General features: G+C 63.1%; 49 protein-coding genes and 3 pseudogenes. 32 read left to right on the top strand and 20 right to left on the bottom strand.

The window, feature by feature from the left end; genetic code table 11:
* The 5 genes from NKJ06_RS18410 to NKJ06_RS18390 form a co-directional block, all read right to left on the bottom strand.
* A partial coding sequence (locus tag NKJ06_RS18410; RefSeq protein ID WP_352810350.1) for a copper resistance CopC family protein occupies positions 1 to 780 on the bottom strand: 780 nt, incomplete at its 3' end.
* Between the two features lie 54 nt (positions 781 to 834).
* On the bottom strand, positions 835 to 1353 hold the full coding sequence (locus NKJ06_RS18405; protein WP_352636167.1) for a YcnI family copper-binding membrane protein: 519 nt from the start codon (positions 1351 to 1353) through the stop codon (positions 835 to 837).
* Positions 1354 to 1394: 41 nt separating this feature from the next.
* The gene (locus tag NKJ06_RS18400; protein WP_352636165.1) at positions 1395 to 1934 is read right to left on the bottom strand and encodes a copper chaperone PCu(A)C; all 540 of its coding nucleotides are present in this window, start codon (positions 1932 to 1934) and stop codon (positions 1395 to 1397) included.
* A gap of 97 nt (positions 1935 to 2031) precedes the next feature.
* Entirely contained in the window at positions 2032 to 2388 is a 357-nt protein-coding gene (locus tag NKJ06_RS18395; protein ID WP_352636169.1) for a DUF2946 family protein, read from the bottom strand.
* Between the two features lie 196 nt (positions 2389 to 2584).
* The gene (locus NKJ06_RS18390) at positions 2585 to 3487 is read right to left on the bottom strand and encodes a GntR family transcriptional regulator (RefSeq protein ID WP_352636163.1); all 903 of its coding nucleotides are present in this window, start codon (positions 3485 to 3487) and stop codon (positions 2585 to 2587) included.
* A 229-nt stretch (positions 3488 to 3716) separates the two neighbouring features.
* On the opposite strand from NKJ06_RS18390, the gene NKJ06_RS18385 reads away from it, so the two are divergent.
* From NKJ06_RS18385 to NKJ06_RS18360, 6 genes are all read left to right on the top strand, one after another.
* On the top strand, positions 3717 to 5222 hold the full coding sequence (locus tag NKJ06_RS18385) for a UxaA family hydrolase (RefSeq protein ID WP_352636161.1): 1506 nt from the start codon (positions 3717 to 3719) through the stop codon (positions 5220 to 5222).
* 62 nt (positions 5223 to 5284) lie between these two features.
* Complete coding sequence (locus tag NKJ06_RS18380) at positions 5285 to 6283, top strand: aldo/keto reductase (protein ID WP_352636159.1); 999 nt, start codon at positions 5285 to 5287, stop codon at positions 6281 to 6283.
* Positions 6284 to 6617: 334 nt separating this feature from the next.
* On the top strand, positions 6618 to 7610 hold the full coding sequence (locus tag NKJ06_RS18375; protein WP_127272465.1) for an ABC transporter substrate-binding protein: 993 nt from the start codon (positions 6618 to 6620) through the stop codon (positions 7608 to 7610).
* Between the two features lie 169 nt (positions 7611 to 7779).
* Entirely contained in the window at positions 7780 to 9333 is a 1554-nt protein-coding gene (locus tag NKJ06_RS18370) for a sugar ABC transporter ATP-binding protein (protein WP_352810348.1), read from the top strand.
* Positions 9330 to 10295: an ABC transporter permease gene (locus NKJ06_RS18365; protein WP_352608746.1), complete on the top strand. Its 966-nt coding sequence runs from the start codon at positions 9330 to 9332 to the stop codon at positions 10293 to 10295. The genes NKJ06_RS18370 and NKJ06_RS18365 overlap by 4 nt, the downstream gene beginning before the upstream one ends.
* Positions 10296 to 10363: 68 nt before the next feature.
* On the top strand, positions 10364 to 11383 hold the full coding sequence (locus tag NKJ06_RS18360) for a zinc-binding alcohol dehydrogenase family protein (RefSeq protein ID WP_352636155.1): 1020 nt from the start codon (positions 10364 to 10366) through the stop codon (positions 11381 to 11383).
* A gap of 318 nt (positions 11384 to 11701) precedes the next feature.
* On the opposite strand, the gene phnF is transcribed toward NKJ06_RS18360, so the two are convergent.
* Entirely contained in the window at positions 11702 to 12451 is a 750-nt protein-coding gene (gene phnF / locus NKJ06_RS18355; RefSeq protein ID WP_352636117.1) for a phosphonate metabolism transcriptional regulator PhnF, read from the bottom strand.
* A 121-nt stretch (positions 12452 to 12572) separates the two neighbouring features.
* Here phnF and phnG point away from each other — a divergent pair, with 121 nt between their 5' ends.
* The 12 genes and pseudogenes from phnG (at position 12573) to phnE (NKJ06_RS18295) (ending at position 22948) form a co-directional block, all read left to right on the top strand.
* Positions 12573 to 13034, top strand: a complete 462-nt coding sequence (gene phnG, locus NKJ06_RS18350; protein ID WP_352636115.1) for a phosphonate C-P lyase system protein PhnG — start codon at positions 12573 to 12575, stop codon at positions 13032 to 13034.
* Positions 13034 to 13645, top strand: coding sequence for a phosphonate C-P lyase system protein PhnH (gene phnH / locus NKJ06_RS18345; RefSeq protein ID WP_352636113.1), 612 nt, complete (start codon positions 13034 to 13036; stop codon positions 13643 to 13645). Before phnG ends, phnH begins: the two co-directional genes overlap by 1 nt.
* Before the next feature lies 1 nt (position 13646).
* Positions 13647 to 14759, top strand: coding sequence for a carbon-phosphorus lyase complex subunit (locus tag NKJ06_RS18340; RefSeq protein ID WP_023760808.1), 1113 nt, complete (start codon positions 13647 to 13649; stop codon positions 14757 to 14759).
* Positions 14756 to 15175 carry a FosX/FosE/FosI family fosfomycin resistance hydrolase gene (gene fosX, locus NKJ06_RS18335; protein WP_352636111.1) on the top strand — a complete coding sequence of 140 codons (420 nt, stop codon included), beginning with the start codon at positions 14756 to 14758 and terminating at the stop codon, positions 15173 to 15175. Before NKJ06_RS18340 ends, fosX begins: the two co-directional genes overlap by 4 nt.
* Positions 15172 to 15999, top strand: a pseudogene (locus tag NKJ06_RS18330) (alpha-D-ribose 1-methylphosphonate 5-phosphate C-P-lyase PhnJ); the annotation flags it as partial. The gene fosX and the pseudogene NKJ06_RS18330, both read left to right, overlap by 4 nt.
* A gap of 137 nt (positions 16000 to 16136) precedes the next feature.
* Positions 16137 to 16913: a phosphonate C-P lyase system protein PhnK gene (gene phnK, locus NKJ06_RS18325; RefSeq protein ID WP_352636109.1), complete on the top strand. Its 777-nt coding sequence runs from the start codon at positions 16137 to 16139 to the stop codon at positions 16911 to 16913.
* A gap of 208 nt (positions 16914 to 17121) precedes the next feature.
* The gene (gene phnL, locus NKJ06_RS18320; protein WP_352636107.1) at positions 17122 to 17829 is read left to right on the top strand and encodes a phosphonate C-P lyase system protein PhnL; all 708 of its coding nucleotides are present in this window, start codon (positions 17122 to 17124) and stop codon (positions 17827 to 17829) included.
* Positions 17826 to 18432, top strand: a pseudogene (locus NKJ06_RS18315) (DapH/DapD/GlmU-related protein). The gene phnL and the pseudogene NKJ06_RS18315 overlap by 4 nt, the downstream one beginning before the upstream one ends.
* A gap of 277 nt (positions 18433 to 18709) precedes the next feature.
* Positions 18710 to 19567 carry a phosphonate ABC transporter ATP-binding protein gene (phnC, locus tag NKJ06_RS18310; RefSeq protein ID WP_352636105.1) on the top strand — a complete coding sequence of 286 codons (858 nt, stop codon included), beginning with the start codon at positions 18710 to 18712 and terminating at the stop codon, positions 19565 to 19567.
* 92 nt (positions 19568 to 19659) lie between these two features.
* Positions 19660 to 20568: a phosphonate ABC transporter substrate-binding protein gene (gene phnD, locus NKJ06_RS18305; protein ID WP_352608759.1), complete on the top strand. Its 909-nt coding sequence runs from the start codon at positions 19660 to 19662 to the stop codon at positions 20566 to 20568.
* Between the two features lie 55 nt (positions 20569 to 20623).
* On the top strand, positions 20624 to 21580 hold the full coding sequence (gene phnE, locus NKJ06_RS18300) for a phosphonate ABC transporter, permease protein PhnE (RefSeq protein WP_352636103.1): 957 nt from the start codon (positions 20624 to 20626) through the stop codon (positions 21578 to 21580).
* Positions 21581 to 22948 (top strand): phosphonate ABC transporter, permease protein PhnE, encoded by a 1368-nt coding sequence (phnE, locus tag NKJ06_RS18295; protein ID WP_352636102.1) that lies wholly within the window; start codon positions 21581 to 21583, stop codon positions 22946 to 22948.
* A 114-nt stretch (positions 22949 to 23062) separates the two neighbouring features.
* On the opposite strand, the gene NKJ06_RS18290 is transcribed toward phnE (NKJ06_RS18295), so the two are convergent.
* The 3 genes from NKJ06_RS18290 to NKJ06_RS18280 form a co-directional block, all read right to left on the bottom strand.
* Positions 23063 to 23914: a sugar phosphate isomerase/epimerase family protein gene (locus tag NKJ06_RS18290; protein ID WP_352631852.1), complete on the bottom strand. Its 852-nt coding sequence runs from the start codon at positions 23912 to 23914 to the stop codon at positions 23063 to 23065.
* 36 nt (positions 23915 to 23950) lie between these two features.
* Entirely contained in the window at positions 23951 to 25138 is a 1188-nt protein-coding gene (locus tag NKJ06_RS18285) for a Gfo/Idh/MocA family protein (RefSeq protein WP_352631850.1), read from the bottom strand.
* A 152-nt stretch (positions 25139 to 25290) separates the two neighbouring features.
* Complete coding sequence (locus NKJ06_RS18280; RefSeq protein ID WP_352631848.1) at positions 25291 to 26346, bottom strand: sugar phosphate isomerase/epimerase family protein; 1056 nt, start codon at positions 26344 to 26346, stop codon at positions 25291 to 25293.
* Positions 26347 to 26734: 388 nt separating this feature from the next.
* Here NKJ06_RS18280 and NKJ06_RS18275 point away from each other — a divergent pair, with 388 nt between their 5' ends.
* The 5 genes from NKJ06_RS18275 to NKJ06_RS18255 are packed head-to-tail and all read left to right on the top strand — an operon-like array spanning position 26735 to position 30989.
* Complete coding sequence (locus NKJ06_RS18275; protein ID WP_352631864.1) at positions 26735 to 27622, top strand: sugar phosphate isomerase/epimerase family protein; 888 nt, start codon at positions 26735 to 26737, stop codon at positions 27620 to 27622.
* Positions 27623 to 27682: 60 nt separating this feature from the next.
* The gene (locus NKJ06_RS18270) at positions 27683 to 28852 is read left to right on the top strand and encodes a mandelate racemase/muconate lactonizing enzyme family protein (RefSeq protein ID WP_352631846.1); all 1170 of its coding nucleotides are present in this window, start codon (positions 27683 to 27685) and stop codon (positions 28850 to 28852) included.
* A 2-nt stretch (positions 28853 to 28854) separates the two neighbouring features.
* The gene (locus tag NKJ06_RS18265) at positions 28855 to 29571 is read left to right on the top strand and encodes a FadR/GntR family transcriptional regulator (protein ID WP_352631844.1); all 717 of its coding nucleotides are present in this window, start codon (positions 28855 to 28857) and stop codon (positions 29569 to 29571) included.
* Positions 29572 to 29576: 5 nt separating this feature from the next.
* Entirely contained in the window at positions 29577 to 30557 is a 981-nt protein-coding gene (locus NKJ06_RS18260; protein ID WP_352631842.1) for a hydroxyacid dehydrogenase, read from the top strand.
* 42 nt (positions 30558 to 30599) lie between these two features.
* The gene (locus tag NKJ06_RS18255; RefSeq protein WP_352631840.1) at positions 30600 to 30989 is read left to right on the top strand and encodes a hypothetical protein; all 390 of its coding nucleotides are present in this window, start codon (positions 30600 to 30602) and stop codon (positions 30987 to 30989) included.
* A gap of 18 nt (positions 30990 to 31007) precedes the next feature.
* On the opposite strand, the gene NKJ06_RS18250 is transcribed toward NKJ06_RS18255, so the two are convergent.
* Positions 31008 to 32303 carry an amidase gene (locus NKJ06_RS18250; protein ID WP_352631838.1) on the bottom strand — a complete coding sequence of 432 codons (1296 nt, stop codon included), beginning with the start codon at positions 32301 to 32303 and terminating at the stop codon, positions 31008 to 31010.
* 106 nt (positions 32304 to 32409) lie between these two features.
* On the opposite strand from NKJ06_RS18250, the gene NKJ06_RS18245 reads away from it, so the two are divergent.
* Positions 32410 to 32757 carry a GFA family protein gene (locus tag NKJ06_RS18245; protein WP_352631862.1) on the top strand — a complete coding sequence of 116 codons (348 nt, stop codon included), beginning with the start codon at positions 32410 to 32412 and terminating at the stop codon, positions 32755 to 32757.
* A 130-nt stretch (positions 32758 to 32887) separates the two neighbouring features.
* On the opposite strand, the pseudogene NKJ06_RS18240 reads toward NKJ06_RS18245, so the two are convergent.
* Positions 32888 to 34101, bottom strand: a pseudogene (locus NKJ06_RS18240) (MFS transporter).
* 91 nt (positions 34102 to 34192) lie between these two features.
* Between NKJ06_RS18240 and NKJ06_RS18235 the strand changes: the two are divergent.
* Positions 34193 to 35176 carry an AraC family transcriptional regulator gene (locus tag NKJ06_RS18235; protein ID WP_352631835.1) on the top strand — a complete coding sequence of 328 codons (984 nt, stop codon included), beginning with the start codon at positions 34193 to 34195 and terminating at the stop codon, positions 35174 to 35176.
* A gap of 46 nt (positions 35177 to 35222) precedes the next feature.
* Here the strand turns inward: NKJ06_RS18235 and NKJ06_RS18230 are convergent, their stop codons facing one another.
* The 7 genes from NKJ06_RS18230 to NKJ06_RS18200 all read right to left on the bottom strand — a co-directional run bounded on the left by NKJ06_RS18230 (position 35223) and on the right by NKJ06_RS18200 (position 41948).
* Positions 35223 to 36326, bottom strand: a complete 1104-nt coding sequence (locus NKJ06_RS18230; RefSeq protein WP_352631833.1) for an ABC transporter ATP-binding protein — start codon at positions 36324 to 36326, stop codon at positions 35223 to 35225.
* On the bottom strand, positions 36326 to 37429 hold the full coding sequence (locus tag NKJ06_RS18225) for an ABC transporter ATP-binding protein (protein WP_352810347.1): 1104 nt from the start codon (positions 37427 to 37429) through the stop codon (positions 36326 to 36328). The genes NKJ06_RS18230 and NKJ06_RS18225 overlap by 1 nt, the downstream gene beginning before the upstream one ends.
* The gene (locus NKJ06_RS18220) at positions 37426 to 37647 is read right to left on the bottom strand and encodes a hypothetical protein (protein ID WP_352631829.1); all 222 of its coding nucleotides are present in this window, start codon (positions 37645 to 37647) and stop codon (positions 37426 to 37428) included. Before NKJ06_RS18220 ends, NKJ06_RS18225 begins: the two co-directional genes overlap by 4 nt.
* Entirely contained in the window at positions 37644 to 38603 is a 960-nt protein-coding gene (locus NKJ06_RS18215; RefSeq protein WP_352631827.1) for a carbohydrate ABC transporter permease, read from the bottom strand. Before NKJ06_RS18215 ends, NKJ06_RS18220 begins: the two co-directional genes overlap by 4 nt.
* Before the next feature lies 1 nt (position 38604).
* Complete coding sequence (locus NKJ06_RS18210; protein WP_352810345.1) at positions 38605 to 39510, bottom strand: carbohydrate ABC transporter permease; 906 nt, start codon at positions 39508 to 39510, stop codon at positions 38605 to 38607.
* Positions 39511 to 39578: 68 nt separating this feature from the next.
* The gene (locus NKJ06_RS18205) at positions 39579 to 40895 is read right to left on the bottom strand and encodes an ABC transporter substrate-binding protein (protein WP_352631823.1); all 1317 of its coding nucleotides are present in this window, start codon (positions 40893 to 40895) and stop codon (positions 39579 to 39581) included.
* A gap of 363 nt (positions 40896 to 41258) precedes the next feature.
* Positions 41259 to 41948 (bottom strand): TetR/AcrR family transcriptional regulator, encoded by a 690-nt coding sequence (locus NKJ06_RS18200; protein WP_352631860.1) that lies wholly within the window; start codon positions 41946 to 41948, stop codon positions 41259 to 41261.
* Positions 41949 to 42031: 83 nt separating this feature from the next.
* Between NKJ06_RS18200 and NKJ06_RS18195 the strand changes: the two genes are divergently transcribed.
* Genes NKJ06_RS18195 through NKJ06_RS18185 form a run of 3 tightly spaced genes read left to right on the top strand, consistent with a single transcriptional unit; the run spans position 42032 to position 44527 of the window.
* Positions 42032 to 43228 (top strand): Tm-1-like ATP-binding domain-containing protein, encoded by a 1197-nt coding sequence (locus NKJ06_RS18195; protein ID WP_352631821.1) that lies wholly within the window; start codon positions 42032 to 42034, stop codon positions 43226 to 43228.
* A 10-nt stretch (positions 43229 to 43238) separates the two neighbouring features.
* Positions 43239 to 44111 carry a phosphoenolpyruvate hydrolase family protein gene (locus NKJ06_RS18190; protein WP_352631819.1) on the top strand — a complete coding sequence of 291 codons (873 nt, stop codon included), beginning with the start codon at positions 43239 to 43241 and terminating at the stop codon, positions 44109 to 44111.
* Entirely contained in the window at positions 44108 to 44527 is a 420-nt protein-coding gene (locus NKJ06_RS18185) for a cupin domain-containing protein (protein WP_352631817.1), read from the top strand. Before NKJ06_RS18190 ends, NKJ06_RS18185 begins: the two co-directional genes overlap by 4 nt.
* A gap of 2 nt (positions 44528 to 44529) precedes the next feature.
* Here NKJ06_RS18185 and NKJ06_RS18180 read toward each other — a convergent pair whose 3' ends face one another.
* Together NKJ06_RS18180 and NKJ06_RS18175 are read right to left on the bottom strand one after the other, a co-directional pair.
* A complete protein-coding gene (locus tag NKJ06_RS18180) occupies positions 44530 to 45207 on the bottom strand; it encodes a DUF4304 domain-containing protein (RefSeq protein ID WP_352631815.1) in 678 nt (225 codons plus the stop codon).
* Positions 45208 to 45242: 35 nt separating this feature from the next.
* Positions 45243 to 46430 (bottom strand): M24 family metallopeptidase, encoded by a 1188-nt coding sequence (locus NKJ06_RS18175; protein ID WP_352631813.1) that lies wholly within the window; start codon positions 46428 to 46430, stop codon positions 45243 to 45245.
* Positions 46431 to 46800: 370 nt separating this feature from the next.
* On the opposite strand from NKJ06_RS18175, the gene NKJ06_RS18170 reads away from it, so the two are divergent.
* The 4 genes from NKJ06_RS18170 to NKJ06_RS18155 all read left to right on the top strand — a co-directional run.
* Positions 46801 to 48411 carry an ABC transporter substrate-binding protein gene (locus NKJ06_RS18170; RefSeq protein WP_352631811.1) on the top strand — a complete coding sequence of 537 codons (1611 nt, stop codon included), beginning with the start codon at positions 46801 to 46803 and terminating at the stop codon, positions 48409 to 48411.
* A 135-nt stretch (positions 48412 to 48546) separates the two neighbouring features.
* Complete coding sequence (locus NKJ06_RS18165; protein ID WP_352631809.1) at positions 48547 to 49533, top strand: ABC transporter permease; 987 nt, start codon at positions 48547 to 48549, stop codon at positions 49531 to 49533.
* A complete protein-coding gene (locus NKJ06_RS18160; protein ID WP_352810344.1) occupies positions 49530 to 50360 on the top strand; it encodes an ABC transporter permease in 831 nt (276 codons plus the stop codon). The genes NKJ06_RS18165 and NKJ06_RS18160 overlap by 4 nt, the downstream gene beginning before the upstream one ends.
* Positions 50357 to 50646, top strand: a 290-nt coding sequence (locus tag NKJ06_RS18155) for an ATP-binding cassette domain-containing protein (RefSeq protein WP_352810343.1), incomplete at its 3' end; no start/stop codon positions are given. The genes NKJ06_RS18160 and NKJ06_RS18155, both read left to right, overlap by 4 nt.

Below are 50646 nucleotides of genomic sequence, written 5' to 3'. Positions count from 1 at the left end.
AAATGGCTTGGCGGCGGCGCGCGGTCCGGCCAGCGACAGCAGGCCGAGCCACAACGCGATCAGCGCGACCAGCACAGTCCAGCCGAAGCTGGTGCCGAGCCCGGTCCGCCAGATGACCGGTTGCGCCAGATGGGAGAGCGGTGCCCCGAGCGCATCGAGCCCCTGTAGGCCAAGCGACAGCGGTGCCGCGACCAGCCCGCCCAGGATTGCAGCCGCAACGAAGCGCTGTCCGGCGCGGACATCTCGGGCCAGCCAGGCAAGGGCAAAGGCGCCGCCAACGCCGAGGAAAAGACCGATGTAGAGAAAGACCTTGCCGGTCCAGATCGCCGATCGCAACGACCAGTCGACAGCTTCGGACACCGCCGGCGGCGCGCTTGGCGCGCCGATGGAAAACAGCAGGGAACCACCGACCGGATGGCCGTCGGCGGAAATGACGCGCCAGCTCAAGACATGCGTGCCGGACTTGAGCGGCTGCGGATTATCGATCTCGACAGTCTGGTCGCTGAGGCGGAAGGAGGACAGCGGAACCGGCGTGCCGTCGGGTTTCACCAGGGTCAGCACCAGCGGCGAGACCGGCTCGCTGAAGGTCAGCGAGAACTGTGCCGGCCCCTGTTCCAGCACCGCGCCATCGGCCGGGTCGGTCTTGATCAGCGCGGCATGGGCGAAAGCCTGATTTGCCATGATGGCGAGAAACACGATCAGGGCCAGCAGGCCGACGACAAGCCGGCCGGCGCGGTGGCCGGCCATGGAAGCCGTTTGCAGGTAGGACGTCGTGCTCATGTCACCGCCACAAAAGATAGCGGCGCGCTCTTGCGAGCGCGCCGCTCGAAAAGATCATTTCTTCGGCAGCAGTTTGATGCCGGGGGCCGGGTTTTCAAGTGCGTCTTCATCCTGGCCGGCCGCCGGGATCTCGATCCAGCGGTCGGCGGCGCCGTCACATTCCTGCACCACCGGGAAGTAAAGTTTTTGGCCCACCGGCAGATCCGCCGTCAGTGTCGCGCGGAAGACGAACTCGTCGTAGAATTCATCCGGCAGGCTGCCGCCGCTCCAGTCGACTTCCTTGACCCCATCGGTCACCGCCTGACCATAGAGCTGGTAGGATTTGTCGTACTTGCCCTTCTTGGTCTGCAGCGTCCAGCCGGGCTTCGGCATCGGCTTCACCGCGATCACCCCTTCCGGGATCTGCACACGCACGGCGGTCGTCGCCTTGCCGTCGCAGCCATGCGGCACGCGTAAGATTGCCTTGTAGGTCGAGCCGACGGCCGCCTCCTGGGTTTCGAGCGTGATATGCGCGAAAGCGGCACTTGTCCCGAGCACGAAAAGTGCCGCGGCGGACAAAAGATACTTGTTCATGATGGTCCCTCAGATCTTCAAAATTTGTCTAACTGGCCGGATCAATTGGCGTGATCATCCATGGCGCCACCACCGATGCCTTCGACGGCGAAATCGACGCTGACGGCGCCGGCCTTTTCGAAGGTCAGCGTGGCGGAAAACTTTTCGCCCTGCTTGGGTTGCCGCTTCAGGCCGATGAACATCAGATGATAGCCGCCAGGGGCCAATGCCACCTTGCCACCGGCCGGGATTTCCAGGCCGCCGGTAACCGACCGCATGGTCATGACGCCGTCTTTTACGCCCATCTGATGCAGTTCGGCCTTTTCCGAGATATCGGAGGAAATCGACACCAGCCGGTCCGGCGCGCTGCCATTGTTGGTGATGGTGAAATAGCCGCCGGCTACCTTGGCGCCGGCTGGTGTGGCGCGCGACCAGGGGTGGCCGATCTCGAGATCTCCAACCTTGAACTCATGCGCGAATACGGACTGGGCGCCGACGAACAACAGCGCAAGAGCCAGCGCGGCAATGCCGACACGCTCTTCGATGCTCTGTAGAATGCTGCCGAGCATAGGACGCGCGGCGTCGGGGAAAAAATAGGACATGGTTGCTCCATGAAGTGATGGTCGCGCCGTTGCCGGTCGCGAGCAGTTTGATCTTTGGATGGGTACGCCCACGAAAGGTTCCGTCGGGCAAACAGGCTCAGGCCGTCAGCGGCGGCGCGCGCGGGTTCGACGGCGAGCGCTCACGCGCAAAGTCGAGATGGATGGCCACCGGGAAGACAAAGGCGACCGTTTCAAAGGAAAGGCTGCCCAGTGCAAGCCCGGCATTGGGCGACGGCGCAAAGGCTGGCGAAAACATGCTGCAGCCGAGCACGCAGCATGTCGGCAGGTGAGACGGCGGCGGGTTGCCGCCGGGCAGCTCGGTTGCGCCCTCACGGGTACAGATGACGTTGCCGAAGGCATCGAGCTGCGATGCATTGGGACCGGCGCCGAAGGCGAAGGCACCAAGCGTCGACTGGAGCAACAGCAGATAGGCCGCGACAAGCACGACCGGTATGCTCCACCGTCTCCTCGATACGCCCAAAGCCCTGCCTCTTCGCAGCAATGTACCATACCTAGCACGGGGCTGGCGGGCGGAAAATCGCCAAATCGCCGCTGCGGCAACGCGGCATATCAATGCATGTCGCCCAAAAGTGTGCAGCGGCTTTGGGACAACGACATGCATGAAACAAGACTCTGAGCCGCGACGCGGCTCAGAGTTTTTGTGAAGACCGGCTCTCCGGAATCGAGGTCAGCAAAGTCTGGCGCGCTGACTTCAGATGCTTGCGGCAAGCGGCGTCGACCTTGCCGAGGTCGCGCGATTTGAGCGCCTCGATGTAGGCCAGATGCTCACCGATCGCCACCTCGTTGCGTTCGCGCTCCTGCGCCTTGTTCCACTGGTAGTGGTAGTGGAAGATCATGGCGATGACGTCGTAGAAATCGACAATGAAGCGGTTGCGCGATGCCCGATGGATGAGCCGGTGGAAGCGCTCGTCCAGCTCGGAGAATTCGTTGAAACGGGTGGCGATCTCGCTTGCCAGCCGGCGATGGTCGTCTTCCAGACGGTCGAGATCGCCCCAGACCACGCTGTCCTGCGGCAGAGCGGCGAAGGCCGCCGCCGAGCGCAGTTCGAACATTTCGCGGATTTCGGTCAGCTCCAGCGCGAAGGCGCGCGTAAAGCCCTTCAGCACCCAGTGGCTGTTGCGGCGTTTCTCGATCAGGCCGAAGCGGGAGAAGCGGATCAGGAACTCGCGCACGCTGGTGGTGCCGACGCCGATCTCGCGCGCCAGTTCGAGTTCGTTAATCTGCATGCCGGCCTCGGCGCCTCCGGCGAGCAGCCTGCGCATGAACGACCGCTCGATGATCTCGGCCAGCGTGTCGGTTTCTTCCTCGGGGAAGAAATCATCGGGGCGCGGTTCGCGCAGCACCGTCTTGGCGCGCTTGTTCCAGGCGATCAGCCCGGTCTCTTCCATGCGCGCTAGGATCGTTCGCACCGTGGTGCGGCTGACGCCAAGCAAGGTGCCCAGTTCCGGCTCCGAAGGCAGGCTGCGCGTTTCGTCGAGCAGCCGCAGGCAGCGGTTGTAGGCATCCTTGTAGACGTTGTTGCTCTTCGACATCCCTGACCCGTTGCACGCCGTCGCTTGCGGCCGTCGGCCGGAAGCGCAATATGACGTTCCCATGACCCCTGAAAGCGAAATTCGCTTTCTTGAACACCGATGGACATGCGGAACTCCCCGGCGAAAAAACAATTGACGCAAAACTGTTTTTTCACGATAAAAGACATTATCTTTAAACAGGCGCGTGTCAATCCGCCCGCGCAACCCAGGATCACCCAGGAAACCGCCCGTGAACGCCTCCAACAGCATTCTTCTGTCCCCTGCCGACAATGTCGCCGTCGCCAATGGCCGCATCGAGATCGGCGCCGTGCTGCCGGGCGGTGCCGTTGCCACCGCGCTGATCGAGCCCGGCCACAAGGTGGCGATCAAGCCGATCGCCGCCGGCGAGGCGGTGGTCAAATACGCTCAGGCCATCGGTCGCGCGACACAGGATATTGCAGCGGGCGAGCACGTTCATTCGCACAATCTGGTTTTCGAATCCGGCCGCTTGCCGGTCGTGCCGCCGAGCGAGGCCGAGCACGCGACGGAAGCGGACCGTGCCCGGACCTTCATGGGCTATCGCCGCGCCGATGGCCGCGCCGGCACGCGCAATTTCATCGGCATCGTCGCCAGCGTCAATTGCTCGGCCACGGTCTGCCATTCCATCGCCGACACCGCCAACCGCACCCTGCTGCCGAAATATCCCGGCATCGACGGCTTCGTCCCCATCGTCCACGGCCAGGGTTGCGGCATGAGCGCCACCGGCGACGGCATGATGGTACTGCACCGCACGCTTGCCGGTTATGCCCGCCACCCGAATTTCGGCGGCGTGCTGATGGTCGGGCTCGGCTGCGAGGTCAACCAGCTCACCCTCTACGGCCAGAAGGGTGTCGCTGCCGGCAAACGCCATTTCAACATCCAGGACGCCGGCGGTTCGCGCAAATCGGTCGAAAAGGCGATGGGCGTGCTGGCCGAGATCGCCGAGGAAGTCGGTCAGTTGAAGCGTGAGCCGATCCCGGTTAGCGAGATCGTCGTCGGCCTGCAATGCGGCGGCTCCGACGGAATGTCGGGCATTACGGCCAACCCTGCGCTGGGCGCGGCCGTCGACATCCTGGCCGGCGTAGGCGGCATCGGCATCCTTTCCGAGACCACCGAGATCTACGGTGCCGAACATCTTCTCGCCTACCGCGCGGCAACGCCGGAGATCGCGCAGAAGCTCGATGGCTTCGTGAAATGGTGGGAAGATCACGTCGCCAAACATGGCGCCTCGATCGACAACAACCCCTCGCCCGGCAACAAGCGCGGCGGCCTCACCACCATCCTGGAGAAGTCGCTCGGCGCGGTCGCCAAGGGCGGCCAGACGCCGCTCAACGGCGTCTTCGGCTATGCCGAAAAAGTCACCGGCAGCGGCTTGGTGTTCATGGACACGCCCGGCTACGACCCGGTCTCGGCGACCGGTCAGGTGGCGGGTGGCGCCAATATCATCGTCTTCACCACCGGCCGCGGCTCCTGCTTCGGCTGCCGTCCGACGCCGTCGATCAAGGTCGCCACCAACTCGACCATGTATCACCAGATGGAAGAGGACATGGACGTCAACTGCGGCGTCATCGCCTCCGGTGAAAAGACCATCGCCGGCATGGGCCGAGAGATCTTCGAACTGATCGTCGAGACGGCTTCCGGCCGCAAGACCAAGAGCGAGGATTTCGGCTACGGCGACAACGAGTTCGTGCCCTGGCATCTTGGCGCGACGCTCTAGATTTCACTGATATCTGGTAGACGGCCGCGCCGGGACAGCGGCGGGCAACGGGGAGGTTGTGCATGGAAAAGCGCCGCATCGGCCAGACAACGCTGGAGGTCACCGAAATCAGTTTCGGCGGTGCCGCGATCGGCGGCCTCTACCGCGCCTGTCCGCGCGAAGCGGCGATGGAGACGTTGCAAGGCGCCTGGGAATCCGGCCTGCGCTACTTCGACACCGCACCCTTCTACGGTTTCGGCCTGTCGGAACGACGCTTCGGCGACTTCCTGCGCTACAAGCCGCGCGATTCCTATGTGTTGTCGACCAAGGTCGGCCGCTTGTTCCGCCCGGTGCCGGATGACCAGGTTCCCGATCACTCCTATGTCGATCCGTTGCCCTTCGCGCTCGACTACGACTATTCCTATGACGGCATCATGCGGTCGATCGAGTTCAGCTATGCGCGGCTTGGCCTGAACAGGATAGACATCCTGTTTGTCCATGACATCGGCGCCTACACCCATGGTGTCGAGAAGACCAAGTTGCACTTTCGCCAGCTGATGGATGGCGGCCTCAAGGCGCTCGAAGAGCTGAAGCGAACCGGTGTCATTTCCGCCTATGGGCTGGGCGTCAACGAAGTGCAGATCTGTCTCGACGTGATGCGCCAGGCACCGCTCGACTGCATCCTGCTCGCCAGCCGCTATTCCCTGCTGGACCGCAGTGCCGAAGCGGAATTGCTGCCGCTATGCCGGGCGCAACAGACCTCGTTGGTCATCGGCGGCGTCTTCAACTCCGGCATCCTGGCGACCGGGCCGGTGCAAGGCGCGCATTTCGATTACCGCCCTGCCAGCCATGACGTGCTCGACCGCGTCGGTGCGATGGAAAGGATCGCCGCCGAGGGCGGTTATCCGCTGGCCGCCGCCGCGTTCCAGTTCCCCTTGCATGAACCCGCCGTCGCCACCGTGCTGACCGGCACCGCCAAGCCGGCAAACCTGACGCGCAACCTCGAACTGCTCGACATCGACGTGCCGGAGACGGAATACGCCAGATATCGCCCCTACACGCTGATGCAGGAGCTGGCGTGAAATTCGCCCTACCCGCGGTGAACGGCGATTCCGGCTTCACATTCTTGCGATCCCAAGAAAGAATGAACATTCCATATTGACGAATATGTGGAATTAATATTCCATACATTCGCGGAACGGAAACGGGAGCGCTTGACGGCGGCAAGGTAGGAGCAGCGCGGTGTATCTGCCTCTGCCAGGCTTCGCGAGGACTGGTCAAACACCGCTTGCATCGGCTGGTTCGATGCACTATCAAAACATGGCAACTGTTTTTTATTGATAAAGTTCTGTTTGGGCCACGCCTATCCGGACGGAGCTTCCGTAACGTTCACCGGGCGACTTAGGGAGGAACTTCATGAAATTCGTGACCAGCATTCTCAACCGCCGCGCCGTCATGGCGCTGGCAGCAGCTTCGATGCTCGCCGGCGTCATGCATTCGGCGCCGGTTTCGGCGGCGGACGTGACCATTCCGATCATCGTCAAGGACACCACGTCCTTCTATTGGCAGATCGTTCTGGCCGGCGCCCGCAAGGCCGGCAAGGATCTCGGCGTCAACGTTCCGGAACTCGGTGCCCAGGCTGAAACCGACGTCAACGGCCAGGTCTCGATCCTCGAGAACGCCGTTGCCAGCAACCCGGCAGCCATCGTCATCGCGCCGACCGAGTTCAAGGCGCTTGGCAAGCCGATCGATGAAGCCGCTGCCAAGGTCAAGGTTATCGGCATCGACTCCGGCGCCGACTCCAAGGCCTTCACCTCGTTCCTGACCACCGACAATGTGCAGGGCGGCCGCGTCGCTGCCGACGGCCTCGCCGCCGCCATCGGCGCCGCCAACGGCGGCAAGATCGAGGGCGACGTCGCCCTGATCACCAACGCACCGGGCGCCGGCTCGCTCGAACAGCGCAAGCAGGGCTTCACCGAACAGCTGGCCGCCAAATATCCAGGCCTCAAGCTGGTCGCCGACAAATATGCCGACGGCCAGGCCACCACCGGCCTCAACATCGCCACCGATCTGATCACCGCCAACCCGAACCTCAAAGGCATCTTCGCCTCCAACCTGATCATGGCGCAGGGCGTCGGCCAGGCAGTCGCGGAAAACAGCCTTGGCGGCAAGCTGGCGCTGGTCGGTTTCGACAGCGACGAGAAGCTGATCAAGTTCCTCAACGACGGCGTCATTTCCGCCCTCGTCGTCCAGGATCCCTACCGGATGGGCTATGACGGCATCAAGACCGCGCTCGCCGCCTCGAAGGGCGAAAAGGTCGAGGCCAATGTCGATACCGGCGCCAATCTGGTGACCAAGGACAACATGAAAGACCCCAAGATCGACGCGCTGCTCAACCCGAAGCTCTAAGCCGTCGCATCCAAATCGTCTCCGGGGCTCCGCGCCCCGGAGATATAGCTGCCGGCACAAACGGCTTGGCAATCCACAAGCTTAAGCTAGGCTGTTTTCGAGGCATATCCTTGCCTCGCCGCGTGCCAATCGTGAGGCCGATCTGGGAGGCCAATCAGGGAGGATTGTCATGACATCGACGGCGCAGGAACTGCATCCGGCCCCTGTGCTGGAGCCTGGCAGGACCATCCTCGAATTACGCGGGCTGGAGAAGCGTTATCCCGGCACCCACGCGCTGAAACCGGTCAACCTCGCCTTCAAGTCCGGCGAGATCCACGCCATCGTCGGCGAGAACGGCGCCGGCAAATCGACCCTCATCAAGCTTTTGACCGGCGTCATGCCGCGCACCTCCGGAGAGGTCATCTGGGAAGGTCAGCCGGCTGCCTTGGCGACACCGCATGAGGCGATGGCGCTCGGCATCAATGCCGTGCATCAGGAAGTCGTGCTCTGCCGTCACCTGACGGTCGCCGCCAACATGTTCCTCGGCGAGGAGAATTCGCGCTTCGGCATCCTGCAGCAGCGCGCCATGATCAGGCAAGCGCAGAAGATCATCGACGATCTCGGCTTCGATCTGCCGGCGCATGTCACATTGGGCGACCTGACCATCGGCCAGCAGCAGCTGATTGCTGCCGCCCGCGCCACCGTGCGCGGCACCAAATTCCTGATCTTCGACGAGCCGACCGCCTACCTCACCCGCAAGGAGGCCGACCAGCTCTTCACACTGATCCGCCGGCTGAAGGGCGAAGGCGTGACGATCATCTACATCAGTCATCGCATGGAGGAAGTGTTCGAACTCGCCGACCGTGTTTCCGTGCTGCGTGACGGCACGCTGGTCGGCACCCGCAACATCGCCGAGACCAACGATGCCGAGTTGGTCAAGATGATGATCAACCGCTCGATCGAGCAGGTTTATCACAAAGAGCATTTCACGCCGGGCGCCGCGATCATCGAAGCGCGGAACCTGTCCGGCAAAGGGTTTGAAAATGTTTCGATGACGGTTCGCGCCGGCGAGATCGTCGGGCTCTATGGCCTGATCGGCGCCGGGCGCAGCGAGTTCGTCACGACGCTGTACGGTCGCCACCGCAAATCGGCCGGCCAGATTCTCTGGGAAGGCAAGGAGGTTCAGGTCAAATCCGAGCATGACGCGATCAAGCTCGGCATGGCGCTGGCGCCGGAAAGCCGCCGCGACCAGGGCCTCTGTCTCAACCTGCCGGTTGGCCTCAACCTCAACCTGCCGATCTACAAGCGCATCTCGACCAATCTGCTGATTTCGAGTGCACAGGAGAAGACGCAGGCCGATCGCCAGATCGCCGATCTGCGCATTAAGACGCCGACTCGCGGCGCGCTGGCGTCCAGCCTGTCGGGCGGCAATCAGCAGAAGATCGTCATCGGCAAATGGCTGGCGCACGGCGCCAAGCTGTTCATCTTCGATGAACCGACGGTCGGCGTCGATGTCGGCACCAAGGCCGAGATCTACCGGTTGTTCGGCGCGCTGCTGTCGAAAGGCGCCGGCATCATCCTGATCTCGTCCTATCTGCCGGAAGTCTACGAGCTGGCCGATACGCTGCATGTGTTCCGGCGCGGCAAATTGGTGGCGACGCACGGTTTTCGCGGCGCCAGCCACGAGGACATTCTCACGCAGGCGCTCGCCGAGAAACAAGAAAAACAGGGAGGACAGATATGAGCACCGAGGCGATTGCTGTCGAAAAACCGAAACGGAACTACAATGTCCTGTTCGGGCTGACGCTTCTGGCGTTGCTGGTTCTGCTCTGGATCGTTCTGTCGGTCGCGACGCCGAGCTTCGCCTCTTCCAACAACATCGCCAACCTGCTGCGGCAGGGTTCGATGATCGCCATCATGGCGGTCGGCCAGACTTTCGTCATCATCACCGGCGGCATCGACCTGTCCGTCGGCGCCGTGGTCGGCTTCGCCACCGTGGTCGTAGCCATGATGATCAATGCCGGCTTCCCGATCTGGCTCGCCATTCTGGTGACGCTGCTGGTCGGTGTTGCTATCGGCATGTTTCACGGCTTCGGCATCGTCAAGATGGGCTTGCCGCCCTTCATCATCACGTTGGCGACGCTGACCTCGCTGCGCGGAATCGGCCTTTTGATGACCAACGGCAATTCGATCAACATCAACAGCGACACCTTCACCGCGTTCTCGCGCAGTTCCTTCATCGGCATCCCCAACCTGTTCTGGATGGTGATCCTGGTCGGCATTCCGGCCTATATCTTCCTGCATCACAGCCGCTGGGGCCGGTATCTGTTCTCGGTCGGCTCCAACGCCGAGGCCTCGCGCCTGTCCGGCGTCAATGTCCAGCGAACCATCTACATGGCCTACACGCTGTCCGGCCTCTGCGCGGCTTTCGTTGGCGTGCTGCTGGCCGCCCGCATCGGCATCGGCAACCCGACCCAGGCTGAGGGCTGGGAGTTGCAGGCGATCGCCTCGTCGGTCATCGGCGGCACCTCGCTGTTCGGTGCCGTTGGCTCGGTGCACGGACCGCTGCTCGGAGCTTTCATCCTGGCCACCATCAACAACGGCGCCAACCTGCTCAACGTCAACTCGTTCTGGCAGCGCATCATCACCGGCGCGCTCATCATCATCATCGTCTATTTCGACGGGCTGCGCCGTCGCGGCAAGTAACGACCCGCAATCAATCGCCGGCCCGCACCAATGGGCCGGCGATTTCATGAACAAGACTGGATTGAAGCATGAAAGCCGTCGTCTGCCGCTCGCCCGGCGATCTTGTCCTGGAAGATCGTCCCACCCCGAGTGCACCAGCTCCCGGATGGGCGCTGGTGGCGGTCAGCCATGTCGGCATCTGCGGCACCGACTACCACATCTTCGAGGGCAAGCATCCGTTCCTCGCCTATCCCCGCATCATGGGCCATGAAGTATCCGGTACAGTAGTGGAAACAGGCGAAGGCGTCGAGCTTGCCGTCGGTGAGCCGGTCGTCATCAACCCATATCTTTCCTGCGGCAAGTGCATCGCCTGCCGGCACGGCAAGCCGAATTGCTGCGTCAGGATCGAGGTGCTCGGGGTGCATCGCGACGGCGCCATGTGCGAACGCATCCTGGTGCCGGCGCAAAATCTCTATCCTGCCAACGGCCTGTCGTTGGCCGACGCCGCCGCCGTCGAGTTCCTGGCCATCGGCGCACATGCCGTGCGGCGTGCCAAGGCCGAAACCGGCGCACGCACACTGGTCATCGGCGCCGGCCCGATCGGGCTCGGCACCGCCATCTTCGCCCGCATCGCCGACCTCGACGTGACACTGCTCGATATGAGCAGCGAAAGGCTCGCCTTCGCTGCGAACGAGCTTGGTTTCCAGACCCTCGACGGCTCGCGCGGCGCGGTGCCAGACCTGGTCTGGGAGGCGACATCGGGCGAAGGCTTCGATGTGGTCTTCGACGCCACCGGCAATACCCAGTCGGTGCGGTCGGCTTTCGCCCATGTCGCGCATGGCGGAACATTGGTGCTGGTCAGCGTCGTCAAGGACGACATCAGCTTTTCCGATCCGGAATTCCACAAACGCGAAATGACGCTGATCGGCAGCCGCAACGCCTTGCGCGCCGACTTCGACCATGTCGCCGCCTCGATCCGCAACGGCGCCGTTCCGCTGGCAAAACTCGTCACCCACCGCACCACGCTTTCCGGCACGCCGCACGATCTGGCCCGCTGGGCGCATGAGAAATCAGGACTGATCAAGGCTGTGATCGAGGTGGGAGCATAACTTAGCAGGCGGTGAACCCGGCCCGAATTGACGACGCCCGCGCAGATCGACCCCCACTCCGTCTCGGCTTCGCCGAGCCACCTCTCCCCCGATCGACGGGGTAGAGGAAGGGTGCGAGCCTATTGCAGCCAACGCTCTTCAACCAGACTCCGGCTCCCTTCCTCTCCCTCCGGAGGGGGGAGAGGTGGCTCGGCGAAGCCGAGACGGAGTGGGGGAAGCCGGTCCTCAAATGCGCCGACGCTGACAGGTGAGCGCGACCGAACTGGCCTGATATCAGCGCGAGTCAGAAGTCACGGTCTCGTATGAGGCTGCCACTCCCTACAGCGCCGACAGCTTCAGCTCCACCCGTTCTGCCGGAAACCTGGACTCGGAAACCTGGATCGGCTGGCCGTCCGGCGTGACGTTGACAGCGACTGTAACCAGCACGATGGCGCCCGGTTGCAGGTCGAGGTCTGCAAGGTCCGCCGCATCGGCGTGGCGCGCCGATAGCACGGTCGATTGCCTGAGATAGTCGTCGATGCCGAACCGGGCGAGCGATGCGGTGATCGAGCCGGTCTCCGCCATTGCAGCATCGATACCGGCAAAGCGCCGGGCATCGAACCAGCCGGCAGCACGTGACACCGGCCGGCCGTCGGCTTCGCCGCGCGTTTCCAGGCGGATCACATCGGCCCCTTTGGCAAGCCCCAGCCCCTCGGCGACACGCCGGCTGGCCGGCTCGACCGAGGATGCGAGCAGGACGATATGCCGTTCCGATGTCTGCCCTTGCAGGCCTGTTGAAAAGCGTGTGCGCGCACCGATGGGATAGGACAGCCGCTTGCGCGACAGCACGAAGGTGCCGCGCCCCTGCTCGGCCCGCAGCACCCCTTCCTGCACAAGGGCTGATATGGCGCTGCGCACGGTATGGCGGTTGACGCCATAGCGGTCAGCCAGTGCCATCTCCGGCGGCAGCGCGGCGCTTTCTGCGAAATCGCCGACGGCGATCGCCTGCAGGATCTTCTCGGCGATCTGCCGCCACAGCGAGACGCCGCTGCGCCGCTCGATGCTGTCCGCTGCCAGCCGCCCGACCATTGATTGCCCCCAATCTTCAAGTGCTTGTCATCCACCCGTCATGGACTCGCGCTAGATAATAGGTATAATTTGTATAGTTGTCTATATCAATAGACAAATTTGCCGAAGAGGAATGTTGCTGATGCGAGGACAGGAAGCCCGCGACCAGGCCGAACGCAAGGCCGTCATGGCAACCCTGGCGCAATCCAGCGGCGACGACATCGTTCGGCTCTGGAACGAGGCCGGACTGCCTTCGGACGCGGAACTGCTGCGCGGCCCCGAAACCGGCCTGGTCACCGTGCGCGGCCGCATCGGCGGTGGCGGCGCGCCCTTCAATGTCGGCGAGGCGACCGTCACCCGCGCCACCGTCCGGCTGCCGTCCGGACAGGTCGGCCATTGCTATGCGCTTGGCCGCGACAAGCAGAAGGCGAGGCTGGCGGCCATCGCCGACGCACTGTGGCAGGACCCTGCCCGCCGCGCCGAGGTGGAGACCGGGCTGATAGTGCCTCTGCGGTCGGCCCTGACCACGGCGCATGAACGCCGCCGCGCCGAGACGGCGGCCACGAAGGTGGATTTCTTCACTATGGTTCGCGGAGAAGACTGATGGACATCGCAGCGCAATCGATCGAAGGCGGTTTCGCCGATCCGGTCTTCAATGCCCAGACTGTGTTCCGCGCGGTCATGGACGCAATGGCGCGGCCGGGCAGCTTGCAGCCGCTGCCGGCCTTCGCCCGCCCGCCGGCGCCGCTCTCGGCAAGCGCCGGCGCCATAGCCCTGGCGCTGTGCGACAACGACACGCCGCTGTGGCTGGACCCGGCTCTGCAAGCTTCCACCGCCATCAAATCCTGGCTTGGTTTCCACACCGGCGCGCCGATGGCCAACACGCCGGCCGATGCGCATTTTGCGTTGATCGCCACGCCGGCCGAGATGATGGCGCTCGACGGTTTTTCGCAAGGCACGCAGGACTACCCTGACCGTTCGACCACGCTGATCCTGAATGTCAGCGATCTCGTCTCCGGCACGCCTCTGTTGCTCGAAGGTCCCGGCATCGAAACCAGCGCCACGATTGCACCGGCGCAGATGCCGCGTCATTTCGTCGAGCAGTGGAAGCAGAATATCAAGCGCTTCCCGCGCGGCGTCGACATCATCCTCGCCACCGCTGATGGCATAGCCTGCCTGCCGCGCACGACGCGCATCAAGACGATGGAGGCGTAAGATGTATGTCGCTGTAAAAGGTGGCGAAGCAGCAATCGCCAACGCCCACAGCCTGCTTGCCGACCGCCGGCGCGGCGACCGTTCGGTGCCGGCGCTTCGCCTCGACCAGATCGTCGAGCAGCTGGCGCTCGGCGTCGACCGGGTGATGAGTGAAGGCTCGCTCTACGACCGGGAATTGGCGGCACTCGCCATCGTCCAGGCGCGCGGCGACATGATCGAGGCAATCTTCCTGGTACGCGCCTATCGCACCACGCTGCCGCGCTTCGGCTACACCAAGCCCATCGACACCGCCGCCATGCTGGTCGAGCGGCGCGTGTCGGCGACTTACAAGGACCTGCCCGGCGGCCAGTTGCTTGGGCCTACTTTCGATTACACCCACCGGCTGCTCGATCCCGAGCTTGCCGCCGGCGCCGACGTCGCCGAGCCGCTGCAGCGCGAGACCGAAGCGCAAGCCATGCCGCGCGTCTCGGCGATCCTCGCCCGCGAAGGCCTGATCGAACCGGACGGCGACATGCCGCAGGACCATGTCCCCGGCGACATCACCCGCGAGCCGCTGGAGTTCCCGATGGCGCGCGACATCCGCCTGCAGGCGCTGTCGCGCGGCGATGAAGGATTCCTGCTGGCGCTCGGCTATTCCACGCAGCGCGGCTATGCCCGCAACCATCCCTTTGTCGGCGAGATCCGCATCGGCGAGGTCGAGCTGGAACTCGATGTGCCCGAACTGCCTTTTGCTGTCCCGCTCGGCACGGTGCGCATCACCGAATGCCAGATGGTCAACCAGTTCAAAGGGTCGGCGAAGGCGCCGCCGCAATTCACCCGCGGCTACGGCCTGGTCTTCGGCCAGAGCGAGCGCAAGGCGATGGCGATGGCGCTCTGCGACCGCGCTCTTCGCGCCAGCGAGTTGGGCGAGGATGTCGTCGCCGCCGCCCAGGATGAGGAGTTCGTCATCTCGCATTCCGACAACGTCCAGGCGACCGGCTTCGTCGAACATCTGAAGCTACCGCACTATGTCGACTTCCAGGCCGAACTCGACCTCGTGCGCCGCATGCGCGCCGAATATGACGCCCGCGAAAACCCCGCCAAGGCCGAAGAGAAGCGGGAGGCCGCGGAATGATCGAAGGCCTCTCCCACATGACCTTTATCGTCCGCGATCTCGATCGGATGACCGAGATCCTCGAGGGCATACTCGACGCCCGAGAGGTCTATGCCAGCGGCGCAGAACAGTTCTCGCTGTCGCGCGAAAAGTTCTTCCTGATCGGCGACATCTGGGTCGCCATCATGGAGGGCGAGCCCTTGCCGGAACGCAGCTACAGCCACATCGCCTTCAAGATCGATGACGCCGATTTCGACCGCTACGCCGAGCGCGTCGCCAAGCTCGGGCTGGACATGCGGCCGCCGCGCCCACGCGTCGAGGGTGAAGGCCGCTCGATCTATTTCTACGACGACGACAACCACATGTTCGAACTGCACACCGGCACGCTCAATGAGCGGCTGGCGCGCTACGCCAAGGGACTGAAAGTCGCGCCATGACGGACATCGCCACCTACAACTTCGCCTATCTCGACGAACAGACCAAGCGGATGATCCGCCGCGCGATCCTCAAGGGCATCGCCATCCCCGGCTATCAGGTGCCGTTCGCCTCGCGCGAAATGCCGATGCCCTATGGCTGGGGCACCGGCGGCGTGCAGGTCACCGCTTCGATCATCGGTCCCGACGATGTGCTGAAAGTGATCGACCAGGGCGCCGACGACACCACCAATGCCGTCTCGATCCGCGCCTTCTTCAAGAAGGTCGCCAATGTCGCGGTGACCACCGACACAGCCAGCGCCACCATCATCCAGACCCGCCACCGCATCCCCGAGCATCCGCTGACGGCGGGCCAGGTACTGGTCTATCAGGTGCCTATCCCTGAGCCGCTGCGCTTCCTTGAACCGCGAGAGACCGAAACGCGCAAGATGCATGCGCTGGAGGAATACGGCCTCATGCATGTCAAGCTCTACGAGGACATCGCCAAGCACGGTCGCATCGCCACCACCTATGCCTATCCGGTCAAGGTCGAGGGCCGCTATGTGATGGACCCGTCGCCGACGCCTAAGTTCGACAATCCCAAGATGCACCGCTCGCCGGCCTTGCAGCTGTTCGGCGCCGGCCGCGAAAAGCGCATCTATGCGGTGCCGCCCTTCACCGAAGTGGTCAGCCTCGACTTCGAGGATCATCCGTTCGAGGTGCAGACCTTCGACCAGCCCTGCGCGCTGTGCGCGGCCGAGAATGTCTATCTCGACGAGGTCATCCTCGACGACCATGGCGGCCACATGTTCGTCTGCTCCGACACCGACCACTGCGAGAAGCGGCGCAACGCCCCTACCTCCCCCTTGTGGGGAGGTCGCGCCGACGGCGCGGGTGGGGGGCTTGACCAATCCACGCTCCACTCAACCCCCACCCCGGCGCTGCGCGCCGACCCTCCCCACAAGGGGGAGGGTAAGGAGAAGCAATGACCGACGAACCGCTGCTGCGCGTCTCGGCGCTGTCCAAATTCTACGGCTCGCGCGTCGGCTGCGACAACGTCTCCTTCGACCTGTGGCCGGGCGAAGTCCTGGCTGTCGTCGGCGAGTCCGGCTCCGGCAAGACGACGCTGCTCAACTGCCTGTCGACGCGGCTGATGCCCTCCTCCGGCACCGCCAGCTACCGCATGCGCGATGGCCAGTTCCGCGAGCTCTACCGCATGAGCGAGGCCGAGCGCCGTTTCCTGATGCGCACCGACTGGGGTTTCGTCCATCAGAACCCCGCCGACGGCCTGCGCATGACGGTGTCGGCCGGCGCCAATGTCGGCGAACGGCTGATGGCTGTCGGCGATCGCCATTACGGCAGGATCCGCGCCACCGCCGTCGACTGGCTGTCGCGCGTCGAGATCGATGAGGACCGCATCGACGACGAGCCGCGCGCCTTCTCCGGCGGCATGCGCCAGCGCCTGCAGATCGCCCGCAATCTCGTCACCGGCCCACGGCTGGTATTCATGGACGAGCCGACCGGCGGCCTCGATGTCTCGGTTCAGGCACGCCTGCTCGACCTGCTGCGCGGTCTGGTCACCGATCTTGGTCTCGCGGCCATCGTCGTCACCCACGACCTCGCGGTGGCACGGCTGTTGTCGCAGCGCATGATGGTGATGAAGGACGGCCGCGTCGTCGAAAGCGGTCTCACCGACCGCGTGCTCGACGACCCGCGCGCGCCCTACACCCAGTTGCTCGTTTCCTCGATTCTACAGGTTTGATGATGGCGCTTGTACACCCCCCTCTGGCCTGCCGGCCATCTCCCCCTCAAGGGGGGAGATTGGCAGCTTTACTATCTCGCCCATTCTGCAACGCAGGAGATTGGCGAAACCGAAGGCAACAGCCAATCTCCCCCCTTGAGGGGGAGATGCCTGGCAAGGCAGAGGGGGGTGCTGGCCCGCAAGCGAACGATGATCGGAGCACCTTCTGATGGCCACCCCTCTTGTTGTCTCGGACGTCGCCAAGAGCTTCACCATGCATCTGCGCGACGGCATTAAACTGCCTGTCGTCGCCGGAGTCTCGTTCTCGATCAGGGCCGGCGAATGCACCGTGCTTGGCGGCCCGTCCGGTGCCGGCAAGAGCTCGATCCTGAAGATGCTCTACGGCAACTATGCCGTCGACGAAGGCCAGATCATCGTCACGCACGATGACGGGCTGATCGATCTCGCCACTGCCAGCCCGCGCACCGTGCTTGCCGTGCGCCGGCAAACGATCGGCTATGTCAGCCAGTTCCTGCGCACCGTGCCGCGCGTCTCGGCGCTCGATGTCGTCGCCGAACCGCTGGTCGAGCGCGGCGAGGACCGCGAGGTTGCTCGCGGCAAGGCACGTGCTCTGCTGGCGCAGCTCAACCTCCCGGAGAAACTTTGGGCATTGCCGCCGGCGACCTTCTCCGGCGGCGAGCAGCAGCGCGTCAACATCGCGCGCGGCTTCATCACCGAGCACCCGATCCTGCTGCTCGACGAGCCGACCGCTTCGCTCGATGCCAGGAACCGCGACGTCGTGATCGAACTCATCGCCGCCAAGAAAGCGGCTGATGTCGCCCTGCTTGGCATCTTCCACGACCACGACGTGCGCGAGGCGGTTGCCGACCGCATCATCGACGTCACCGCTTTCGCTCCCGGAAAAATTGCCGCATGACCAGGAAATTATCGGAGACACCGCTGGTCCACCCGACGGCGGAGGTGCAGAACTCGACGCTCGGCCGCTGGACCGAGATCGCCGGTTTCGGAAAGCGAACTCGGCGACTATTCCTACATGATGCAGGATTGCGCCGTCTGGTGCGCCACGATCGGCAAGTTTTCCAACATCGCGGCAAGCGTGCGCATCAACGCCACCAACCACCCGACCTGGCGGCCGACGCTGCACCATTTCACCTGCCGCGCTTCGGACTATTGGGACGATGCCGAGCATGAGAGCGAGTTTTTCGCCCAGCGCCGCGCCAGGCGCGTCACCGTCGGCCACGACACCTGGCTCGGCCATGGCTCGACCATCCTGCCCGGCGTCACCGTCGGCGATGGTGCCGCGGTCGGCGCCGGCGCTGTCGTCTCGAAGGATGTCACCCCCTACACCATCGTCGCCGGCGTGCCGGCAAATCCGATCCGCGAGCGCTTCGACCGCCGTACGGCCGAACGTTATCAGGCGCTTGCCTGGTGGGACTGGGACCATGCCAGGCTGCGCGCTTCGCTCGACGATTTCCGGGAACTGTCGGCCGAGGCCTTCCTGGAAAAATACGAAGGATAGTTCTTCACCTCATCGTCATGGGCAGCCGCATGGCAGGACCTGTTCGATGACTCTCTCAAGCTTTTCGAGCAGCAGGTTCCCGTGATCGAAATCAAAGCTCCGGCCTTCTGCAGCTTCCGGGACATGGAGCACTTCGAGGAACTGCTGGTCCTGGGCCGGCCGTAACTCCACGCCTGTGGAGCGTAACAAAACTGACATCATCGCGACACGGCAGGTTCATGTGGCTGCGTTAGGCGAGTGCCTGACGATCAATATGGTCCGGACTGGAACCTGCCCCATGTCAGCAACCTCTGCCACGCTCGAAATCCGCGGTGTCACCCGACGATTTGGCAAGAACACTGCCGTCAACGACATCAACATCGCGATCCCGCAGGGTCAGATGGTTGGCATTATCGGCCGTTCGGGCGCCGGCAAATCAACCCTTCTTCGCATGATCAACCGCCTCATCGATCCCAGCCAGGGGTCGATTTTTTTTGACGGCGCCGAGGTCTCCCAGTTGAGCGGCTCGCCGCTGCGGCGCTGGCAGCGCGACTGCGCCATGATCTTCCAGCAGTTCAACCTGGTGCCGCGCCTCGACGTGCTGACCAATGTGCTGCTCGGCAAGCTGAACCACCGTTCGACCATGTCAAACCTGTTCGGCATGTTCTCCCGCGCCGAATGCGCCGAGGCGGTCGCCGCCTTGGAGCGGCTCGACATCGCCCGCACAGCACTTCAGCCCGCCGGCACCTTGTCGGGTGGACAACAGCAGCGTGTCGCCATTGCCCGTGCCATGATGCAGCAGCCCAGGGTGATCCTCGCCGACGAGCCGATCGCTTCGCTTGACCCGCTCAACGCCAAGGTGGTGATGGATTCGCTGCAGGACATCAATTTGCGCGAAGGCATCACAGTCGTCACCAATCTGCACACGCTGGATACCGCCCGCACCTATTGCAACCGCATTATCGGCATGGCCGCCGGCAAGGTCGTCTTCGATGGTCCGCCGGAAGAGCTCAACCGCGAGGCCGTGCGCCTCGTCTATGGCGCCGACAGCAATGGCCAGGAAATCTCAGAGGCCATCACCTCGACCAGCGTTGCCTTCAGCCGAAAGATCGCCGCATCCGCCGGACCGCTCGAACCCGCTTTCCCGGGTTATTGAGAACGGTTGGGATCGCCAGCCCGCGTCAAGGGCGCCAGTCAAACTCAAGAACGCTGCCGGCGCGGGGCCGGAACCTACAGGAGAGATATCCAATGTTCAGAAAGATGGTTTTCTGCGCCGTTTCGGTGCTCGCCATGGCGACCAGCATGGCCCACGCCGCCGATATGAAGGAATTTCGCGTCGGCATCCTCGGCGGTGAAAACGAAACCGACCGGCTGCGCAACTACCAGTGCCTCGCCGACCATTTGAAGGCCGAATTCGGCTTCGAAAAGGTCTCGCTGTTCCCCGCCGCCGACTATGACGGCGTCATCCAGGGCCTGCTCGGCGGCACGCTCGACTTCGCCGAACTCGGCGCTTCCGGTTATGCCAGCGTCGCTCTCAAGGACCCGAAGGCAGTCACCCCGATCCTCACCACCCAGCAGACCGACGGCGCAACCGGCTATTATTCGATCGGCCTGGCGCTGAAATCCTCCGGCATCACCGACATCAAGTCGGCCAAGGGCAAGAAGCTCGGCTACGCCGATCCGGACTCGACCTCCGGCTATCTGATCCCGCTGACCCAGATCCCGAAGGACACCGGCGCTTCGAACGAAACCTTCTTCGCTTCGACCCAGTTCAACGGCGGCCACGAAAACAACGTCCTGGCCGTGCGTGACGGCAAGGTCGACGTGGCGGTGGACGATTCCTCCGGCATTGGCGACTTCAAGGACGGCTACACCTCCGGCACCTTCCACAAGGAAGTCGCCAAGGGCGCCGTCGATCCCAACGACTTCGTCGAAGTCTGGCGCTCGGGCCTGATCCCGAACGGCCCGCTGGTCGTGCGCACCGCGCTCGGCGACGACATGACCGCCAAGCTCGCCGACTTCTTCACGCAGCTGCCCAAGAAGGACAAGGCTTGCTTCGAAGGCGTCGAAGGTGGCGACTTTACCGGCTACGTTCCAGTGAAGGCAGACTTCTACAACGTCATCGTCGAAGCCCGTAAGGCAGCCATCGGCGGCTAATGGCGAAATCAGGAAGGGCGGTGTTCAAAACACCGCCCTTTTTGCATCTCCGATCATGACCCATTCCGTGACAGTCCCTTCCGGCGCCACTCACCAGATGGCCGACGCCTGGCGTCGCCAGACATCGTTGCGCCGGCTCTACACCGCCATCGGCATCGGCCTGCTCGCTGCCGCGCTCGGCGGTACCATGTGGTTCGCCGACGAGGCCAATGCCGGGCATTTCTTCGACCGGCTGCCACATTTGCTGGATTTCCTGAGCTGGCTCGTCCCCAAGGACTGGAACGATGTCTGGCGAGCGATGTTCGACATCGCTTCCCCACACGACACCGGTACCCAGGAATTCAACTTTCCGCTTGGCCGCGCCTATGTCTGGGGCAGCTTCTACATCCCTGAATATTTCGAGCTGATGCTGACCACGCTCAATGTGGCGCTGGTCTCGACCTTCATCGGCTTCGTTTTTGCCGTGCCGTTTTCCTTCATCGCGGCGCGCAACCTGACGCCGCATCCGGTGCTGCGGCTGATCGTCAAGCGCTTCATGGAATTGCTGCGTGCCTTTCCCGAAATCGTCATCGCCGGCCTCTTCGCGGCCATCGTCTCGATCGGACCGATCGCCGCCATCGTCGCCATCGGCCTGCATTCGATCGGTGCCCTGGGCAAGCTTTTCTACGAGATCAACGAAAATATCGACATGCGGGCCGAAGAAGGCCTGAGGGCGGTCGGCGCCAACTGGTTCGAGCGGGTACGCTTTGCCGGTCTGCCGCAAGTGCTGCCCAACTTCATGTCCTACACGCTGCTGCGTGTTGAGATAAACGTCCGCATTTCCACCATCATGGGCGCGGTAGGCGGCGGCGGCATCGGCGAGGAACTGAAGCTGTCGATATCGCGCGGCTTCGGCGCCAAGACGATAGCCCTGGTGCTGCTCCTGTTCACGACGATCTTCATCGTCGACCAGTTCTCCGCCTGGCTGCGCCGCAAACTGGTCGGCGAGCAGGCTTTTGCGATGAGCCCGTGAATGACGACGATGACCGCCGATGAAATCCAGTCGATCGAGGAGCACTTCCCGCAGGTGTTCAAGCGGCCGTTCCAAAAACGCTTCGGGCCGCTGCTGTTGCTTGGCGGCACACTTGTCTACCTCCTTTACGCGCTGTGGTTCTTCAATCTGCCGCAGGTCATGCGGGAATCGCACTGGGAGCGCCTGCCGCTGTTTCTGACCCAGTGGATCAGCTACGACGTGCAGCCGATCTTCCGCCTCGATGAACCGCAGATCACCGCCAAATATCCACGCTTCTCGGTGCTCGGTCCGAACCCAAATCCGGACTGGGTCAAGACCAATGCCGATGGTTCGGTGACGATCCTGATCGATGGCACCGCCAAGTCGATCACCTTCAACAAGACGCAAGCCACGATAATTGCCAATGGTGAAACCGTTGCGGTTGGGCTAGGCACCGGCAAACCGCTGATCTCCGGACCGGTTCCTGGCTGGATCACCGCGCATGAAGATGAGGTCGTCGCCGACATGGGCTTTGCCGGCGAGGCCCGCGTCGCCGTTGACCGCGTCAGGATACGCAAGCGTTTTCTCGGCTGGGCAAACTTCGTCTTCGACACGCGCTCGCCGTTCTTCGGCAAGTCGGCAGGCGAAGTCGCCTCCCTGATCGTCTCCGGACCAGAACTGAAACCGGGCACGTCCAACCTGGCGCTGGCCGGCGACAACATCTGGAACAACGCCCAGTGGCAGCATGGCGATGTCTGGACGAAACTCTTGCAGACCATCGTCATGGCCTTTCTCGGCACCATGCTGGGCGGCATCGTCGCCTTCCCGCTCGCCTTCTTCGCCGCCCGCAACATCACGCCCAGCCGGCTGGTCAACCAGGTGCTCAAGCGCTTCTTCGACTTCATGCGTTCCATCGACATGCTGATCTGGGCGCTGTTCTTCACCCGCGCCTTCGGGCCGGGACCACTGGCGGGCAGTGCGGCCATCTTCTTCACCGAGATCGGCACGCTCGGCAAAACCTATTCCGAGGCGTTGGAGAACATCGACGACAAGCCGCGCGAGGGTATCACCTCGACCGGAGCCAACGGCCTCCTCGTGCAACGCTACGGCGTGCTGCCGGAAGTGGTGCCGGTATTCATCAGCCAGACACTCTACCAGTGGGAATCCAACACGCGTGGCGCGACCATCATCGGCGCGGTCGGCGCCGGTGGCATCGGCCTGAAACTGTGGGAAGCGATGCGCACCAACTCCAACTGGGCCAATGTCTTCTACATGGTGCTGCTGATCCTGTTCGTCGTCTTCATCTTCGACAACATCTCCAACTTCCTGCGCCGCCGGCTGAGCCAGACCATCCACGACTACAACAGGCTTCAGGCCGAGCAGGGTTAGTTCAACAACTGCCGTATGGCATCTCACGAGAAGTCGGCAGGACAGAGGGGGGTGTGAAGGAACGCGGCGGCAGCTGTTGGACGGCTTTGCTCCGTCCCACCATGACGAAGGAGCCTAAACCGCCCTCTTCCACCCGTTCCTGATATGCTTGTACCCTTCCCGATAGACCGCTTCCGGCGTTTCGGAAAAATCGCGCCACACCTTGGTCGCTGCCGCCAGGTCCTTCAGCGAACGCCCGAACGCCTCGATCGTCAGCCAGTCGTCGTAGCCGCTCTTGCGGATGGCGGAGAATGTTTCCTTCCACGGAAGGTGACCGCGCCCCGGCACGCCGCGATCGTTCTCCGAAATATGGATATGCACGACATTCCGGCGGTGTTTCGTGTAGGCGTCGATCGGGTCGGCCTCCTCGATATTGGCGTGGAAGGTGTCGTACATCGCCTTGATGTGTGGCCGGTCGACGGCATCGATATGCTCCGACAGGTCGGCCATCGTGTTGAGGAGATAGCATTCGAAGCGATTGAGCGCCTCAAGCCCGATGGTGACGTTCCTCTTGCCGGCATGGTCGCCGATAGCGCGCTGCGAGGCGACGGAACGCTTCTTCTCGGCGGCCGTCGGCCCGGAGCCGGAAAAGGCGCCGAGCGTCGAATGCAACGGGCCGCTCAGCGTGCTGGCGCCAAGCGCATCGGCGCAGTCGATCGCCCATTTCATATAATCGACACCGGCCTTGCGCGTTGCCGCATCGGCCGAGATCAAATTCATCGCCGGATCGCCCATCGCTGAAACCGCGGTCCGCTCCAGTCCGATGCGGTCGAGCAGTTCGCCGAGTTTTTTGTAGTCGTCGGGCGTGCCGGCGAAGATCGGTATCTCAACGCCATCGAAGCCGGTTGCCTTGATATCCCTGAGCAACGGCTCGTGTTTCTTCGACACAGCCGTCGTCCACAAGAACATGCACATGCCGATTTTCATCGACGCCCCCTCCCCTTGGATCCCCCTGATTTTTATTTAGAGTTTCGTCCATGCCCCATTCTTCTTCGACGACTTCACACAGGCCTCGATGAAAGCCATGCCTTCGACACCGTCGTGAATGGTCGGAAAGACGACATCCTTTGCCGGCTTGCCTCCTTTCTTGCGGGCAGCGCGGATGGCGCGTGCGGCCTCCTGGTAGATGTTGGCGAAACCTTCGAGATAGCCCTCGGGATGGCCTGACGGCACGCGGCTGACCCGGCCCGCCACCGGCAACGAGCCAGCGCCATTGCGGGTGAGCAGTTGCTTGGGCTGGCCGAACGGCGTGTACCAGAGATAGTTCGGGTCGGCCTGCACCCATTCCAGCCCGCCCTTGGAGCCATAGATGCGCAGCTTCAGCCCGTTCTCATGGCCCGGCGCCACCTGGCTTGCCCAGATCATACCCTTGGCCGGATGCGTCTTGCCCGCGGGCTTGAAGCGCAGCATGACGTTGACGTTGTCGTCGAGCAGCCGTCCCGGCACGAAGGCATCGAGATCGGCTGAAAGGGAATCCAGCTCCAGCCCGGAAACGAAGCGGGCGAGATTGTAGGCATGCGTGCCGATGTCGCCCAGCGCACCGCCGGCGCCTGCCTGTTTCGGGTCGCCGCGCCACGACGCCTGCTTCTGGCCAGTGGCGGCAAGGTCCTCTGTCAGCCAGTCCTGCGGATATTCGGACTGCACGATGCGAATGTCGCCGAGCACGCCCTTGGCCACCATCTCGCGCGCCTGCCGGATCATCGGATAGGCGGTATAGTTGTGGGTGAGCACGAACACCTTGCCGGTCTTCTCGACTATCGCCGCCAGCTTCTTGGCTTCGGCCAGCGTCGTTGCCAGCGGTTTGTCGCAGATAACGTGGATGCCAGCCTCTAGGAAAGCTTTCGCGGCCGGCACATGCACATTGTTCGGGGTGACGATGGCCACCGCCTCGATGCCGTCGGGGCGCTTGGCTTCGGCTTTGGCCATCTCGGCATAGGACGCATAGCTGCGATCGGGGTCGAGCCCGAGTTCAGCGCCCGAGGCTTTTGCACGCGCCGGGTCGGACGACAAAGCGCCGGCGACCAGTACGAAATCATTGTCCAGGCGCGCCGCGATCCGGTGCACCGCGCCGATGAAGGCGCCTTGCCCGCCACCGACCATGCCATAGCGGATCGGGCCGCCTCCCGTTTCCGACTTCGATGCGCCGACCATGTTTCTTCTCCTAGCTGTTGCGTACCTCCCCCTTGAGGGGAGGTCGATCCGCGTAGCGGATCGGGTGGGATTGCCGGGCGTAGGGCGCGGCATGGACCGACCCCACCCGGCCCTTCGGGCCACCCTCCCCTCAAGGGGGAGGGAAATCAGCGTTAAATTCCCATCATGCCGCGCAGTACTTTCTTGTCCGTAGCGCCACCGGCGAAATCGTCGAATGCCTTTTCTGTCACCCGGATGATGTGCTGCTGGATGAAGGGCGCACCCTCGGCCGCGCCGTCTTCCGGATGCTTCAGACAGCACTCCCACTCGAGCACCGCCCAGGAATCATAATTGTACTGCGTCAGCTTGGAAAAGATGCCGCCGAAATCCACTTGCCCGTCGCCCAGCGACCGGAAGCGGCCGGCGCGGTTCGTCCAGCTCTGATAGCCGGAATAAACGCCTTGCCGGCCGGTCGGATTGAACTCGGCGTCCTTGACGTGGAACGCCTTGATGCGCTCGTGATAGATGTCGATGAATTCGAGATAGTCGAGTTGCTGCAGCAGGAAGTGCGACGGATCGTAATTGATATTGCAGCGTCTGTGGCCGCCGACCGCGTCGAGGAACATCTCGAAGGTCGCACCGTCGAACACGTCCTCACCGGGATGGATTTCGTAGCCGACATCGACGCCATTATCCTCATAGACATCAAGGATCGGCTTCCAGCGCTTGCCGAGTTCGGCGAAGGCTTCTTCGATCAGCCCGGCCGGACGCTGCGGCCAGGGGTAGAGGTAGGGAAAGGCCAACGCTCCGGAGAAGCTTACCGAGGCCTTCAGGCCAAGGTTCTTCGACGCCTTGGCACCGAACTTCATCTGTTCGACCGCCCATTCCTGCCGCGCTTTCGGATTGTTGTGCACCGAAGCCGGCGCAAAGCCGTCGAACTGCGCGTCATAGGCCGGATGCACCGCCACCAATTGGCCCTGCAGATGCGTCGACAGTTCGGTGATCTCGACACCGGCATCCGCGCAGATGCCCTTCACTTCGTCGCAATAGGCCTTGGAAGAGGCCGCCTTCTTGAGATCGAACAACCGCGCGTCCCAGGTCGGAATTTGCACGCCCTTGTAGCCGAGACCGGCCGCCCATTTGGTGATCGACGCCAGCGAGTTGAACGGCGCGGCATCGCCCGCAAACTGCGCCAGAAACAGTCCAGGGCCCTTCATTGTCGTCGGCATCGGCATCTCCCTCATTTTCTCGCGACCGAGCATAGCGCCGATTGGAAGCAGGGCCAGCCACTTTGGTCTCTTCACATCGGGCGCATCGTGTGCGCCGCTATTCTGGTATTACCAAATGAGGGAATTTGGTCAAGCCTCGCAATGCATTGCCGGAGCCCTTTGGAAAGGCGAAATACAGGAACATACATCAATATAATCAATGGAATAATCCAGGCCGGAACTAGCCTTCCCGCGCTTCTTGCCGTCCAGAAGAATTTGCTGTAGACCTCCATTCAGGCCCAATTGGTCGAACCAGTTTGCAGGAAAAGGCTGGGGATGCCTTGGGGAGGAACCCTTGCGTCGCCTTTCGGCGGTGCATGCCGCTGAGACGAATTGGGAAGGACAGACCATGCATCTTTCGACGCACAACTGGATGCGCGCGGAACCCTTGGAGACGACGCTCAAGCGCATCAAGAAATTCGGCTATGAGTCGATCGAGATTTCCGGCGAGCCCGAGCAATACAAGACCAAGGAGACGCGGGCGCTGCTGAAAGAGCATGGCATCCGCTGCTGGGGCGCGGTGACCTTGATGCTGGGCGAGCGCAACCTTGCCGCCAGGAACCAGGGCCAGCGCGAGCGCTCCGTTCAGTATGTCAAGGACGTGCTGACCATGGTCAGCGAACTCAATGGCGAGATCATCACGCTGGTGCCGGCAACGGTCGGCAAGGTCGTGCCCGACGGCACCGAGGAAGAGGAATGGAAGTGGGTTGTCGACGCCACCCGTGAATGCTTCACCCACGCCAAGAAGGTCGGCGTCAAGATTGCGGTCGAACCGCTCAACCGCTTCGAAACCTATCTGTTCAATCGCGGCGCCCAGGCGCTCGCGCTGGCCGACGCGGTCAGCCCCGAATGCGGCGTCTGCCTCGACGCCTACCACATCCATATGGAGGAGTTTAACGTTCACGACGCGATCCGCCAGGTCGGCAAGCGCCTGTTCGACTTCCATGTCGCCGACAACAACCGCTTTGCCGCCGGCCTTGGCCAGATCGACTGGCCGAAGATCGTCGCCACGCTGAGAGAGATCGGTTACGACGGCGCGCTGACCAACGAGTTCGTTGCGCCCGTCGACCGGACGCCGGCCGCCCCTTATCCCGATATGGTCGAGCGCCACCCGGTCGATATCTCACCCGAGCAGCTGAAGTTCATCCAGGACCACGGCTCCAGCGTGCTGACGGAAAAGTTCTACACCGACCAGATGCGCATCACCGCCGAAACGTTGCTGCCGCTGATCAAGTAGCCGACTGCCTCTGGGAAAATTGCTCTTTCGCCCTGACCGGCGGCAGGGCTGGGAAAGAATATGCGCATCAAGACCGTCCAAGCCTGGTGGGTCCGCATCCCGATCGAAGCCGCTCGGCAACACCGCAGCGATTTCGGCCAGGTGACGACCTTCGACGCCGCCATCCTGCGCATCGAAACCGATGACGGTCTGGTCGGCTGGGGTGAAGGCAAGAACGCCGCCGGCAGTGCCGGTAGCTACGGCGCACTCGTCCACATGCTGAACCATGAGGTCGGACCGCAGCTGATCGGCCGCGATCCGGCCGACATTGGCGTCATCTGGGAGATGCTCTACAACGGCGTGCGCCACGACAGCGCCGCGCGCACCGGCCACGCTATGCCGCAGCTGGCGCGGCGCGGCATGAGCATCGCTGCCATCAGCGCCGTCGACATCGCCCTGTGGGACATCCTGGGCAAATCGCTTGGCGTACCGGTCTGGCGGCTGCTGGGTGGCCGCAAGCTCGATCGCATGCCGGCCTATGCCTCCGGTGGCTGGGCATCCGCCGACGCCATCGGCGAGCAGTTGAAATCCTATATCGCCAAGGGCGGTTTCAAGGCGCTGAAGATGCGGGTTGGCGCCATGGACGGCGCGGCACACATTTCCGCCACCCGCGTGCGCGCCGCACGGCAGGCGCTCGGTCCCGATATCGAGTTGATGGTCGACGCGCATGGCACCTACACCGTGGCCGAAGCCAAGCGCTTCATCCACCTCGTCAACGACCTCGACCTCGCTTGGTTCGAGGAGCCTGTTATTGCCGATGATAAGCCCGGCATGGCTGAAGTGCGGGCATCAGGCGCCGTTCCGATCGCCACCGGCGAAAGCGAGTCGACACGCTATGCCTTCCGCGACCTCGCCGTGCTCAAGGCGGCCGACATCTTCCAGCCCGATCCGGCCTTCTGCGGCGGCATCAGCGAGGCGATGAAGATCGGCACCATCGCCAGCGCCTTCAACCTGCGCTTTGCGCCGCATCTGTGGGCCGGCGCGCCCTGTTTCTTCGCCGGCTTGCATGTCTGCGCTGCCTCGCCGTCGAGTTTTACCGTCGAATATTCGCTCGGCGCCAACCCGATGATCCACGATCTGGTTGAGGAGACTGTCGAAGCCAGGGACGGTATGATAGCGATCCCCGAAAGACCGGGGCTGGGATTCACCATTTCGGAGCGGTTCCTAGAGGCGCACGCGCAACGCGGTTGACAATGAAAGAAAAGAACCTTCTCGCGGAACTCGCCGCCTACCTGTTCTCCCATTCGGACAAGGAGACCGGCCGAACGCCGTCGGAACGCGAGCTGGCGGAACATTTCGGCGTCAGTCGCGGCCAGCTTCGCGAGGCGCTCGCCATCCTCGAGGCCATGCGCATCGTCGAGCGCCGTGCCAAGTCGGGCATCTACATCGACACCAAGCAGGCCAGCGTGGAAGCCATGGCGCTTTTTGCCCGCGCGGGCCTCCCGCTCGATCCGATCCAGATCTACGAGACGGTCGAACTGCGCAAGATCCACGAGATCAAGGCGGCCGAGCTTGCCTGTTCGCGCGCCACCGAGGAGAATTTCGAGCGGCTGCGCGAAATCCTGAAAGCTTCGGAAGAGCGCATCGCGGCGGGCGAAGGCCTGGCCAGGGAGGACCGCGAATTCCACCTCGAGATCGTACGCGCCACCAAAAACAGCGTCTTCCACAATGTCTGCAGCGTCTATTACATGATGGGCGAACAGCGCCTGCCCATCTATTTCAACGACCCGGAGCGCAATGTGCGCTCGCATGCCGAGCACATCCAGATCTATGAGGCGCTGCTGCGCCGCGACGGCAATCTCGCCCAGGCGCTGATGAGCGCTCATCTGCAAGGTGCCGAGAGCTACTGGAAGGGCCTGATCGAAGGCCATGGCGAGGAACCGCAAAGCCCGGCGCTCGAAAAAGCCTGACCGACATGGCCCGTATCCTCACGACACACCCGCTACACCCGCGCGCCTCGGCCATGCTGGCCGGCGCCGGCGAACTCGTCGTCGCTTCCGCCATCGATCCGGCCACGCTGGCCGCCGAGGCAAGGTATGCCGACATCGTCATCGTCCGCGCGCCGCTGCCGCCGGCGCTGTTCGAGGGTGCCGCGAAACTGCGGGCGGCCATCCGCCATGGCGCCGGACTCGACATGATCCCGATGGAGGCGGCGACCACCGCCGGCGTGCTGGTGGCCAATGTGCCGGCGGTCAATGCGCGCTCGGTGGCGGAACACGTCATGTTCGCGGCCCTTGCCTTGCTGCGCAACTTCCGCGTCGTCGACCGTGACTTGCGGGCAAAAGGCTGGCTCGCCGGCCGCGAGCACGCCAACGCCAACAGCGAGCTTGCCGGCAAGACGATCGGCATCGTCGGCCTCGGTGCCGTTGGCCAGGCTGTCGGCCATATCGCCGCGCACGGCTTCGACCTGAAGGTGGTGGCAACCACACGCAGCATGCAGCCGGCGCCGGAGAAGGTCGGCTTCCTGTCGATCGACGCCCTGGTCGAGCAGAGCGACATCATCGTTCTGTGCTGCCCGCTGACACCGGAGACGCGCGGCCTGATCAACCGCGAGCGGATCGCGCGCATGAAGCCGCATGCGTTGCTGATCAACGTGTCGCGCGGGCCGGTCGTCGACGACGACGCACTGATCGAAGCCTTGCGGAAGCGCCGGATCGGCGGTGCCGCGCTCGACGTGTTTTCGACGCAGCCGCTGCCGTCAAATCATCCTTATTTCGGCTTCGACAATGTCATCATCACCCCGCACATGGCCGGCATCACCGAGGAATCGATGATGCGTATGGGCGTTGGCGCGGCAGGCGAGGCCCTGCTCGTGCTGGCGGGCAAACTGCCGGTCAACCTGCGCAATCCAGAAGTGGTCGAGCATTACCGTCGGCGGTTTCCGGCCGATAGCTAAAGCATCGCGGTTTCGCCCCAATTCTCCGCGACGTTGAGCACCATGTTCGGTCTTCGCCTCAAATGTCTGACTGTTGCCGCATCTTCGCTCTGCGCCTTGCCGTCAATTGCTGAGGCCCAGAGCAGTTATGTCTATTGCGACAACGGGCTGCGCTGCTTCAAGGCGCCCTGCCCATCGAACAGCGCGCTCGACCTTGGCACCGGCACGATCATCAAGGACGTGTCGATCGACCCCAGTGGATTGCCCCAAGCCGACAAGGCGATAACAGATCTCTCCGACGCGCTTTATGCCGGAAAGATCGTTGTCAGGGGATCGATCGAGCACCGCACCCAGACCATTGCCGGCAAGGAATACAACCTTCCCTGGCTGGTCGCGACCCGCATCGTACGGACCGCCAAGGATAGCGAACGCAGGCACTGTTCGTCGCACTGATCGTCGGTCCAGCCCCGGTCACGAGCCAAGCAGCGACTCAATTTCAGCAGCAATCCGCAGCAGGCGCCGGTCATGCCCGTTGCGCGCCACCAGCATCAATCCGGCAGGCAGTGCCGTGCCTGGCATCGGCAGCGAAATTGCACAAAGATCGAACTGGTTGGCGACCTGCGTGTTGCGCAGCAGCAGGCCTTCGATGCGGTCGCGCAACTCGGCATCTTCAGTCAGCGAAACGATGGTCGGCGCCATCACAGGTGTGGTCGGCAAGACCAGCACATCGACCGATGCCAGCCGCTCATCCATGGCGGCAGCGAGTGCAGCACGGCGGCGTATCGCCCTGATATAGACCGGCGTAGGCAGCATTGCTGCCCGCGCCAAAGGCCCGCTGACATGCGGGTCGACCGGCACCGAGGCTCCCGTCGCCAGCCAGTCGGCATGCACTTCGGCCCCTTCCATCGCGGCGATCGAACCACGCTTGGTCGCCGCGTGCATGTCGGCAAGCAGATCATCGATCGACATCTCCGCGACCCGCGCGCCGGCCCGTTCGGCCTTGCCGATACAGCGCTCGAACGCCTCAGCGACCTCACCTTCCGTCTCCTCGAAAAGAACACCGCGCGGGATGCCAATTCGAAGCCCTGCAAGGGCAATCGGCGCCAGCGCGGTCGGCACCTCGCCGGCCATCACAGCATCGGCAGCAGCACACTGGGCGACGGTCCGGGCAAGCGGACCGATCGAGTCCAGCGTGGCGGACAGTGGGAACGCGCCGGCGAGCGGCAAACGTCGCGCTGTAGGCTTGAAGCCGACGACGCCATTGAGCGAAGCCGGAATGCGTATCGAACCGCCGGTATCGGAACCGATGGATATTTCGCTCGTCGCCTCGCCGACCGAAACGCCGGCGCCAGAAGATGAGCCGCCCGGAATGCGAATGGCGTCCACGGCATTGCCGGGCGTGCCAAAGTGCTGGTTGTCGCCGATCGCGGTGAAGGCAAATTCGGTCATGTTGGTCTTGCCGATGATGACCGCGCCAGCCTGCCGCAGCCGACTGACAATGGCGGCATCGTGCGAGGCGGGCGCGGCGGTCCTGCGCATCAGCGAACCGGCCGTGGTTGGTTCACCGGTGACATCGAACAGATCCTTGATCGAGACAATAGTGCCGTCGAGTGGTCCGAGCTTCACCCCTGCCCGCTTGCGGGCATCGCTGGCATCAGCCGCGGCCCGTGCGGCTTCGGTATAGAGCTTCGTGAACACGCGCTCTTCACCGGCACGGGCGGCAAGGCGCGCAAGGATAATTTCCAGTTGATCACGGACTGATTGCATTTTCGGTGTCGGACTCCAGACGCCTTGAACGTCCTTGGGACATGGCTTGCCGAGACTTAACCCGGCGCAGGCGGTTTTGCACCCTGTCGAATACGAGGAAAATCCGATGCTCTACAAAGGCAGCTGCCACTGCGGCAAGGCCGCCTTCGAGTTCGAGGCCGAACTGACCGGCGCCGTGCGGTGCAATTGCTCGATCTGCTCGCGCAAGGGCGCCCTGTTGTGTGCCATCCCGCACGGGACCTTGCAGGTCCTGGCCTGGGGCGACGATCTCGGCACTTACACATTCGGCAACCATGCCATCGCGCACCGCTTCTGCCGGGCCTGCGGCATCCATCCCTTCGCGGAAGATGTTCGCGAAGGCGCTGAACGCAGCGCCTATATCAACCTCAACTGCGTCGCCGATCTCGACCCGTCCACCTTGGCGATTTTCGACTTCGACGGGCGCGCCGCCTGAGCCGGCCGATGGTGGCCTATGTCGAGGGCAGCTTCATCACTGCCATCGTAGCGGCAGCGGCCCGAAAACCGTGACGGTTCCCGGGCCGATGCGCTGTGTCAGGGGAAGCTTAGTCCTGCCAATGGGCAGGCTACTCGGCCCGCTTCGGGCCGCGCAGGAACACCACGAGGGCCGCCAGCAGTGTCGCTGCGCCGCAATAGACAAAGGCGCTGGCCACGCCGGCATGGTCGACCAGCAGGCCGCCGAAGACGGCGCCGAGCGCAATCGCCACCTGGAAGGTCGCCACCATCAGCCCTCCGGCGCTTTCGGCCTGGTCGGAGCAGCCCGCACCAGCCAGCTCTGCAGCCCGACCGGAACCGCGCCGAAGGCAAAGCCCCAGACCGCAACGGCAGCGGCGGCGATTGTGGGCGAAGCTCCGAAAACCAGCATCGAGGCGGCGGCCAGCGCAATCAGCAAGGGCGCCAGAGCGACGGCTGCCTTGAGGCTGCGTTCGGCCAGAATGCCACCGGCGACATTGCCGAAGAAGCCGCCAATGCCGTAGGCCAGCAGCACCAGCGAGATCGTCTCGATGTCGAGCACAGGCACCTTCTCGAGGAAGGGACGGACATAGGTGAAGCCGGCAAAGTGTCCCGAGGCGACCAGCAGCACGACGAGCAGTGCGATCCTGATGGAGGGGCGCTCCAGCACGCCCAGCAAGGTGCGGAAGCTCGCTACGCCCACGGGCGGCAATTTCGGAATGGTGGCCAGTTGCACCAGCAGCGCCAGGGCGGCAACGAGAGTCGCGATCATGAAGGCCGTGCGCCAGCCCCAGATGTCACCGACATAGGCGCCGACCGGCGCCGCGCAGACGGTCGCCAGGGAAACGCCGGTCAGGATGATCGACATGGCTCGCGGCATCAGCCGCATCGGCACCAATCTCAGCGCCATGGCGGCCGACATTGCCCAGAAGCCGCCGAGCGCAACGCCGAGCACGACGCGGGCAAGCAGAAGCACGGGCAGGGATGAGGCAAAAGTGGCCAGAAGGTTGGACAGGATCAGGAACACCGTCAGCATCCACATCACCAGCCTGCGGTCCATACGCCTGGTGATGATCGCCATGGTGGGGGCGGCAATGGCGCCAACGATCGCGGTCGCGGTCACCGCTTGTCCGGCCACGCCTTCGCTGACGCCGAGGTCGCGCGCCATCGGCGTCAGCAGGCTGGCGGGCAAGAATTCCGCGGTGACGAGCCCAAAAACGGCTAGTGCCAGCGAGACCACGGCACCCCAGGCCGGTTCGGCTCGTTCGTCGGAGTCTGCAGGGTTCAAAAGTGTGGTGTCGATGACGCCTGTCGCGGGTTCGGCCATGGTCAGTCTCCGATTTGTTTGCAGCGCAGCATTTGGCTGCAACGCAACATAGGGAGTGACCACCTGGAGTTTCCATGCTAGAAACCCCATCATGCTTGACCATTCGTCCAAAATTCCAATCACCGGCGACCCGTTGACGGACATCTTGCGCGGCTTGCGGCTCGATGGCGTCGAGTATGGCCGCTTCGAACTTAAGGAGCCCTGGGGTATCCAGTTCCCAGCGCAGCCGGCGGCGCGGTTTCATTTCGTCGGCCGCAGAGGTTGCTGGCTAAAGCAGCCATCCGGCGAGTGGGTAGAGCTTAAGACCGGCGACGCGGTGTTGCTGCCGCGCGGTGCGGCGCATGTGCTGGCCAGCGAGCCCGGCGCCCAGGCCTGGCCGATCCACGGCTACGAAGTCGAGGAGGTCTGCAAGGACGTCTACTGCATGTCGAACGAGGGCATGTCGGAATGTTGCCGGCCGGGAACCCTGCTGTTTTGCGCCAGCATGTACTTCAATCTCGACGGCCTGCATCCCCTGCTCGGCATGATGCCGGATGTGATGCGCACGCATGAGCTGGAGGCCTACGAGCCCGGCATTCCGCATCTGCTGGAGTCGATGGCGCGTGAAGTGACGATGGAGCGTGTCGGCTCCGGCGGCATCCTGGCGCGGCTGGCCGACGTGCTTGCCGCCACCGTCATCCGCTCATGGGTCGAACGCGGCTGCGGCGACTCGTCCGGCTGGATCGCCGCGGTCAGGGACCACGAAATCGGCCGCGTGCTGGCCGCCATCCATCTTGAGCCGAACCACGACTGGACGGTGGAGTCGCTGGCCCGGATGATGGGCGCCTCGCGATCGGGATTTGCCGAGCGCTTCGCCACCATCGTCGGCGAAACGCCGGCGAAATATGTCACCCAGGTCAGAATGCATCAGGCGAGACAGTGGCTGGTCCGCGACAGGATGAAGATCTCCGTCGTTGCCGCGCGTCTCGGCTATGAATCGGATGCCGCCTTCAGCCGTGCCTTCAAGCGCGTCATCGGCTCGGCGCCCAGCCATCTGCGGGCCGAGGAACAGGCGGATATCCGCCAAGCCAGCTGAGCCGATGCTTGTGCCGCGTGCTTGCCTGGGCTGAGAAGCGGTGCATTTACCCGGCGTGCCGCAGGCTGATGCCGCTGCCCTTGTCGAACAGCACCACCTTGTCTGGGTTCCAGGCAAAGCGCACCGCCTGCTCGATGGCGACGTCGGTCCTGGCCGGCACGGTGGCACGCAGTGTCGCGTCGCCGACGCGCAGCGTCAGGATCTTTTCGACGCCGTGGTTCTCGACGTCATGGACACGCGCCTCGACCGGCGCGCCGCTCTCGAGATAGACGTCCTCGGGACGAATGCCGAAGACGAGCGGACGACCGTCGGTTGCCGCACCCGCCTTTAGCCCTCCAAAAGTCTTGGCACCCCCCGAAAAAGGCAGTTCGAAGTTCAGCGGCGCCATCACCGCGCGGCCGTTCACAAGCTTGCCGTCGATGAGGTTCATCGGCGGTGAACCGACGAAGCTCGCCACGTAGGTGTCGCGCGGATTGTTGTAGATCTCGTGCGGTGTGCCGGTCTGGACGATGCGGCCATGGTTGAGCACGCCGACTTTGTCGCCCATCGACATCGCCTCGATCTGGTCGTGGGTGACGAACAGGAAGGTGGCGCCGAGCTGCATCTGCAGGTTCTTCAGTTCCGTGCGCAACGCCTCGCGCAGCTTGGCGTCGAGCGCCGACAGCGGCTCGTCCATCAGGAACACACGCGGCTTGCGCACGATGGCGCGGCCGATCGATACGCGCTGCATCTCGCCGCCCGAAAGACGGTCGGTCTTGCGGTCAAGCAGATGCTCGATCCGCAGCGTGCGGGCGGCACGGTCGACGCGATCCTTGATCTCGGCATCGGGCAGCCGGCGGATCTTCGGCTTCAGCGGGAATTCGAGATTCTCGCGCACCGTATAGCGCGGATAGAGCGAGTATTGCTGCAGCACCAGCGCCACGTCGCGCTCAGCCGCACCCCAGTCGGCAACGTCGACACCGTCGATGAAGACCTGGCCTTCGCTCGGCTTTTCCAGCCCGGCGATCAGCCGCAGCGTCGTCGTCTTGCCGGCGCCGGTTTCGCCGAGCAGTACGAAGAACTCGCCATCGGCGATGTCGAGATCGAGCCCGGTCAAGGCGGTGTGGTTGCCGAAGGTCTTTGAGATATTCTTGAGCTGGATATGGGCCATCACAATCTCACTTCCAGCGACTTGCCGCTTGCCGTGTCGAAGAAATGCGCCTGGGCCGGATCGATTCTGGCGAACACCTTCTCGCCGGGCCCGCTGACGAAGCCGCTCTTGGTACGTGCGCGCAGCATCTTGGAGCCGACCTTGAGGTCGACGATGTCGAAGGAGCCGAGCGGCTCGACGATCTGCGTCTCGACCGGCAGGAACCCCTCGGCCGCATCGTGCCGGATCAGGACACCTTCCGGCCGGATGCCGAGCGCCAGCTGACCGCCGGCATGACCGTTGAGCTTCGACAGCAGCGCCCGCGGAAACTCGAAGCCGGCGGCAGCCCCACCGACCGTCACCGAGACCGAGGATGCAGTCTCTGCCACCGCCGCATCGGCGACATTCATCACCGGACTGCCGACGAATTGCGCCACGAACAGGTTTGCCGGGTGCGAATAGACCTCGTCCGGCGAGCCGACCTGCTGCAGCACGCCTTCATGCATGATGACGATGCGGTCGGCGAGGCTCATCGCCTCAATCTGGTCGTGCGTGACATAGATGGTGGTCGAGCCCTGCTTGATGTGCAGCCGCTTGATCTCGGCGCGCATCTCCTCGCGCAGCTTGGCGTCGAGCGCACCGATCGGTTCGTCCATCAGCATCGCTTTCGGCCGCCGCACCAGCGCCCGGCCGATGGCCACACGCTGCATGTCCCCGCCCGAAAGCGCCGACGGCTTCTTGTCGAGCAGGTCCAGGATCTGCAGGGTCTTGGCGACCGAGCGCACTTCCGAGTCGATCTCCGCCTTGCTCTTGCGCGTTGCGCGCAAAGGGAAGGCGATGTTCTCGTAGACGCTCATATGCGGGTAGAGCGAGAACGACTGGAAGACCATGGCGATGTCACGGTCGGCGGCCTTCAGATGCTGGATCGGTTTGCCGTCGATGAGGATGTCGCCCTCGTCGATCGTTTCCAGTCCGGCGATGGCGCGCAGCGTCGTCGTCTTGCCGCAGCCCGACTGGCCGAGCAGAACGATGAACTCGTTGTCGCTGATCTTCAGGTTGAGGTCCTTGATGACCTGGACGGCGCCGAAGAATTTCTGGACGCCGCGAAGCTCGATCTGGGTCAATGCTGTGCTCCCGGATTTCGCACCTGGCCGGTGCCGGCCTCTTCTTCCGGCGCGATCTTCGACGTGACGTTGAAGCCGATCAACCCGATCAGGATGATGGTCAGGCCATAGGTGTGCAGCAGCATGTTCCAGGGTTGGCACAGAGCGATGATGCCGAGCACCATCAGCACCTGGCTGCCGGGCTCCAGATATTTCTGATTGATGGCGCGAAAGCTCATTTACGGATCGCTCCGAAGGACATGCCGCGCAACAGATGGTTGCGGAGCAGGAAGGTGAAGATGGCGACCGGCAGCAGGAATAAGAAGGTTCCAGCGGCAATCACCGACCAGTCCGGCAGACCGGAGCCGACCTGGCTGGGGATGAACGGCGGTGCTGTCTGGGCACGGCGGCTGGTCATGATCAGTGCGAAGGCATATTCGTTCCATGCCGTGATGAAGCAGAAGACGGCGGTAGCGGCGATGCCGGTCGCGGCCTCGGGCAGTACGATCTTGAAGAATGCCTCCATGCGCGTGTACCCATCGACGAGGGCTGCCTCTTCATACTCTTTCGGAATCTCGTCCATGAAGCCCTTCATCAGCCACACCGAGAAGGACAGGTTGAAGGCGGTGTAGAGAATGATCAGGCCGACATGGGTATCGTTGAGCCCGACCACCCGGTACATCAGGAACATTGGAATAGCGACGACCACCGGCGGGAGCATCCGCGTCGACAGGATGAAGAAGAGCAGGTCCGCCTCCCCTTTCACCTTGAAGCGCGAGAAGCCGTAGGCGGTGAAGGTGCCCATGCCGACCGCCAGCACCGTCGAGGTTATGGCCACGATCAACGAGTTCAGGAAGCGGCTCGGATATCCCGACCATTGCACCTGGCCCTTGCCGTCGCGCACGATCTTCTCGCCACCGTCGAAAACGACACGCTCCCACCACGGGGCTGCGGCGTACTCTTCCGGCGACGCCGGGTTGCGCATCTGAGAGCGCTTGGCGAACAGCTTGACGAAGGGCGAAATTTCCGGCTGGAAGACGACCGTCGGCGGAATGGTGGTGGCCAGATTGCGCGGCTTGAAAGCCGTCGAGGCAATCCAGTAGATCGGCGCCAGGAAGATGATCGTCACCAACAGGACGGCGACGATGGCGACACGGTTGAAGCCGATTTCGGAAGAAGTGCGGACGGCAGCCATCTCAGCGCTCCTTCACCTTGTTGAGGTATTTGACATAGATGTTGGTGATGGCCAGCACCATGATCAGCACGATGTAGGCGAGCGCGCAGGAGCGCCCGGTCTGCCATTCCTGGAATGCCATCTTGTAAAGCCGGATCGAAATCAGTTCGGCCGTCGGCTGACTGGTCAGGATGTAGGCGAGATCGAAGGTCTTGAATGCCTCCATGGTGCGGAAGATGACCGCGATCATCAGGATCGGCGCGACCAGCGGCAGCGTGATGCGAAAGAAGGTGTAGAACGGTCCGGCGCGATCGATCGCGGCGGCTTCGTAGAGATGCTTCGGCACCGCCGACAGGCCGGCCAGCGACAACAGCATGACGAAGGGTGACCACATCCAGATGTCGGTCAGCGCAACGGCGTAGAGCGCCATCTTCGGGTCCGACAGCCATTCGAAGGTGCCGACGCCAAGCGCATAGTTGATGATGCCGAAGGAAGGATCGTAGAGCAGCTTCCAGAACAGGCCAACGACGGCCATCGACAGCATCATCGGCAAGAGCAGCAGCGTCGTCAGCAGTCCCTTCAGCGGAATGTCGCGATTGAGCAGCATCGCCACGCCGAAGCCGACGAACAGCTGCCCAGCGACCGAGATGATGACGTACTTCGCGGTGATGGCGAAGTTGGACCAGACATAGGGATCGTTGAGCAGATCGCGATAGTTCTGCAGCCCGACGAAATTCGCCGGCGCATTGGTCGACGCGCGAAAGTCGGTGAAGGAATAGCCGAGCGAGTAGATCAGCGGAAAGATGTTGAAGACGATCAGGAACAGGACCGTCGGAATGATGAAGAGGTTGCGGATCGAAATGTCGCTAAGGCCGCGCACGGCCGCCCTTGAAGACCTGTCGAGCGTTGTGATCATCGTGGTCGCCAAGACCCTGCTCCCGTTTGCAGAAAAGGAAACGGAGGAGGCACCAACGCCCCCTCCGTGAGCTATGATAGTTACTGACCGCGGCCGTACTTCTTGAAAGTCGCGTTCCAGTCGGACGCCAAAGCGTCCAGCGTTTCCTTGGCGGTGCCTTCGCCGCCGATCATGTAGGGATAGACGCGCTGGTTGAGCTGCTGCAGCAGTTCGGCATATTCCGGCACCGCCCAGAAATCCTTCACCTTGAACATGGTCTCATAGAAGGCCTTGTTGTAGGGTGTGGCGTTCTGGAATTCAGGCGACTTCAGCACGGCAGCACTGCAGGTGTAACCGCCAAGTGCCGCCCACTTCTTCTGGGTCTCGTCCTTGATGAACCATTCAAGGAACTTCGTCGCCTCTTCCTGCTTCTGCGAGTAGGACACGATCGAGATGCCTTGCCCACCGAGTGCGGCGAACTGGTCGCCGTTCGGGCCGGGAGGATTGGCGAAGAAGCCGGTGTTCTTGGCGTTCGGGTTCGACGCTTCGTTGATCAGCGACGGGAAGAACGCAAAGTAGTTCATGCTCATCGCGGCCAGGCCTTCGGTGATCGCCTGGTTGTCTTCGACGAAGAACGACTTGGCCCAGCCTGGAGGCGTGAACTTGTAAAGCTCCTTGTAGGCGTCGAGCGCTGCGACCGCCTTGTCGGAGTTGATGAAGCCATCGACCTTGTAGGTCGAATAATCACCCAGTTCGCCACCGTAGGAGAACAGCGCGTTCTCGAAGCCCATCGCCATCGCGTCGTAGGAATTGTCGGTGTAGATGGCGATGCCGTATTTCTTTTGGTCCGGCCGGTAGAAGAACTCGGCGATGTCGCGCAGCGCCTTGAAATCCTTCGGCACGTCGAGATCGTAACCATACTTGGCCTTGAAGGCTTCCTTTTCCTTCGGATCCTCGAACCAGTCCTTGCGATAGGACCAGCCGACGGCGTCGCCTTCAAGCGGGATGGCCCAGTATTTGCTGCTGCCGCCCGGATATTCGGCGTAGTACTTCACCGTCGCCGGTGCCATCACGTCGCCGACCTTGTGCTTGTTAAAGAAGTCGGTCAGGTCGACATAATGGCCACCGGTCGAGCCGGCACCGAGCCATTGCGAGTCGCCGACGACCATATCATAGGCGTCGCCATGGGCGTTGAACTCGGTGAAGGCCTTGGTCTGGAAGTCTGGCCAGGGCGTGGTCTCCACAGTGATCTTAACGCCGGTTTCTTTCTCGTACTCGTTGCCGAGTTCCTGCAGATAATTGGCCGGATCCCATTCGGCCCAGAAGATGGTGAGTGACTTTTCCTGCGCGTAGACGGATGTCCCGCAGGCAAGCGTTAAGCCGATACCAGCAAGTACGCTGGTCACTAACTTGCGCATAATGATTTCCTCCCTTGTGCGCATTCTACCTTGTCATGCGAGCCGGCAACGGGGCCGGCCCTGGTAGTCCCTCCCGTGATCGCACCTTTCCGGTTCTGGGCCTCCTCGCCCTGCCGGAAAATGGATCGCAGCCCTCACTTTCGATCCGCTTTTCTGATCTAATCTGGTATTACCAATTTTGCATGCACGTCAAGCCCTTTCTTGGCAGTTCGACTTGCGCTTTGCTATCGGATTTCGGCTTTATCTGCCTGTTTTACCAAGATTTTCCTACTCAGTGATACAAACAGGCATTGCCCGGCACCCCGCACTGCGGTTAATATCGATAGTCGGCATGCAAATCTGGTCGAACCAGATAGAGCTATTTCACGATTGCCGCGGATCGATGCTGTCTCCCTCACCGATCGATTCCGCGACCGCCGCACGCACCAGCGCCCCGGCCGCCCATTGCGCGACCGACATCGTCCGGCGACTGTCCAGTCCCCAGATATCCTTGAGCACGATCAGCACCTCGACGCCGAACATCAGCGACAGCGCCTGCGCCAGCCGCTTGAAGTCGCGCGGCGGCAAACGGCCCTTGAGCGGCGCGATCGCCTCTTTCAGCAAGTCGATGCGGTGACCACGCGTGAAAGCCGGCTCGCCGTCCAGCGTGCCGGCCTGCCGCCGCGCCCACTGATCGAGCGACAGCTTCAGCGCCGCCTTGAACGTCGCTTCGAAAGCCTCGATGCGCGGCATGGCCGTGTCGAACAGCTCGGCGACCCGGCGCTCCGCATCCGCGGAGGTCGATTGCCAGGTGAGGATCGGCCCTAGCCCCTCGTCGACTACCGCTTGCACCAGTGCCGCCTGGCTTGGGAAATACCGGTAGGCAGTGGCACGGGAAACCTGTGCCGCCTCGGCGATCTCGCTGACCGACGGCGTGACGCCCGCCTGCATCAGCCTCGTCGCCGTCTCCAGCATCAGTCGTTTCGTACGCGCGCGCGGCCCGCGCTCTATCGCCTGGCCGTTTCCCAGCTCAGTGCTGTCGCTCGCTGTGGATTGTTGACGTGAGACATCCATATCAATACGATACGCGCGTCTCACAAATTTGCAATGGCCTTCGCTTGCCGGAAGGTCGGGCAAGCAGCCGGCGGGGAAACGCGATGAAGCGCATCTATGCGGTGGGCACCGCCGACACCAAGGGTGAGGAACTCGCCTTCCTGGCCGATGCGATCGCCGCCACCGGTGCCGCCGTGTCCCGCGTCGATGTCGGAACGCGCGAAGCAACTATCCCCGTCGACATCACCGCAAAGGAAATTGCCCGCCATCATCCCGACGGCCGCGACGCCGTGCTCGGCGGCAATGACCGTGGCGCCGCGGTCGCCGCGATGGGCATCGCCTTTGCCCGCTTTGCCCAATCGCGAAACGATATTGCCGCCATGATCGGCATTGGCGGTGGCGGCGGCACCTCGATCATCACGTCGGGCATGCGTGCCCTGCCGCTCGGCCTGCCCAAAATCATGGTTTCGACGCTCGCCTCCGGCGATACCGCGCCTTACGTCGACGTTTCCGACATCATCATGATGCCTGCGGTGACCGACATGGCCGGACTAAACCGGCTGTCCCGCGTCATCCTGCACAATGCCGCCCAGGCGATATCGGGCATGGCGGCAACGCCGGCGCCACCGCCCGACGGCAAGCCGTCGATCGGCCTCACCATGTTCGGCGTCACCACCCCTTGCGTGACCGCGATCGCCGACCAGCTTCGTTCTAGATATGACTGCATGGTCTTCCACGCCACCGGCACCGGCGGTCGCAGCATGGAGAAGCTGGCAGACAGCGGCCTGCTGTCCGGCGTCGTCGACATCACCACCACGGAAGTCTGCGATCTCTTGTTTGGCGGCGTGCTGCCGGCGACGGAGGATCGTTTCGGAGCGATCGCCCGCACCGGGCTGCCCTATGTCGGTTCGGTCGGCGCGCTCGACATGGTGAATTTCTGGGCGCCTTCGACCATTCCGGAGCGCTATCGCGGTCGACTGTTCTACGAACACAATCCCAACGTCACGCTGATGCGCACCACGGCGCAGGAATGCCGCGCGATCGGCGAATGGATCGGCGGCAGGCTCGCCCGCTGCGAGGGGCCGGTGCATTTCCTCATCCCTGAAAAGGGCGTCTCGGCGCTCGACATCGAAGGCGGCGCCTTCTTTGATCCGGAAGCCGACGCCGTCCTGTTCGAAGCCGTCGAGCGCACCATCAAGCCGAATGGCAGACGTCGCGTCACACGCCTGCCGCTGCACATCAACGACCCTGAATTCGCCAAGGCGGCAACATCAGCCTTCCTCGACATCGCCAGACAGTGAGATCCAAATCATGCCCGCCATACCGCGCAAGGACATACTGAAGAGATTCAGGGGAATGATCGACAAGGGCGTGCCGATCGTCGGCGGCGGCGCCGGTACCGGCCTGTCGGCCAAGGCCGAGGAGGCCGGCGGCATCGACCTCATCATCATCTACAATTCCGGCCGCTACCGCATGGCCGGCCGCGGCTCGGCCGCCGGCCTGCTCGCCTATGGCAATGCCAACGAGATCGTCAAGGAGATGGCCTACGAGGTGCTGCCGGTGGTCAAGAAGACGCCGGTGCTGGCCGGCGTCAACGGCACCGATCCCTTCGTCATCATGCCGCTGCTCTTGGCCGAGCTGAAGACCATGGGCTTTTCCGGCGTGCAGAATTTTCCGACCATCGGCCTGTTCGACGGCCAGATGCGGCAAAGCTTCGAGGAGACCGGCATGGGCTTCGGGCTCGAGGTCGACATGATCGCCGAGGCGCACAAGCTCGACCTGTTGACCACGCCCTATGTTTTCAACCCGGACGAGGCCCGCGCCATGACCAAGGCCGGAGCCGACATCGTCGTCGCCCATATGGGCGTGACCACCGGCGGCTCGATCGGCGCCACATCAGCCAAGTCGCTTGATGATTGCGTCGTAGAGATCGACGCCATCGCCAATGCGGCGCGCTCGGTGCGCAAGGATATCATCCTGCTTTGCCATGGCGGCCCAATCTCGATGCCGGACGACGCCCGCTACATTCTCGACCGCTGCAAGGGCCTGCATGGCTTCTATGGCGCCAGCTCGATGGAACGGCTGCCGGCCGAGGCGGCGATCGCAAGACAGACGGCGGATTTCAAGGCCGTGACGCTTGGCGGCGACGGGAATACGAAGAAAAAAGAAGGGGTGATGAGATGACCGACAAGAGCAAGGTGTTTGTCTACCCGAAGGATGTCAGTGCCTTCGGCTTCGACTGGGGCAGACTGGCGCTGACGGTCGCTCCGGAAGTGAACGGAGCAACGCGCTTTTCCGGCGGCGTCGTCGACCTGCCATCCGGCAAGGGCCATACGCGCCACAACCATCCGGGTGCGGAGGAAATCATCTTCGTCATATCAGGCCATGGTGAGCAGATGGTCGAGGACGAGAAGGGCAATCCGGTGGTCGAAAAAGTCGGCCCCGGCTGCACCATCTATGTGCCGGAAAGCCGCTTTCATTCGACGCTCAATACCGGCGACGGACCGATGCAGCTCTTCGTCGTCTATTCGCCGGCCGGCCCGGAGCTGGTCCTGCGCGAGCTGCCGGATTTCAGGCTGATTCCGGCGGAGCAGGACTAACGTCAGAGGCTGAGGCCAATCTTCATCGCACGAGCGACCCTTGCTAGGTTGTTGGCATCGCTCCCAGCAGCGAGCCTATCCGGCAGGGTGGGGACGTCGCGCTCAGATCGGAAGACATCCGGTGAAAGTAGGCGCGCGACCCAATAGGACATACAGTTTTCCGCTGCCTCTGGACCAAGCTGCCAGAATACAAATCGAACAGCATTTTGTGGGAACATGAAACCTGGGATTTCAGAATGCGCGAGTTGTTCAGCCAGTTTGCGTGGGGCACCAAAACGCTCAAAGAAAGGCAGGACTGTCGTCTGAACGTTGGCAACGATGTTCTCGATTTCAGCCTGACGAGTAAGCAGGTTTGCGATGTTCCATGTCCGCCAGTGATGCGGGGTTCGCAGATTGCCGAGCCCTCCTCCGGCTATCCAATCGCTGGCGTTGGCCGGCCAACCGTTGCGTTCATCCCATTCCCTTATTGCCTTGTTGTAGACCGACGCATGCACGACGAGTTCGACAAACTCGCCACCGGTATTCAGATAGTTTGACTGAAAGGAAATTTTGAATGTCCAGTCGCCAACTCGGCGACTTGCATGAGGACCGCTTTTTGCAAAGCGAAATCCAAGTTCAAGCCGAGAAGAAATCTCGCTACATGCGTCGAGAAAGACTTGCCTTGGCGGTTCCTGATCCATCTTAGTGAATGCTCAGGCGGTCAAACCAGCATCCATTACGCCCCACCCCTGTTCCACCCCCTGCCCCGATCCCCGAACATCACATAACCAGCATCCGTCACCGCTAGCGTGTCCTCCAGCTTGATGAAGCCGCGCGTCGGGTGGAGCATGGTCGTCTCGACCGACAGCACCATGTTCTTCTCCAGCGGCTTTGCCGCATAGGTGCCCTCATAGGTCACCGGGTGGTTGGTCATCAGGAACGGTGCCTCGTGCGTGATCAGGCCCATGCCATGGGCGAAGAAGTCCGTATAGGCCGCGACCTTCGACGCTTTCAGCACACCCTCGGCATGCGAAATCATGTCGCCGCCCAGCGTGCCTGCCTTGACCTTTGAAAAGGCTGCCTGCTGCACCGTCTCGACCTCGGCCAGCAGATCTTCGAGTTCGGCATCCGGTTCGCCGAGAATGCCCATGCGGCAGAGGTCGCCGATATAGCCGTGATAATTGCCGCCGGAATCGATCGACAGCACCTCGCCCTTCTTCCACGCTTGCGGCGAGGCGGCGCGGTTGTGGCTGGAGCCCAGTGTCAGCAGGCAATATTCGAAATGCGCACCGCGATTGGTTTCCTCGCGCCGCAGCCGCTCGATCATCTCGCTCTTGGTCGTGCCTTCGCGCGCCCAGGCGATGGTCGCCAGCATGGAATCGGTGATCAGTTCAGAGGCGGTGCGCAGCTTCTCCAACTCGGCATCGGTCTTGATGGCGCGCATGCGCTCCAGCATGTCGGTCGCATCGATCAGCTTGGCGTCCGGCAACGCCTTGCGGATCAGCGTATAGGCGTCCGACGGCAGGAAGCCGGGCTCGATGCCGATGCGGGCACCCGTCTTGCCGATCTTCCGTAGGTGTTCGACCGCGAGATTGGCGGCATCGAGCGTGCCCCAGCAGGCGGCGTGCAGCGTCGGCGTCCAGAACGGGTTGTTCTGATGCTCGCCGCCCTCCATGCGGTTGCCGATATAGGCGGCATGGTCCGGCCCGCCCTTTTCGTACACGACGATCGGCAGGTAACGGCTGTGGCCGATCGCATCCATGGCGGCAAAGAAGATGAACTTGTAGCCGCCCAGCAGATACTGCGTGTTGTGCTTGGAGGTGGCGAGCAGCACATCGATGCCGGCCTCCTCCATCAACCGGTCGACCCTTGCGTGGTCGAACGGGATATTGCCGACCGCATTCTTGCCCGGAGCAATGTTCATCTCTCTCTCCCTGAATTGCCTCGGATCGCCGCCTGTTCCGCTCCCGATCCCTTGGCTTTGGATCAAATCTGCACCATTTTGCCCGTGCTGGTCCATCCAGAAAGAGGCGAAATAGCACAACTCGACGTCACCACGTCGTCATCCGTCGCATATCAGGTCAATCTGGTCCTACCAGAATGGTCTGATAGAACCGCTTCCTCCAAACTGGTCCAGCGGATGAAAATTTCAAAGCCAAGCGAGCATGCGCCAATTCCGTCTCTGGCGAAACCCTCGGCAAGGCTCATAATCGCCGCCGCGGATGCTGGCGGCTCGCCAGCGTTCGAGGGGTATGGCGCACCCGGTCGGGTCGCGGAGAGGACGGAGTTCGATCATGTCAGATTTCACGATTTCGAGACGCACGATGCTTGCCGGTTCGGCGATGCTGCTGGCCTCCACCGCCATGCCGATATCAGGCTGGGCGCAGACGCCGAAGAAGGGTGGCCGGCTGGTGCTTGCCGCCGATTCCGAGCCGCGCAACCTCAACCCGGCGATTGTCGCCTCCAACGGCGTCTTCTTCATCTCCAGCAAGATCGTGGAAACGCTGGCCGAAGCCTCATTCGACGGCAAGGACGGGCTCGCGCCACGGCTGGCACTGAGCTGGGAAGGTGCCGCCGACGGGCTCTCGGCAACGTTCAAACTGCGCGACGGCGTCAAGTGGCATGACGGCAAGCCATTCACCTCGGCCGACGTCGCCTTCTCGGCGCTGCAGATCTGGAAGCCGCTGCAGAATCTTGGCCGCACCGTGTTCAAGGATCTGGCCAGCGTCGAAACTCCGGACGATCTCACCGCCGTATTCAAATTCGCCAAGCCGACACCCTTCCAATTGATCCGCAACGCGCTGCCGGCGCTGAGCAGCGTGGTGCCAAAGCACATTTACGAGGTCGGCAAGATCGAGGACAACCCGGCCAACAACGCGCCGATCGGCACCGGGCCGTTCAAATTCGGCGAGTACAAGGCCGGCCAGTACTACCGGCTGACGAAGAACACCGATTACTGGGACAAGGACGAGCCCTATCTCGACGAGATCATCTACCAGGTGCTGCCGGATCGCACGTCCGCGGCGAGCGCGCTGGAGGCTGGAGAGATCCAGCTTGCAGCCTTCTCCGCCGTGCCGCTGGCCGATCTCGACCGCATCTCCAAGGTGCCGGGCCTGAAGGTGATCTCCAAGGGCTATGAGGGGCTCACCTACCAGCTCGTCGTCGAGATCAACCATCGCCGCAAGGAACTCGCCGACCTGAAGGTGCGCCAGGCGATCGCGCATGCCATCGACAAGGATTTCGTCGTCAAGACGGTGTTCCTCGGCTATGCCGCCGCCGCCACCGGCCCGGTGCCGAAGAACGATCCGCAATTCTACACCGCCGACGTTCCCACCTACGCCTTCGACGTCGCCAAGGCCAACGCGCTGCTCGACGAGGCCGGCTACAAGAAAGGCGCCGACGGCAACCGCTTCTCGCTGAAGCTTTTGCCCGCGCCCTATTTCAACGAGACCAAGCAGTTCGGCGACTATCTGCGCCAGGCGCTGGCCGCCATCGGCATCGACGCAGAGCTGGTCAACAACGACTCGGCCGCCCACATCAAGGCCGTCTACACCGATCATGCCTTCGATCTCGCCGTCGGCCCGCCGGTGTTCCGTGGCGACCCGGCGATCTCCACCACCATCCTGGTGCAGAGCGGTATTCCCGACGGCGTGCCGTTCTCCAACCAGGGCGGCTACAAGAACGACGCGCTCGATGCCCTCATCGCCAAGGCATCCGAGACGCTCGACACCACTGCCCGCACCGACCTCTACAAGGAGTTCCAGAAAGAGGTGGCCGCCGACCTGCCGCTGATCAACGTCGCCGAATGGAGTTTTATCAGCGTCGCCCGCGACACCGTTGGGAATATTGCCAACAACCCGCGTTGGGCGGTGTCGAACTGGGCGGACACGTATTTGGAATCGTGACACAATTGCGCGGATGAGAGTTCGCGGAATGATCGTAGAGGTTGCGTTCTACGAGGCCCCTCTCTGTCCGGCAGGACAAAGGGGGGTGTACGCGCGCGACCTTTCTTTTGATCGTCGCGCCCCCTCGACGCTCCCATGACCCGCGCCCTCACCCTCCTTCGCCGTCGCCTCGTCGGCAGCGTCTTCGTGCTGCTGATCGTCGTCGTCGGCACCTTCCTGCTGCTCGAAGCGGCCCCCGGCGACGCGGTCGATGCCTATATCGTCTCGACTGGCGGCGATGCCGGCATGATCGAGCTGTTGCGCCATCGCTGGGGCCTCGACCAGTCGGAGCTGACGCGGCTCGCCAACTATCTCTGGGCGCTGCTGCATCTCGATCTCGGCCAGTCGGTGACGTTCTCCCGACCGATCCGCGACGTCATCCTCGAGCGCCTGCCCAACACGCTGCTGTTGATGGTCAGCGCCACCGCGCTCTCCTTCGGGCTTGGCTCGGCACTTGGCATATATGCCGGTGCACGGCCGGGCAGTTTCCGTGACCGCTTCCTGTCGATCGGCTCTCTGGCGCTCTATGCCGTGCCGGGTTTCTGGCTCGGCCTGGTGCTGATCGTCGTCTTTGCCGTCGACCTGCGCTGGCTGCCGATCGGCGGCATCGAAACCCTGGCCTCGGACAGGACAGGGCTCGACCGTGCAGCCGACATCGCCATCCATCTCGTCTTGCCGGTTTCTGCCCTCGGCTTCATCTATCTGGCGCTTTATCTGCGCATGATGCGCGCCGGCATGGCCGAGGTCTGGCGGCAAGATTTCGTCCTGGCCGCCCGCGCCAAGGGGCTATCCCGCCGGCGCATCGTTCTCGCCCACGTCGCCCGCAACGCACTACTGCCGCTGGTCACCATGCTCGGCCTGCAATCGGCGCAGATGCTCGGCGGCAGCGTCGTCATCGAGAGCGTCTTTTCCGTACCCGGCCTCGGCCGGCTGGCGCAGGAGGCAGTCGCCTCCCGCGACACGCCGCTTCTGCTTGGCATTATCCTCACCAGCGCCGTCCTGGTCATTGTCATCAACCTTCTCGTCGACATCGCCTATGCCTTCCTCGATCCGCGCGTCGGCGCGAGCGAGGCCCGCGCATGAGCCCGCTCCGCCGCTTTCTGCGCGCGCCTGAGGCGGTTGCCGGTGCCATCCTCCTCGCGGCGCTGATTGCCATGGCGCTGTCGGCGTCGCTGCTGTTCCCAGGCGATCCCCAAGCCATCGCTGGCCCCGCACTGCTGCCGCCGTTCCAGGACTGGTCGCTGCCGCTCGGCACCGACCGGCTTGGCCGCGACGTGCTGGCCGCGCTTTTTCCTGGCGCCCGCACGTCGCTGGCCGTCGGGCTCGCGGCCGCGGCGGCGGCACTTGTCGTCGGCGCGGTGGTCGGCACATTGGCCGGTTTTGCCGGCGGCCTCGTCGACGAGGTGCTGATGCGCGTCACCGACGCCTTTCAGACCGTCCCGAGCTTCCTGCTGGCGTTGGCCTTCGTCAGCGTCGTCGGACCGTCGCTCGGCGTCGTCGCGATTGCCATCGCGCTCGGCACCTGGACCGGACCTGCCAGAGTGGCCCGCGCGGAAGTCCTCTCCATCCGCGAACGCGATTATGTCGCCGGGGCCAGGGTCATCGGCATGCACCCGCTGGCGATCGCCTTTCGCGAGGTGCTGCCCAACGCCTTGCCGCCGGTGCTGGCGATGTCGTCGGTGATCGTCGCCGCCGCGATCCTCACCGAAGCGGCCTTGTCCTTCCTCGGCTTGGGCGACCCCAACCGGGTCACCTGGGGCGGCATGATCGCCGAAGGCCGCACTGTTTTGCGCACCGCACCCTTCCTGTCGATCGTTCCGGGCATAGCGTTGGTTCTGACCGTGCTCGGCGTCTATCTCGCTGGTGAAGGCATCGTCGAGACGACGGCAGTCAGGAGAGGCCTTTCGTGACCGCCCTGGCTACGATCCGCGACCTGACGGTGACTTACCGCCGCGACGGCAGCGAGGTGGCGGCACTGAAGAGCGTCAGCCTCGACATCGCCGCTGGCGAACGCCTCGCCATCATCGGCGAAAGCGGCTCGGGCAAGAGCACGCTGGCACTGGCCATTGCCGGGCTGCTGCCGGCTGCGTCCAGGGTTGATGGGCGCATCGATTGGTTCTTCCGACCGCCGCCAAGGTTGGGCGCCAAGGCACCCCCCTCTGTCCTGCCGGACATCTCCCCCGCAAGGGGGGAGAT

Origin of the sequence: Mesorhizobium sp. M0293 (assembly GCF_040321735.1) — a bacterium.
GTDB lineage: Bacteria > Pseudomonadota > Alphaproteobacteria > Rhizobiales > Rhizobiaceae > Mesorhizobium.
This window is presented reverse-complemented; position numbering and strand designations above follow the sequence as displayed.

What these genes read in the sequence shown, in the direction of transcription:
- NKJ06_RS18405 (WP_352636167.1), bottom strand. Translation starts at nt 1,353, where the DNA reads ATGAACAAGTATCTTTTGTCCGCCGCGGCACTTTTCGTGCTCGGGACA.
- NKJ06_RS18400 (WP_352636165.1), bottom strand. Translation starts at nt 1,934, where the DNA reads ATGTCCTATTTTTTCCCCGACGCCGCGCGTCCTATGCTCGGCAGCATT.
- NKJ06_RS18390 (WP_352636163.1), bottom strand. Translation starts at nt 3,487, where the DNA reads ATGTCGAAGAGCAACAACGTCTACAAGGATGCCTACAACCGCTGCCTG.
- NKJ06_RS18380 (WP_352636159.1), top strand. Translation starts at nt 5,285, where the DNA reads ATGGAAAAGCGCCGCATCGGCCAGACAACGCTGGAGGTCACCGAAATC.
- NKJ06_RS18375 (WP_127272465.1), top strand. Translation starts at nt 6,618, where the DNA reads ATGAAATTCGTGACCAGCATTCTCAACCGCCGCGCCGTCATGGCGCTG.
- NKJ06_RS18370 (WP_352810348.1), top strand. Translation starts at nt 7,780, where the DNA reads ATGACATCGACGGCGCAGGAACTGCATCCGGCCCCTGTGCTGGAGCCT.
- NKJ06_RS18365 (WP_352608746.1), top strand. Translation starts at nt 9,330, where the DNA reads ATGAGCACCGAGGCGATTGCTGTCGAAAAACCGAAACGGAACTACAAT.
- NKJ06_RS18360 (WP_352636155.1), top strand. Translation starts at nt 10,364, where the DNA reads ATGAAAGCCGTCGTCTGCCGCTCGCCCGGCGATCTTGTCCTGGAAGAT.
- phnF (WP_352636117.1), bottom strand. Translation starts at nt 12,451, where the DNA reads ATGGTCGGGCGGCTGGCAGCGGACAGCATCGAGCGGCGCAGCGGCGTC.
- phnG (WP_352636115.1), top strand. Translation starts at nt 12,573, where the DNA reads ATGCGAGGACAGGAAGCCCGCGACCAGGCCGAACGCAAGGCCGTCATG.
- phnH (WP_352636113.1), top strand. Translation starts at nt 13,034, where the DNA reads ATGGACATCGCAGCGCAATCGATCGAAGGCGGTTTCGCCGATCCGGTC.
- NKJ06_RS18340 (WP_023760808.1), top strand. Translation starts at nt 13,647, where the DNA reads ATGTATGTCGCTGTAAAAGGTGGCGAAGCAGCAATCGCCAACGCCCAC.
- fosX (WP_352636111.1), top strand. Translation starts at nt 14,756, where the DNA reads ATGATCGAAGGCCTCTCCCACATGACCTTTATCGTCCGCGATCTCGAT.
- phnK (WP_352636109.1), top strand. Translation starts at nt 16,137, where the DNA reads ATGACCGACGAACCGCTGCTGCGCGTCTCGGCGCTGTCCAAATTCTAC.
- phnL (WP_352636107.1), top strand. Translation starts at nt 17,122, where the DNA reads ATGGCCACCCCTCTTGTTGTCTCGGACGTCGCCAAGAGCTTCACCATG.
- phnC (WP_352636105.1), top strand. Translation starts at nt 18,710, where the DNA reads ATGTCAGCAACCTCTGCCACGCTCGAAATCCGCGGTGTCACCCGACGA.
- phnD (WP_352608759.1), top strand. Translation starts at nt 19,660, where the DNA reads ATGTTCAGAAAGATGGTTTTCTGCGCCGTTTCGGTGCTCGCCATGGCG.
- phnE (WP_352636103.1), top strand. Translation starts at nt 20,624, where the DNA reads ATGACCCATTCCGTGACAGTCCCTTCCGGCGCCACTCACCAGATGGCC.
- phnE (WP_352636102.1), top strand. Translation starts at nt 21,581, where the DNA reads ATGACGACGATGACCGCCGATGAAATCCAGTCGATCGAGGAGCACTTC.
- NKJ06_RS18290 (WP_352631852.1), bottom strand. Translation starts at nt 23,914, where the DNA reads ATGAAAATCGGCATGTGCATGTTCTTGTGGACGACGGCTGTGTCGAAG.
- NKJ06_RS18285 (WP_352631850.1), bottom strand. Translation starts at nt 25,138, where the DNA reads ATGGTCGGCGCATCGAAGTCGGAAACGGGAGGCGGCCCGATCCGCTAT.
- NKJ06_RS18280 (WP_352631848.1), bottom strand. Translation starts at nt 26,346, where the DNA reads ATGCCGACGACAATGAAGGGCCCTGGACTGTTTCTGGCGCAGTTTGCG.
- NKJ06_RS18275 (WP_352631864.1), top strand. Translation starts at nt 26,735, where the DNA reads ATGCATCTTTCGACGCACAACTGGATGCGCGCGGAACCCTTGGAGACG.
- NKJ06_RS18270 (WP_352631846.1), top strand. Translation starts at nt 27,683, where the DNA reads ATGCGCATCAAGACCGTCCAAGCCTGGTGGGTCCGCATCCCGATCGAA.
- NKJ06_RS18265 (WP_352631844.1), top strand. Translation starts at nt 28,855, where the DNA reads ATGAAAGAAAAGAACCTTCTCGCGGAACTCGCCGCCTACCTGTTCTCC.
- NKJ06_RS18260 (WP_352631842.1), top strand. Translation starts at nt 29,577, where the DNA reads ATGGCCCGTATCCTCACGACACACCCGCTACACCCGCGCGCCTCGGCC.
- NKJ06_RS18255 (WP_352631840.1), top strand. Translation starts at nt 30,600, where the DNA reads ATGTTCGGTCTTCGCCTCAAATGTCTGACTGTTGCCGCATCTTCGCTC.
- NKJ06_RS18250 (WP_352631838.1), bottom strand. Translation starts at nt 32,303, where the DNA reads ATGCAATCAGTCCGTGATCAACTGGAAATTATCCTTGCGCGCCTTGCC.
- NKJ06_RS18245 (WP_352631862.1), top strand. Translation starts at nt 32,410, where the DNA reads ATGCTCTACAAAGGCAGCTGCCACTGCGGCAAGGCCGCCTTCGAGTTC.
- NKJ06_RS18235 (WP_352631835.1), top strand. Translation starts at nt 34,193, where the DNA reads ATGCTTGACCATTCGTCCAAAATTCCAATCACCGGCGACCCGTTGACG.
- NKJ06_RS18230 (WP_352631833.1), bottom strand. Translation starts at nt 36,326, where the DNA reads ATGGCCCATATCCAGCTCAAGAATATCTCAAAGACCTTCGGCAACCAC.
- NKJ06_RS18220 (WP_352631829.1), bottom strand. Translation starts at nt 37,647, where the DNA reads ATGAGCTTTCGCGCCATCAATCAGAAATATCTGGAGCCCGGCAGCCAG.
- NKJ06_RS18215 (WP_352631827.1), bottom strand. Translation starts at nt 38,603, where the DNA reads ATGGCTGCCGTCCGCACTTCTTCCGAAATCGGCTTCAACCGTGTCGCC.
- NKJ06_RS18205 (WP_352631823.1), bottom strand. Translation starts at nt 40,895, where the DNA reads ATGCGCAAGTTAGTGACCAGCGTACTTGCTGGTATCGGCTTAACGCTT.
- NKJ06_RS18200 (WP_352631860.1), bottom strand. Translation starts at nt 41,948, where the DNA reads ATGGATGTCTCACGTCAACAATCCACAGCGAGCGACAGCACTGAGCTG.
- NKJ06_RS18195 (WP_352631821.1), top strand. Translation starts at nt 42,032, where the DNA reads ATGAAGCGCATCTATGCGGTGGGCACCGCCGACACCAAGGGTGAGGAA.
- NKJ06_RS18190 (WP_352631819.1), top strand. Translation starts at nt 43,239, where the DNA reads ATGCCCGCCATACCGCGCAAGGACATACTGAAGAGATTCAGGGGAATG.
- NKJ06_RS18185 (WP_352631817.1), top strand. Translation starts at nt 44,108, where the DNA reads ATGACCGACAAGAGCAAGGTGTTTGTCTACCCGAAGGATGTCAGTGCC.
- NKJ06_RS18180 (WP_352631815.1), bottom strand. Translation starts at nt 45,207, where the DNA reads ATGGATCAGGAACCGCCAAGGCAAGTCTTTCTCGACGCATGTAGCGAG.
- NKJ06_RS18175 (WP_352631813.1), bottom strand. Translation starts at nt 46,430, where the DNA reads ATGAACATTGCTCCGGGCAAGAATGCGGTCGGCAATATCCCGTTCGAC.
- NKJ06_RS18170 (WP_352631811.1), top strand. Translation starts at nt 46,801, where the DNA reads ATGTCAGATTTCACGATTTCGAGACGCACGATGCTTGCCGGTTCGGCG.
- NKJ06_RS18165 (WP_352631809.1), top strand. Translation starts at nt 48,547, where the DNA reads ATGACCCGCGCCCTCACCCTCCTTCGCCGTCGCCTCGTCGGCAGCGTC.
- NKJ06_RS18160 (WP_352810344.1), top strand. Translation starts at nt 49,530, where the DNA reads ATGAGCCCGCTCCGCCGCTTTCTGCGCGCGCCTGAGGCGGTTGCCGGT.